50 protein-coding genes and 2 pseudogenes are annotated in these 55,102 nt (G+C 68.5%); 17 read left to right on the top strand and 35 right to left on the bottom strand.

Annotated elements, in window-relative coordinates; genetic code table 11:
• Positions 1-225: 225 nt before the first annotated feature.
• Together MRB47_RS00260 and MRB47_RS00255 are read left to right on the top strand one after the other, a co-directional pair.
• Positions 226-1,350 (top strand): alkene reductase, encoded by a 1,125-nt coding sequence (locus MRB47_RS00260; RefSeq protein ID WP_252101563.1) that lies wholly within the window; start codon positions 226-228, stop codon positions 1,348-1,350.
• 157 nt (positions 1,351-1,507) lie between these two features.
• Entirely contained in the window at positions 1,508-2,257 is a 750-nt protein-coding gene (locus tag MRB47_RS00255) for a sulfite exporter TauE/SafE family protein (protein WP_252101562.1), read from the top strand.
• A 185-nt stretch (positions 2,258-2,442) separates the two neighbouring features.
• Here the strand turns inward: MRB47_RS00255 and MRB47_RS00250 are convergent, their stop codons facing one another.
• Complete coding sequence (locus MRB47_RS00250) at positions 2,443-4,095, bottom strand: methyl-accepting chemotaxis protein (RefSeq protein ID WP_252101561.1); 1,653 nt, start codon at positions 4,093-4,095, stop codon at positions 2,443-2,445.
• Between the two features lie 183 nt (positions 4,096-4,278).
• Positions 4,279-6,627, bottom strand: a complete 2,349-nt coding sequence (locus MRB47_RS00245; protein ID WP_252101560.1) for a heavy metal translocating P-type ATPase — start codon at positions 6,625-6,627, stop codon at positions 4,279-4,281.
• 178 nt (positions 6,628-6,805) lie between these two features.
• Between MRB47_RS00245 and MRB47_RS00240 the strand changes: the two genes are divergently transcribed.
• From MRB47_RS00240 to MRB47_RS00220, 5 genes are all read left to right on the top strand, one after another.
• Positions 6,806-7,003 carry a heavy-metal-associated domain-containing protein gene (locus tag MRB47_RS00240; RefSeq protein WP_011803490.1) on the top strand — a complete coding sequence of 66 codons (198 nt, stop codon included), beginning with the start codon at positions 6,806-6,808 and terminating at the stop codon, positions 7,001-7,003.
• The gene (gene cueR, locus MRB47_RS00235; RefSeq protein WP_011803489.1) at positions 7,000-7,503 is read left to right on the top strand and encodes a Cu(I)-responsive transcriptional regulator; all 504 of its coding nucleotides are present in this window, start codon (positions 7,000-7,002) and stop codon (positions 7,501-7,503) included. Before MRB47_RS00240 ends, cueR begins: the two co-directional genes overlap by 4 nt.
• A gap of 111 nt (positions 7,504-7,614) precedes the next feature.
• Positions 7,615-7,830, top strand: a complete 216-nt coding sequence (locus MRB47_RS00230; RefSeq protein WP_011803488.1) for a DUF2945 domain-containing protein — start codon at positions 7,615-7,617, stop codon at positions 7,828-7,830.
• A gap of 12 nt (positions 7,831-7,842) precedes the next feature.
• Complete coding sequence (locus tag MRB47_RS00225; RefSeq protein ID WP_252101559.1) at positions 7,843-8,394, top strand: DUF488 family protein; 552 nt, start codon at positions 7,843-7,845, stop codon at positions 8,392-8,394.
• Positions 8,391-9,578 (top strand): acetyl-CoA C-acyltransferase family protein, encoded by a 1,188-nt coding sequence (locus MRB47_RS00220; RefSeq protein ID WP_252101558.1) that lies wholly within the window; start codon positions 8,391-8,393, stop codon positions 9,576-9,578. Before MRB47_RS00225 ends, MRB47_RS00220 begins: the two co-directional genes overlap by 4 nt.
• Before the next feature lie 296 nt (positions 9,579-9,874).
• On the opposite strand, the gene MRB47_RS00215 is transcribed toward MRB47_RS00220, so the two are convergent.
• Both MRB47_RS00215 and MRB47_RS00210 read right to left on the bottom strand, forming a co-directional pair.
• A complete protein-coding gene (locus MRB47_RS00215) occupies positions 9,875-10,177 on the bottom strand; it encodes a DUF3297 family protein (RefSeq protein ID WP_012655148.1) in 303 nt (100 codons plus the stop codon).
• Positions 10,178-10,654: 477 nt separating this feature from the next.
• Positions 10,655-11,908 carry a nucleoside recognition domain-containing protein gene (locus MRB47_RS00210; RefSeq protein WP_252101557.1) on the bottom strand — a complete coding sequence of 418 codons (1,254 nt, stop codon included), beginning with the start codon at positions 11,906-11,908 and terminating at the stop codon, positions 10,655-10,657.
• A gap of 54 nt (positions 11,909-11,962) precedes the next feature.
• Between MRB47_RS00210 and MRB47_RS00205 the strand changes: the two genes are divergently transcribed.
• Positions 11,963-12,607: a LuxR C-terminal-related transcriptional regulator gene (locus MRB47_RS00205; RefSeq protein ID WP_252101556.1), complete on the top strand. Its 645-nt coding sequence runs from the start codon at positions 11,963-11,965 to the stop codon at positions 12,605-12,607.
• A gap of 70 nt (positions 12,608-12,677) precedes the next feature.
• Here the strand turns inward: MRB47_RS00205 and MRB47_RS00200 are convergent, their stop codons facing one another.
• Positions 12,678-15,332 carry a PAS-domain containing protein gene (locus tag MRB47_RS00200; protein WP_252101555.1) on the bottom strand — a complete coding sequence of 885 codons (2,655 nt, stop codon included), beginning with the start codon at positions 15,330-15,332 and terminating at the stop codon, positions 12,678-12,680.
• 169 nt (positions 15,333-15,501) lie between these two features.
• Between MRB47_RS00200 and MRB47_RS00195 the strand changes: the two genes are divergently transcribed.
• Complete coding sequence (locus MRB47_RS00195; protein WP_252101554.1) at positions 15,502-16,854, top strand: dicarboxylate/amino acid:cation symporter; 1,353 nt, start codon at positions 15,502-15,504, stop codon at positions 16,852-16,854.
• Positions 16,855-16,926: 72 nt separating this feature from the next.
• On the opposite strand, the gene MRB47_RS00190 is transcribed toward MRB47_RS00195, so the two are convergent.
• Positions 16,927-17,904 carry a recombination-associated protein RdgC gene (locus tag MRB47_RS00190; RefSeq protein WP_047350746.1) on the bottom strand — a complete coding sequence of 326 codons (978 nt, stop codon included), beginning with the start codon at positions 17,902-17,904 and terminating at the stop codon, positions 16,927-16,929.
• Positions 17,905-18,216: 312 nt separating this feature from the next.
• Between MRB47_RS00190 and MRB47_RS00185 the strand changes: the two genes are divergently transcribed.
• Positions 18,217-18,849: a Spy/CpxP family protein refolding chaperone gene (locus tag MRB47_RS00185; protein WP_220638230.1), complete on the top strand. Its 633-nt coding sequence runs from the start codon at positions 18,217-18,219 to the stop codon at positions 18,847-18,849.
• A gap of 126 nt (positions 18,850-18,975) precedes the next feature.
• Positions 18,976-19,581 carry an acyloxyacyl hydrolase gene (locus MRB47_RS00180; protein ID WP_252101553.1) on the top strand — a complete coding sequence of 202 codons (606 nt, stop codon included), beginning with the start codon at positions 18,976-18,978 and terminating at the stop codon, positions 19,579-19,581.
• Between the two features lie 338 nt (positions 19,582-19,919).
• Here the strand turns inward: MRB47_RS00180 and MRB47_RS00175 are convergent, their stop codons facing one another.
• On the bottom strand, positions 19,920-20,891 hold the full coding sequence (locus MRB47_RS00175) for a tripartite tricarboxylate transporter substrate-binding protein (protein WP_088887998.1): 972 nt from the start codon (positions 20,889-20,891) through the stop codon (positions 19,920-19,922).
• A gap of 242 nt (positions 20,892-21,133) precedes the next feature.
• On the opposite strand from MRB47_RS00175, the gene MRB47_RS00170 reads away from it, so the two are divergent.
• A complete protein-coding gene (locus MRB47_RS00170) occupies positions 21,134-21,937 on the top strand; it encodes an IclR family transcriptional regulator (RefSeq protein ID WP_252101552.1) in 804 nt (267 codons plus the stop codon).
• Between the two features lie 57 nt (positions 21,938-21,994).
• Here the strand turns inward: MRB47_RS00170 and MRB47_RS00165 are convergent, their stop codons facing one another.
• The 3 genes from MRB47_RS00165 to MRB47_RS00155 form a co-directional block, all read right to left on the bottom strand.
• Entirely contained in the window at positions 21,995-25,681 is a 3,687-nt protein-coding gene (locus MRB47_RS00165) for an EAL domain-containing protein (RefSeq protein ID WP_411275718.1), read from the bottom strand.
• Positions 25,682-25,922: 241 nt separating this feature from the next.
• Entirely contained in the window at positions 25,923-27,023 is a 1,101-nt protein-coding gene (locus MRB47_RS00160) for a 3-deoxy-7-phosphoheptulonate synthase (protein ID WP_172204945.1), read from the bottom strand.
• 127 nt (positions 27,024-27,150) lie between these two features.
• Positions 27,151-27,633: a C40 family peptidase gene (locus MRB47_RS00155; RefSeq protein WP_012655137.1), complete on the bottom strand. Its 483-nt coding sequence runs from the start codon at positions 27,631-27,633 to the stop codon at positions 27,151-27,153.
• A 217-nt stretch (positions 27,634-27,850) separates the two neighbouring features.
• Here MRB47_RS00155 and MRB47_RS00150 point away from each other — a divergent pair, with 217 nt between their 5' ends.
• Entirely contained in the window at positions 27,851-29,179 is a 1,329-nt protein-coding gene (locus MRB47_RS00150) for an aminotransferase class I/II-fold pyridoxal phosphate-dependent enzyme (protein ID WP_252101551.1), read from the top strand.
• 174 nt (positions 29,180-29,353) lie between these two features.
• Here the strand turns inward: MRB47_RS00150 and MRB47_RS00145 are convergent.
• From MRB47_RS00145 to dinG, 5 genes are all read right to left on the bottom strand, one after another.
• Positions 29,354-30,218 (bottom strand): IS5 family transposase gene (locus tag MRB47_RS00145; protein WP_252100767.1). Its coding sequence is split into 2 segments (ribosomal slippage): positions 29,354-29,801 and positions 29,800-30,218, totalling 867 coding nucleotides; the frame shifts between segments, so codons are not numbered across the junction.
• A gap of 190 nt (positions 30,219-30,408) precedes the next feature.
• Complete coding sequence (locus MRB47_RS00140; RefSeq protein WP_011807235.1) at positions 30,409-30,915, bottom strand: pyridoxamine 5'-phosphate oxidase family protein; 507 nt, start codon at positions 30,913-30,915, stop codon at positions 30,409-30,411.
• Positions 30,916-31,122: 207 nt separating this feature from the next.
• Entirely contained in the window at positions 31,123-31,779 is a 657-nt protein-coding gene (locus MRB47_RS00135; protein WP_252101550.1) for a PolC-type DNA polymerase III, read from the bottom strand.
• Positions 31,780-31,924: 145 nt separating this feature from the next.
• Positions 31,925-32,122: a hypothetical protein gene (locus MRB47_RS00130; RefSeq protein WP_011807233.1), complete on the bottom strand. Its 198-nt coding sequence runs from the start codon at positions 32,120-32,122 to the stop codon at positions 31,925-31,927.
• A gap of 184 nt (positions 32,123-32,306) precedes the next feature.
• A complete protein-coding gene (gene dinG / locus MRB47_RS00125) occupies positions 32,307-34,496 on the bottom strand; it encodes an ATP-dependent DNA helicase DinG (protein WP_252101549.1) in 2,190 nt (729 codons plus the stop codon).
• Positions 34,497-34,745: 249 nt separating this feature from the next.
• Between dinG and MRB47_RS00120 the strand changes: the two genes are divergently transcribed.
• Complete coding sequence (locus tag MRB47_RS00120) at positions 34,746-35,054, top strand: hypothetical protein (RefSeq protein WP_252101548.1); 309 nt, start codon at positions 34,746-34,748, stop codon at positions 35,052-35,054.
• 52 nt (positions 35,055-35,106) lie between these two features.
• Here the strand turns inward: MRB47_RS00120 and MRB47_RS00115 are convergent, their stop codons facing one another.
• The 3 genes from MRB47_RS00115 to MRB47_RS00105 form a co-directional block, all read right to left on the bottom strand.
• Positions 35,107-36,525 (bottom strand): homoserine dehydrogenase, encoded by a 1,419-nt coding sequence (locus MRB47_RS00115; protein ID WP_252101547.1) that lies wholly within the window; start codon positions 36,523-36,525, stop codon positions 35,107-35,109.
• A 352-nt stretch (positions 36,526-36,877) separates the two neighbouring features.
• Positions 36,878-38,473 carry a gamma-glutamyltransferase family protein gene (locus tag MRB47_RS00110; RefSeq protein WP_252101546.1) on the bottom strand — a complete coding sequence of 532 codons (1,596 nt, stop codon included), beginning with the start codon at positions 38,471-38,473 and terminating at the stop codon, positions 36,878-36,880.
• A gap of 61 nt (positions 38,474-38,534) precedes the next feature.
• Positions 38,535-38,768 (bottom strand): ATP-binding protein, encoded by a 234-nt coding sequence (locus MRB47_RS00105; RefSeq protein ID WP_252101545.1) that lies wholly within the window; start codon positions 38,766-38,768, stop codon positions 38,535-38,537.
• Positions 38,769-38,808: 40 nt separating this feature from the next.
• On the opposite strand from MRB47_RS00105, the gene MRB47_RS00100 reads away from it, so the two are divergent.
• Positions 38,809-39,102 carry an acylphosphatase gene (locus MRB47_RS00100; RefSeq protein ID WP_011807227.1) on the top strand — a complete coding sequence of 98 codons (294 nt, stop codon included), beginning with the start codon at positions 38,809-38,811 and terminating at the stop codon, positions 39,100-39,102.
• An 86-nt stretch (positions 39,103-39,188) separates the two neighbouring features.
• Here the strand turns inward: MRB47_RS00100 and MRB47_RS00095 are convergent, their stop codons facing one another.
• The 4 genes from MRB47_RS00095 to MRB47_RS00080 all read right to left on the bottom strand — a co-directional run bounded on the left by MRB47_RS00095 (position 39,189) and on the right by MRB47_RS00080 (position 41,440).
• Positions 39,189-39,953 carry a DUF72 domain-containing protein gene (locus MRB47_RS00095; RefSeq protein WP_252101544.1) on the bottom strand — a complete coding sequence of 255 codons (765 nt, stop codon included), beginning with the start codon at positions 39,951-39,953 and terminating at the stop codon, positions 39,189-39,191.
• An 11-nt stretch (positions 39,954-39,964) separates the two neighbouring features.
• Entirely contained in the window at positions 39,965-40,402 is a 438-nt protein-coding gene (locus tag MRB47_RS00090) for an OsmC family protein (protein ID WP_011807225.1), read from the bottom strand.
• Positions 40,403-40,508: 106 nt separating this feature from the next.
• Complete coding sequence (locus MRB47_RS00085) at positions 40,509-40,922, bottom strand: YkgJ family cysteine cluster protein (RefSeq protein ID WP_252101543.1); 414 nt, start codon at positions 40,920-40,922, stop codon at positions 40,509-40,511.
• Entirely contained in the window at positions 40,919-41,440 is a 522-nt protein-coding gene (locus MRB47_RS00080; protein ID WP_088888006.1) for a GNAT family N-acetyltransferase, read from the bottom strand. The genes MRB47_RS00085 and MRB47_RS00080 overlap by 4 nt, the downstream gene beginning before the upstream one ends.
• Positions 41,441-41,609: 169 nt before the next feature.
• Between MRB47_RS00080 and MRB47_RS00075 the strand changes: the two genes are divergently transcribed.
• Positions 41,610-41,843, top strand: a complete 234-nt coding sequence (locus MRB47_RS00075) for a hypothetical protein (protein ID WP_252102656.1) — start codon at positions 41,610-41,612, stop codon at positions 41,841-41,843.
• A gap of 28 nt (positions 41,844-41,871) precedes the next feature.
• Here the strand turns inward: MRB47_RS00075 and MRB47_RS00070 are convergent.
• Positions 41,872-42,045: pseudogene (locus tag MRB47_RS00070) on the bottom strand (glutathione S-transferase family protein); the annotation flags it as partial.
• A gap of 14 nt (positions 42,046-42,059) precedes the next feature.
• Here MRB47_RS00070 and MRB47_RS00065 point away from each other — a divergent pair.
• Complete coding sequence (locus tag MRB47_RS00065; protein ID WP_252101542.1) at positions 42,060-42,221, top strand: hypothetical protein; 162 nt, start codon at positions 42,060-42,062, stop codon at positions 42,219-42,221.
• Positions 42,222-42,232: 11 nt separating this feature from the next.
• Here MRB47_RS00065 and MRB47_RS00060 read toward each other — a convergent pair.
• The 12 genes and pseudogenes from MRB47_RS00060 to dnaA form a co-directional block, all read right to left on the bottom strand.
• Positions 42,233-42,463 (bottom strand): annotated as a pseudogene (locus tag MRB47_RS00060) (hypothetical protein); the annotation flags it as partial.
• A 306-nt stretch (positions 42,464-42,769) separates the two neighbouring features.
• Positions 42,770-43,480 carry a 2OG-Fe(II) oxygenase gene (locus MRB47_RS00055; protein WP_252101541.1) on the bottom strand — a complete coding sequence of 237 codons (711 nt, stop codon included), beginning with the start codon at positions 43,478-43,480 and terminating at the stop codon, positions 42,770-42,772.
• A 73-nt stretch (positions 43,481-43,553) separates the two neighbouring features.
• Positions 43,554-43,973, bottom strand: coding sequence for a VOC family protein (locus tag MRB47_RS00050; protein ID WP_252101540.1), 420 nt, complete (start codon positions 43,971-43,973; stop codon positions 43,554-43,556).
• A gap of 16 nt (positions 43,974-43,989) precedes the next feature.
• Positions 43,990-44,793: a hydroxyacylglutathione hydrolase gene (gene gloB, locus MRB47_RS00045; protein ID WP_252101539.1), complete on the bottom strand. Its 804-nt coding sequence runs from the start codon at positions 44,791-44,793 to the stop codon at positions 43,990-43,992.
• Positions 44,784-46,088, bottom strand: coding sequence for a glutamate--cysteine ligase (gene gshA / locus MRB47_RS00040; protein ID WP_252101538.1), 1,305 nt, complete (start codon positions 46,086-46,088; stop codon positions 44,784-44,786). The genes gloB and gshA overlap by 10 nt, the downstream gene beginning before the upstream one ends.
• 86 nt (positions 46,089-46,174) lie before the next feature.
• Complete coding sequence (locus MRB47_RS00035) at positions 46,175-46,570, bottom strand: VOC family protein (protein ID WP_252101537.1); 396 nt, start codon at positions 46,568-46,570, stop codon at positions 46,175-46,177.
• A 30-nt stretch (positions 46,571-46,600) separates the two neighbouring features.
• Positions 46,601-46,948: a ribbon-helix-helix domain-containing protein gene (locus MRB47_RS00030; RefSeq protein WP_082759123.1), complete on the bottom strand. Its 348-nt coding sequence runs from the start codon at positions 46,946-46,948 to the stop codon at positions 46,601-46,603.
• A 35-nt stretch (positions 46,949-46,983) separates the two neighbouring features.
• Positions 46,984-48,552 carry a GMC family oxidoreductase gene (locus MRB47_RS00025; RefSeq protein WP_252101536.1) on the bottom strand — a complete coding sequence of 523 codons (1,569 nt, stop codon included), beginning with the start codon at positions 48,550-48,552 and terminating at the stop codon, positions 46,984-46,986.
• Between the two features lie 81 nt (positions 48,553-48,633).
• The gene (locus tag MRB47_RS00020; protein WP_252101535.1) at positions 48,634-49,242 is read right to left on the bottom strand and encodes a twin-arginine translocation signal domain-containing protein; all 609 of its coding nucleotides are present in this window, start codon (positions 49,240-49,242) and stop codon (positions 48,634-48,636) included.
• A 363-nt stretch (positions 49,243-49,605) separates the two neighbouring features.
• Entirely contained in the window at positions 49,606-52,212 is a 2,607-nt protein-coding gene (gene gyrB / locus MRB47_RS00015) for a DNA topoisomerase (ATP-hydrolyzing) subunit B (protein ID WP_088888639.1), read from the bottom strand.
• Between the two features lie 117 nt (positions 52,213-52,329).
• Entirely contained in the window at positions 52,330-53,436 is a 1,107-nt protein-coding gene (gene dnaN, locus MRB47_RS00010) for a DNA polymerase III subunit beta (protein ID WP_012655124.1), read from the bottom strand.
• Positions 53,437-53,580: 144 nt separating this feature from the next.
• On the bottom strand, positions 53,581-55,002 hold the full coding sequence (gene dnaA / locus MRB47_RS00005) for a chromosomal replication initiator protein DnaA (RefSeq protein ID WP_012655123.1): 1,422 nt from the start codon (positions 55,000-55,002) through the stop codon (positions 53,581-53,583).
• Between the last annotated feature and the right edge of the window lie 100 nt (positions 55,003-55,102).

Here is a 55,102-nt window from a genome sequence, read left to right as displayed (position 1 = left end):
GTGCGTGCCGGCGCCTCACCGCAAAAATCCCCCCGCGCGCCGCACGCCCGGCGCCATCCAGGGCCGCCAGCCGGCCCCACCGCCGTACCCCCTCCCTGTTTGACGTAGCACAGAACCCGTGGTTCTGCAGCGCCTGGGTGTACTGCACGCCTTGAGCGATACCGGTAACCTTTGATGCGTTCCGCACCTCCCGCGGTTCGCTTTGCAAGAAGGTACTGAAGTCGCATGCCCACTCTGTTCGATCCCATCCAGGCCGGTGACCTGCACCTGGCCAACCGTATCGCCATGGCGCCGCTGACGCGCAACCGCTCGCCCCGGGCCGTGCCGCGCGACATCACCGCCACCTACTACGCCCAGCGCGCCAGCGCCGGCCTGCTGATCACCGAGGGCACGGCCATCACCCACCAGGGCCAGGGCTATTCCGACGTGCCGGGCCTGTACAGCACCGAGCAGCTGGACGGCTGGAAGCGCGTTACCCAGGCCGTGCATGCACGCGGCGGCAAGATCGTCACCCAGCTGTGGCACGTGGGGCGCGTGTCGCACACTGCCCTGCAGCCGGAGGGCGGCGCGCCCGTGGCGCCGTCGGCCGTGCGCGCGCAATCGCAGACCTACCTGGTGGACGCGGCCAGCGGCCAGGGCCAGTTCGTGCCCACGTCCGAGCCCCGCGCGCTGGCGGCCGAGGAACTGCCGGACATCGTGCATGCCTTCGCCGCCGCCGCGCGCAACGCGGTGCAGACGGCGGGCTTTGACGGCGTGGAGATCCATGGCGCCAACGGCTACCTGCTGGACCAGTTCCTCAAGGACGGCGCCAACCAGCGCAAGGACGACTACGGTGGCGGCATCGCCAACCGCGTGCGCCTCATGGTGGAGGTGACGCGCGCCGTGGTGGACGCCATCGGCGGCGGCCGCGTGGGCATTCGTCTCTCGCCCGTCACGCCCGCCAACGACATCCGCGACAGCGACCCGCAGCCGCTGTTTGAACACCTGGCACGCGAGCTGGCGCCGCTGGGCCTGGCCTTCATCCACGTGATCGAGGGCGCCACCGGCGGCCCGCGCGAGGTGGAGGGCCGCCCCTTCGACTACGCCGCGTTCAAGAACGCCTACCGCAGCGCGGGCGGGCGCGGCGCCTGGATGGTGAACAACGGCTACGACCGCGACATGGCCCAGGAGGCGCTGGCCAGCGGCCGCGCCGACATCGTGGCCTTTGGCCGCGCGTTCATCTCCAACCCCGACCTGGTGGAGCGCCTGCGGCGGGGCACCCCGCTCAACGCCTGGGACAAGACCACGTTCTACGGCGGCGGCGAGCACGGCTACATCGACTACCCCGCGCTGGAGCAGGCACCGGCCTGACGCGGACGCCCCCGCCAAGCATCACGCCCGGCGCCGGGCGTGATGCTTCATGGATGGATATAGAAAATGGCCCCAGCGCTGATGGGGAAAGCGCTGGCAGCTATCAAAACAAAAGCGGGTACGCCCATGGGGACCCGCGGGCAGCAGGCAGACATGCATGGAGACACCGGCCGTCCTCGTCCTGGGCGCCGTCGTGGCGGGCTTCGTGCAAGGCCTGTCGGGCTTTGCGTTCAGCATGGTGGCCATGTCGTTCTGGGTCTGGGTGCTGGAGCCGCACCTGGCGGCGGCGCTGGCGGTGTTCGGCTCGCTCACCGGCCAGGTGCTGGCTGCGGTGACCATGCGCCGCGGCTTCAATGCCCCCCTGCTGTGGCCGTTCATTCTGGGCGGCCTGGTGGGCGTGCCCGTGGGCGCCAGCCTGCTGCCCCACCTGAACGCCCACTGGTTCAAAGCCCTGCTGGGCACGCTGCTGGTGTGCTGGTGCCCCGCCATGCTGATGGCGCGCAGCCTGCCGCGGGTGCGTTGGGGCGGGCGCACGGCCGACGCCGTGGTGGGCCTATGCGGCGGCGTGATGGGCGGCATTGGCGGCTTCACGGGCGTGCTGCCCACGCTGTGGTGCACGCTGCGCGGCCTGCCCAAGGACACCCAGCGCGCCGTGGTGCAGAACTTCAACCTGGCGATGCTGGCCGTGGCCATGGCCACCTATCTGGCCAAGGGTCTGGTCACGCGCGACATGCTGCCTGCCTTCGGCATCGTGGCCACGGCCGTGCTGGTGCCGGTGCTGCTGGGTACGCGGCTGTATATCGGCATCAGCGAGGTCCGCTTTCGCCAGATCGTGCTGGGCCTGCTCACGCTGTCGGGCGGTGCGCTGCTGGTGGCATCCGTGCCGCGCCTGCTGGCATCGGCATAAAAATCGGCTCTAACTCCCGCCCAGTAAGCGCTAGCAGCTACTTATTAAATAGCAATCTGCTAACTTCCTTGCGCGCCATCACAGGCCGCACAACCAAGGGGCAAAAAAACGCACCCGAAGGTGCGCAAGGAGGGTTTGTTGAAAACTTGCGGCGGCGCCCGGCCGCCGCGTGCGTCATGCAGCGCTCAAGCGGCGCTCAGGCGCGGCGTGTCGCCGCCCCGCAGCGCGGGGGCCGGCGCGCCGGTGCGCGTGAAGGCCGCGGGCGCGTGGCCGTCGTCGGCCAACTGGAACTGGCTCACCACCTGGGACAGGCGGGCGGCCTGCTCGCGCAGCGACTCGGCCGCCGCGGCGGACTCTTCCACCAGCGCGGCGTTCTGCTGCGTCATGCGGTCGATCTCGCCCACGGAGGCGTTGACCTCGCCGATGCCGCCCGCCTGCTCGGAAGCGGCGGAGTTGATCTCGCCAATGATGTCGGTCACGCGCTGCACGCTGGACACGATCTCCTGCATGGCCTTGCCGGCATCTTCCACATGGCGCACGCCGCCTTCCACGGCCGTCACGCTGGAGCTGATCAGGCCCTTGATCTCGCTGGCTGCGGCCGCGCTGCGCTGCGCCAGGCTGCGCACCTCGCCCGCCACCACGGCAAAGCCGCGGCCCTGCTCGCCCGCGCGCGCGGCCTCCACCGCGGCGTTCAGCGCCAGGATGTTGGTCTGGAAGGCGATGGAGTCGATCAGGCCGATGATGTCGCCGATCTTGCGGCTGGAGGAGGAGATCTCGTGCATGCTGTTCACCGCCTGCTGCACCACCTTGCCACCGCGCGTGGCGATGCCCGAAGCCGAGGTGACGAGCTGGTTGGCCACCTGCGAGGACGACGCCGTCTGCTGCACCGTGGCGGTGAGCTGCGAGAGCGCTGCCACGGCTTCCTGTGCGTTGCTGGCGGTCTGCTCGGTGCGGCCGGACAGGTCCTGGTTGCCGGTGGCGATCTCCTGGCTGGCCGTGGCGATGTTGCTGCTCGCGTCGCGCACCTGCGCCACCATTGCGCCCAGGCCGTTTTGCATGTCCAGCAGCGCGCGCTGCAGGTCGGCCGCCTCGTCACGGCCTTCCACGTGGATGCGCTGAGACAGGTCGCCCCCGGCGATCGCCTGTGCCATCGCGCGGGCCACTTCCAGCGGGCGGCAGATGGACACCATGTTCAGCAGCGTGAGCGGCACCACCACCACCACAGTGATCAGCACCGCCAGGGCGAACAGCCACTTGGTCTGGTCGGTGACGCGGTCCTGGTGCGCAATGGCGCTGTCCACCTCGGCGGCCAGGCGCTTGTCCAGCGCGGCCACCTTCTCGGTGGCGATGTTGAACTGCTCCACCGCCTTGCCGCTCATGCGGTTGGCGATCGTGGCGGTGTCGTAGCCGCCGGCCTCCAGCTGGCGCGCCACGTGTGCGAACTGCTCTCGGTAGGCCACCAGGTGCTTGGCGACGTCCTTCGCCTCGGCCAGGTCCTCGCCCTGCCAGATCTGGCCCAGCGTGGCCGTGACCTTGCCCGCACGGTCCAGCGACGCCAGCCACCGGTCGTGCGCGGCGCGCACCGACTCGGGGCGCTCGTAGTGGATGATCATGTCCTTCTCGTGCTGGCGGATCTCACCCATCTCGCTGCGCAGCTGGCCCATCAGCTTCACCGCGGCATGCGGCTGGCTGACGAAGTCCTGGGCCAGCCCGTGGATGCGGAACATGCCCAGCATGCCGGCACCGCCCAGCAGGCCCAACAGGCCCAGTACCACGCCAATGGCGCCGATCATTCGCAGGCGGATCGTGAAGAGCCGCATGAGCGCGTAAATATTCATCACCGTTTCCTTGTCGTGTGCAGCCCCCGGCGGGCCGCCCTCCCATGATGTGCGTCGCGCAACCCGTCACCCTGTCAGGCAATGGCTTGCGCGTGACTTACGAAGAAGCCGCGCGCCAATATGCAACAAAACGTTGCATATTGCCAGAGAAATAAGAATCTTTCTGTCGCGTTTATCCACCGATCACCGGTGCCAGCGCTTGAGTAAAAGCGCGTTGGTCATCACGCTGACCGAACTCAGCGCCATCGCGGCCCCCGCCACCACCGGACTCAGGTAGCCCAGCGCCGCCAGCGGGATGCCCGCCACGTTGTACGCAAAGGCCCAGAACAGGTTCTGGCGGATCTTGGCCACCGTGCGCCGCGAGATGTCCAGCGCCGCCGCCACCAGTTGCGGGTCGCCGCGCATCAGCGTGATGCCCGCCGCGTGCATGGCCACGTCGGTACCGTTGCCCATGGCCATGCCCACATCGGCCGCGGCCAGCGCGGGCGCATCGTTCACGCCGTCGCCCACCATGGCCACGACATGGCCCTGCGCCTTCAGCGCATTCACCGCCGCCGCCTTGTCGCCGGGCAGCACCTCGGCCATCACCTCGCCGGCCTCCGGCTGCAGGCCCAGGCGGCGGGCCATGGCCTCGGCCGCACCGCGGTTGTCGCCAGAGATCATCACGCAGCGCACGCCCTGGTCGCGCAGTTGCGCCAGTGCCTCGCGTGCGCCGGGCTTGGGCTCATCGCCAAAGGCCAGCAGCGCGCGCAAGACATAGTGCGCCCCCGCGCTCGGCACTATCGTGTCCTCGCTGCCCCCCAAGGGAGTGCTCGCGGCTTCGGGCGGCCGTGCGCCGCTGGGGTCCTGCGCGACCCGCTCGGCCACCGCGGACACGGTGGCGCCTTCGGCCTGCAGCGTGGCCGCACGATCGGCCAGCGGGCCCAGGTCCACGCCCAGCTCCTGCATCCAGCGCAGGCTGCCGACCAGATAGCTGCGCGCTGCCACCTCGCCCTCGGTGCCACGGCCGGGCACGGCGCGCACTCCGTCGGGCGCAGGAACAGGCAGGCCACGCTCTTGGGCGGCGCTCACCACGGCGCGTGCGAGCGGGTGCTCACTGCCGCTCTGCACCGCGGCCACAGCCGACAGCAGTGCCGCCTCATCCACCCCTGGTTCCACGTGAAACGCCGTCAGGCGCGGGCGGCCCACGGTCAGCGTACCGGTCTTGTCAAAGGCCACGGTCTGCACGCGGTGGGCGGTTTCCAGCGCCTCGGCATCCTTGATGAGGATGCCGTGCCTGGCCGCCACGCCGGTGCCCGCCATGATGGCCGCCGGCGTGGCCAGTCCCAGCGCACAGGGGCAAGCGATGACCAGCACCGCCACGGCATGGATCAGTGCAGCCTCCACGCCCGCGCCCGTCCACAGCCAGCCCAGCAGCGTGACGATGGCAATCGCCAGCACCACCGGCACGAAGACCGCCGACACCTTGTCCACCAGCCGCTGGATGGGCGCCTTGGCCGCCTGCGCATCCTCCACCAGGCGGATGATGCGCGCGAGCACCGTCTCGCTCCCCACCGCCGTCACCTGCATCACGATGCGCCCATCGCCATTGATCGAGCCGCCGGTGAGCGCCCCGCCCTCCGGGCCATCGGCGCTGCGTGCCACGGGCAGCGGCTCGCCGGTCAGCATGGATTCGTCCACCTGCGTGTGCCCTTCCACCACCGTGCCGTCCACGGGGATGCGCTCGCCCGGGCGCACCACCAGCCGGTCACCGGCCATCACCTCGGCAATCGGCACGTCCACCTCGCCGTCCCGGCCCAGCAGGTGGGCCACCTCGGGGCGCAGCGCGTGCAGCGCGCGGATGGCGGCCGTGGTCTGGCGCTTGGCGCGCGCTTCCAGCCACTTGCCCAGCAGCACCAGCGTGATCACCACGGCCGATGCCTCGAAGTACAGGTGCAGCGTGTGCCCTGCGCCATGGGTGGATTCGGCCGTGGCCCACAGCCACAGCGACAGGCCGTAGCCCGCGCTGGTGCCGATGGCCACCAGCAGGTCCATGTTGCCCGTGAGCGCCTTGACGGCATGCCAGCCCGCCTTGTAAAAGCGCGCGCCCAGAATGAACTGCACCGGTGTGGCCAGGATGAACTGCACCCACGCCGGCAGCATCCAGTGCAAGCCGAACAGATCGCCCAGCATGGGCAGCACCAGCGGCGCCGACAGCAGCAACCCCACGGCCACCGGCGTGAAGCCTGCCCAGGGCGACTGCGCGCTCTCCTCACCCGCTTCCTGCTCCTCCACGCTGCGCGGCTCGTAGCCGGCATTGCGCACGGCGCGGCGTGCCAGCGCCTCCATGCCTCCGCCGCTGGCGGCGTCGAACACGATGTGCGCGCGCTCGGTCGCCAGGTTCACCGTGGCGTCCTGCACGCCCGGCACCTTGCGCAGCGCACGTTCCACTCGGCCCACGCAGCTCGCGCAGGTCATGCCGGCAATGCCCAGGTCCAGCGTGCCCGCGGGGGCGTCGCCCGATGCGGCAGGGGAAAGGGAAGCAGAAGTCATGAAAGCCACCTTGGAATCGATACAGGGCGCACCTTAAACCTTGACATGCTGGCAAGGTCAAGCGGCAGGCCGCGCGGGTCCCCGCTTGACTTTGACACCATGTCAGGCTTCATGATGCAGCTGTCGGGCACCCGCTGGCCCGCAACCCATCCACCGCCCTTTGATCGAGAGGACCATCATGCAATACACATTTCAAGTCCAGGGAATGACCTGCGGCCACTGCGAACGCGCCGTGGTGCACGCCGTGCGCCAGGTCGACACCGACGCCCTCGTGAAGGTAGACCTGCCCACCGGCCAGGTCATCGTGGAGAGCGACAAGTCGCGCGAAGCGCTGGCCAACGCCATCCAGGAAGAAGGCTACAAGGTCGCCGCATGAGCACCGCGCCGCGGCGCCCCGCCCACCGCGTGCCCAGCGACGGCGCCGGGCCCGCGGCCGCGCTGGACTGGCCCGTGGCCATCGGCACCGCCGCCGAGCGCGCAGGCGTCTCGGCGCGCATGCTGCGCCACTACGAATCACTGGGCCTGCTGACCGGCGTGGCGCGCACCGACAGCGGCTACCGCCAGTACACCGAGGCCGATGTGCACACCCTGCGCTTCATCCGCCGCGCGCGCGACCTGGGCTTCTCGATGGAGGAGATCGCCACCCTGCTCGGCCTGTGGCAGGACAAGCAGCGCGCCAGCAGCCAGGTCAAACGCATCGCCCAGGCGCACATCGACAACCTGAGCGAGCGCATCGCCGCCATGCAGGCCATGCAGCGCAGCCTGCAGGCGCTGGTGCACTGCTGCCACGGCGACGACCGGCCGGACTGCCCGATCCTGGACGATCTGGCCATGGCCGGCATCCCGAATAGCGGCGCCGCCGACGTCGCTATTTAATTCATAGCTGCCAGCGCTTGTGGAAAGGGCGCTGGATGCCTAAAACACCCCAAACCAACCCGCCGGCCGGGCCACAATGGCCGCCTTGACACACCCTGCAGGAGGCATGCCATGGCACACCCTTTCAAGGTGGGCGACCACGTCAGCTGGAACTCCGAGGCCGGCCGCGTCAGCGGGCGCATCACCGCCGTCCACACCCGCGCGCTGCAGTGGAAGGGCTACACCCACCACGCCAGCGCCGAAGAGCCGCAGTACGAGATCCAGAGCGACAAGACCGACCATGTCGCCCTGCACAAAGGCAGCGCGCTGCACCGCCTGGCCCGCTGAGCGGCACACGCAATGGCCGCGCCGCCGCTCTACACCATCGGGCACTCCACGCTGGCGGTGCAGGACTTCATCGCGCTGCTGCAGCGCGAAGGCGTGACACGGGTGATCGACGTGCGCGCCATCCCGCGCTCGCTGCGCCAGCCGCAATTCCACGAGGACCGGCTGCCCGGCGCGCTGGCCGCGCAGGGCATCGCCTACACCCACATGCCGGCGCTGGGCGGGCGCCGCTCCTTGCAGCGCGGCGTGCCGCCCACCACCAACGGCTACTGGGACAACCGCAGCTTCCACAACTACGCCGACTACGCGCTGCAGCCCGCCTTTCGCGCCGCGCTGGCCGCGCTGCGCACGGCCGCGGCACGCGAGCCCTGCGCCATCATGTGCGCCGAGGCCGTGTGGTGGCGCTGCCACCGCCGCATCATCACCGACCACGTGCTGGCCGCCGGCGGCGCGGTGCGCCACATCCTGGGCGCGCGCACCGAGAGTGCGACACTCACCCCGGCCGCGCAGGTCCACCCGGACGGTACGGTCACCTATCCACCTCCAACCACCGTATCTGCCCCATGACCCACCGCGAAGTCTTCGTCGTCAGCACCGCCCGCACCGCCATCGGCACCTTCGGCGGCAGCTTGAAGGACGTGCCCAACACCCAGCTTGCCACCACCGCCGTCAAGGCCGCCATCGCGCGCGCCGGCATCGCGCCCGACGCTGTGGGCCATGTGGTCATGGGCAACGTGATCCCCACCGACACCAAAGACGCCTACCTCTCCCGCGTGGCGGCGATTGACGCCGGCTGCCCCATCGAGACGCCCGCGTTCAACGTCAACCGCCTGTGCGGCTCGGGCCTGCAGGCCATCATCAGCGCAGCCCAGGCCATTGGCTATGGCGACTGCGATGTGGCCGTGGGCGGCGGCTCCGAGAGCATGAGCCGCGGCCCCTACTTCGACCAGGGCGCGCGCTGGGGCCAGCGCATGGGCGACAGCAAGAGCATCGACTACATGCTCGGCATCCTGCACGACCCCTGGCAGAAGATGCACATGGGCATCACCGCCGAGAACGTGGCCGAGCGCTACCAAATTTCGCGCGAGATGCAGGACCAACTCGCCCTGGCCAGCCAGCAGCGCGCCGCCGCCGCCATCGCTGCAGGCTACTTCAAAGAGCAGATCGTTCCGGTGGAAATCGCCACGCGCAAGGGCACCGTGCTGTTCCAGGAAGACGAGCATGTGCGCGCCGCCACCACGCTGGACGTGCTGGCCGGCATGAGGCCCGCGTTCAAGAAGGAAGGCGGCACGGTCACGGCCGGTAACGCCTCGGGCATCAACGACGGTGCCTCCGCCGTGGTGCTGGTGGCGGGCGACCGCCTGCAAGCGCTGAACGTGAAGCCCCTGGCGCGCCTGGTGGGCTATGCGCAGGCCGGCGTGGACCCGGCCTACATGGGCATCGGCCCCGTGCCCGCCACGCAAAAGGTGCTGCAGCGCACCGGCCTGAAGGTGCAGGACATGGACGTCATCGAGGCCAACGAGGCCTTCGCCGCCCAGGCCTGCGCCGTGGTGCAGGAGCTGGGCCTTCAGCCTTCCAAGGTCAACCCCAACGGCTCGGGCATTTCGCTGGGCCACCCCGTGGGTGCCACGGGCGCCATCATCACCACCAAGGCGATTGCCGAGCTGCACCGCACGGGCGGGCGCTATGCGCTGGTGACCATGTGCATCGGCGGCGGCCAGGGTATCGCGGCGATCTTTGAGCGGGTTTGAGTCGTTCTGGCCTTCAGCGCTTGTCCATCAAGCGTTGCTAGCTCCTGATTGAGTAGCAACCAAACGATCCCGCGCCTTCCTCACGGCCGATCAGAACGCCTGCATGCAGCTCTTGAGTGGATCCGACCCTAGGGCTGCATACCCGATTCCCGCGCTTTTCTGAACCGACGCGCGCAGGCTGCGCATCCACGGCAGTACGTCGGACATCATGAGGGGAAGGGTAGCGCGGCCACTACCGGGCCGATGAACCAGCGGGCACCCACCCACCAGCCACCCGGCGGGACCGGGTGCTCTTTTTATGCCGCGGCTTCCGGCTTGTAGAACACCTCCACGCTGCCCTTGAGGGTGATGAGCAGCGGGCGGCCCTTGCGGTCCAGTGTCTTGCCGGCGGGCACCTTGATCCAGCCCTCGCTCACGCAGTACTCCTCCACGTCGACACGCTCCTTGCCGTTGAAGCGGATGCCGATGTCCGCCGCCTGCTGGAACACGGCCGCCACATGGTGCGGGCTGCGCGGGTCGATGGCCAGGCGGTCGGGCAAGGGGAGCAGGGCGGAGTCGGTCACAGGGAAAGGTCTCGGAAAGCAGTAAAGGGCCTGCATTGTCCCGCAATCCCGGGGCGGCTGTGGCCTGCATCGCGGTACCACGTCTCCATCGCTCCTGAAAAAGGAGCTGCTAACGCTGTGTCAGCCTCCGCTTTCGCCGTTTTTGTTCGGCAGTCTTTCCGGGAAGGCCGCCTTGTGGATAAGTCTGCGGAGCGTTCTGGCACAACTGGCCAGTTATGCACAGGTGCGGGGCGCATCTGGGGCTTGTCCCCATTTGCGGTACAGCAGGCGCCTGCGGCCGTCCCCATGCTTTGGCGCAGCGCAAGTGCTTGATCTGTCAAACAAAAATCGGCTTGCCCACAGGCCGGGCCGCCCTCTACTACTACGACTATTCTTTATAAGAACTACAAAGAACAACCCGTGGCAAACCGCAGCGCCGCACAAAACCCCTTTCTCGGCCCGGGATTGAGGAGGCTTTGGCGCAAAAAAAAGCGCCTTGTCAGGCGCTTTTTTGGGAAAGAGGGAAGGTTGCGATCAGCGCAGCAGCGCGTAGCCCACACCGATCGCGGCCAGCAGCCCCACGGCATCGGCCACCAGCGCGCAGGCCAGTGCGTGGCGTGTGTGCTTCACGCCCACGCTGCCGAAGTACACGGCCAGCACGTAGAAGGTGGTCTCGGTGGAGCCCTGCACGATGGCAGCCAGGCGCCCCACGAAGGAATCCACACCGTGCGTCTGCAGTACGTCGATCATCAAACCCCGTGCGCCGGCGCCCGAGAGCACCTTCATCAGCCCCACGGGCAGGGCCGGCAGGAAGTCGGTGTTCCACCCCAGCGCCGCCACCCCTGCGCCGATGGCCGCCAGCAGCGCATCCATGCAGCCCGCGGCGCGGAACACGCCGATGGCCGCCAGGATGGCCACCAGGTACGGAATGATCTGCACCGCCACGCCAAAGCCCTCCTTGGCGCCGTCGATGAAGGCGTCGTACACGTTCACGCGGCGCCAGGCCCCGGCCAGCAGGAACAGCGCCACCACCCCCAGGATCACGCCCGCGCCCGTGGCTCCCGCAATCTGGGCGGCTTGCTCTGCGGGCAGTTGCGCCAGGCCCGCCACCGCCGCCGCCAGCACGCCGCCCACGGCCAGCAAAGGCAGCAGCAGGCGCGCGCGCCAGATCGGCAGGCGCTGAAAGAGCGCCACCGCCAGCACGCCCGCCAGCAGCGAGGCGAAGGTGACCAGCAGCGTGGGCAGGAAGATGTCGGCCGCGTTGAATCCCGCGCCCAGGCCCTGCTTCAGCGCCACGCTCTGGCGGATGGCGATGACGGACGTGGGGATCAGCGTCAGCCCCGCCGTGTTCATCACCACGAACATGATCTGCGCGTTGCTGGCCGTGCCCGCCGGTTCGCGGTTGAGCGTCTGCAACTCCTGCATGGCCTTGAGGCCCAGCGGCGTGGCCGCGTTGTCCAGCCCCAGCAGGTTGGCGCTGATGTTCATGGTCATCGCGCCCTGGGCGGGGTGGCCGGCGGGCACGGCGGGAAACAGCCGCGTGAGCAGCGGCCCGGCCAGGCGCGCCAGCAGCTCGACCATGCCCGCGCGCTCGCCCACGCGCATCAGGCCCAGCCACAGGGCCATGATGCCGGCCAGGCCCAGCGAGATCTCGAAGCCCGCGCGTGCGCCGTCGAACAGCGCCGTCAGCAGGGCCTGGAAGATGCCCGCCTCGCCCAGCAGCCAGCGCACCACGGCGGTGGCGAACGCCACGATGAAAAACCCCGTCCAGACCCAGTTGAGTGCCATGGAACTCGATGGTAGCGGCTGGCCCCGTCCGTGCGCCGTGGCAGACTGCACCCCATGCCGCCCCCCACCCTGCTCGTTGCCGACGACCACCCGCTGTTCCGCGCGGCGCTGATCCAGGTGCTGCACGAGCGCTTTGCGCCGCTGCAGACGCTGGAGGCCGCCAGCGCCGCCACGCTGGGCCAGGCGCTGCAGGACCACCCCGAGGTGGAGCTGGTGCTGCTGGACCTGGCCATGCCCGGCGCGCGGGGCTTCTCGGCCCTGCTGCATGTGCGCGGGGAGTACCCGCAGGTGCCGGTGGTGGTGATCTCGTCCAACGACCACCCGCGCGTGATCCGCCGTGCGCAGCAGTTCGGCGCGGCGGGGTTCATCCCCAAGTCGGCCCCGGCCGAGGACATGGGCGCGGCCATCCGGGCCGTGCTGGCCGGCGGCAGCTGGTTTCCGCCCATGGCGGCCGAGCGCTCCGAGGCCGACGCTGCGCTGGCCGCCAAGCTCGCGCAGCTCACGCCGCAGCAGTTCCGCGTGCTGCTGTGCCTGGCCGATGGCCTGCTCAACAAGCAGATCGCGCACGAGCTGGGCCTGGCCGAGAACACCGTCAAGGTGCATGTGACGGCCATCCTGAAAAAGCTGGAGTGCTACAGCCGCACCCAGGCCGCGGTGCTGGTGAAAAGCCTGGAGACGGAGCCGGAAGCCGCGCCCTGAGCGCAGTACCCTGCCTACACAAGTTTTAAGCCAAATCGGCCCCTAGCGCTTGTCTGACAAGCGCTAGCAGCTACTGTTTGCGTAGCATCATCTGGCTGATGAGCGCGCGCAGTGCGGACGGGCGCACGGGCTTGAGCAGGTAGCCCCAGCCGCGCTCGGCCGCCTGGCGGCGCAGGGTGCTGCTGCGCTCGGCCGTCACCAGCACCACCGAGGGTGCCTGGCCCCACACGGTGCACAGCCGGTCGTACAGGTCGGGGCCGTGGAAGGGCCCCATGCGCACGTCCAGCAGCACCAGCTGTGGCGCGTTGCCGGGCGCGGCCAAGTCCAGGGCCGCCTGCGGGCCGCCCGCCAAAGGCACCTCGCAGCCCCAGCGGCGCAGCAATGCGCCGGTGGCCTCGCAACTGGGCGCGTCGTCGTCGATGTACCAGGCCGTGGTGCCCTGCAGGGGCTGGTCGCCCTCGGGCGGGGCGGCTGCGCCCGCGGCGGCGGGGCGGGGTGCGGCAGCGGCATCGGCCAGCGGCACGCACACCCAGAACACGCTGCCGCGCCCCAGTTCCGAGCGCAGGCCGATCTCGTGCCCCAGCAGCTTGCCCAGGCGCTCGACGATGGCCAGCCCCAGGCCCGCACCCCGGTCGCCGTCCTGGCTGTGGCCCTCGCCCAGGCGGCGGAACTCCTCGAAGATCTCGCGCTGCAGGCTCTCGGGAATGCCGGGGCCCTGGTCGTGCACCTCGATGCGCAGGTACCTGCCGCGGCGCCGGCAGCCGATCAGCACGCGCCCGCGGGGCGTGTAGCGGATGGCGTTGGACACCAGGTTCTGCAGGATGCGCCGCAGCAGCGCCTCGTCGCTGCGCACCGCGTAGCGCGTGCCTACGGTGTGCAGGCGCAGGCCCCGGCTGGCGGCGATGATGCCGAAGTTGTGCTGCATCACCTGCAGCAGCGGGCCGAGCGCGAAGTCGCGCACATGCACCTCCAACTGGCCCGATTCCATGCGCGAGATGTCCAGCAGGCTGTTGAGGATGCCGTCCTGCGCGGCCAGCGCGCCGTCGATGCTGTCGGCTACCTGGCGTCCGGCGGCGTCGTGCAGGTGGCCGCGCAGCAGCGAGGCGAACATGCGCGCGGCATTCAGCGGCTGCAGCAGGTCGTGCACCGCGGCGGCCACAAAGCGGGTCTTGTAGCGGTTGGCGGCCTCGGCCTCGCGCCGGGCGGCGTCCAGATCGCGCGTGCGTTCGGCAATGCGCAGCTCCAGCGCGTCGGCCAGCGAACGCAGCTCGCGTGCGGCGTTCTTGTAGCTGGTGATGTCGGCGTAGCTGGTCACGAAGCCGCCGTCGGGCAGCGGGTTGCCGCGGATCTCCAGCACCGTGCCGTCGCTCTTGGCGCTCTCATGCAGGTGGGGCTTGCCGCTGCGCAGGTGCTGCAGGCGCCGCTGGATGGCGTCCTCGGTGGGCGTGGCGCCCAGCAGGCCGCGCCGCGCGTTGTGGCGGATCAGCGCCTCCACCGGCGTGCCCACGCGCATCAGCTCGGGCGGAAAGCGAAACAGTTCCACGTAGCGCGAGTTCCACGCCACCAGGTTCAGGTCGCGGTCGATGACCACCACGCCCTGCGGCAGGTGCTGCAGGCTGCGCGACAAGCCGGTGTCGGCTTCGCGCGCGGCCTGCACGATGCCGTCCTGCGCGGTGCGCAGCTCCTGGGCATGCTGGCGCAGCACGGTCTCCAGCTCCTGGCGGCTGCGCTGGCGCAGCAGGGCCAGGCGCTGGCGCTGGCGCACGAACAGCACCAGCAGTGCCAGGGCCAGCCACAGGCCCGCGGCCGCACCGGCCGCCCAGCGGCGGGCCTCGATGGCGCTGTCCGCGTGGTGCAGCAGGTGCAGTTGCCAGCCGGTGCCTGCCAGCTCCTGCGTGTGCCACAGCAGCGGGCCGGGCAAGGGGGGCTCCTGCGCGCGTGCCAGCACCGTGCCTTCGTCCACCCGCCGCTCGACCTGCAGGCCCAGCGGCGTGAGGGGCTGACCGGTGTACTGGCGCGTGGCCTCCAGCTCCTGGCGCGCCTGGGGCGTGAGGGGTGCCAGCAGCCGGTAGCGCCAGGCGTCGCGGCTGGCGAGGAAGACCACGCCGTGCGCGTCCGAGGCCAGCACCACGTCGGGGCTCTGGCGCCATTCGCGCTCCAGCTCGGTCAGCAGGATCTTGATGGCCACCAGGCCCAGCGTCTGCCCGTCATCACCGCGGATCGCCGTGGACAGGAAGTAGCCCGCCTCCCCCGTGGTCAGGCCGATGCCGTAGAACCGCCCGTGGCCCTGCGCCAGCGCCTGCTGCACGTAGGGGCGGAAGTGGTAGTCCTCTCCCACGTTGTTGGGGGTGTCGCGCCAGTTGCTGGCGGCGATGGCGCGGCCTTGCAGGTTGATGAGCGTGAGCGTGGACGAATGGCTGGCGCCGTTGGCCTGCTCCAGCTTGCGGTTGAGCACGTCCACCTCGGCGGGCGTGAGCGGGTGGGTCAGCGCGTCCCTCAGTTGCGCGTCCAGCGCCAGCACCTCGGGCAGGGTGCGAAAGCGGTCGATGCGCTGCTCCAGCGCCTGGCCGTACAACGTGAGCTGGCGCCGCACCCCCTGGCTTTCGTCGTGCAGCGCACGGCGCTGCGCGTACTGGCTGGCCAGCAGCATGCACACGGCCATGCCCGCCAGCACGAACAGTGCGACAAGCGCGGTGAGCAGCGGGCGGCGGCGGCGTAGCGGCATGGGCGGAGTGTCTCTGGGTTTGGTGTCCGTGGGCGGGGCGGGCGGGGCGACTAATACCAATAGGTTATCGGCGCGGCGGCGATGCAGGGGTACAACCGCGGACTTCCAAAGATGCGCGGCATTGCACGGCCCTGGCGCGTCTTTTTTTCGACCTCCGGAGACACGCCGCATGCATGCCATTCCCTCTGCCGCCCCCGCCCCGTCGGTGCGGCTTCCGTTCTATCGCCAACTGTATTTCCAGGTGGTGTTCGCCATCATCATCGGCGTACTGCTGGGCCACTTCCAGCCAGAGTACGGCGCGGCGATGAAGCCGTTCGGCGATGCCTTCATCAAGCTCATCAAGATGATCATCGCGCCGGTGATCTTCCTGACCATCGTCACCGGCATCGCCAGCATGAGCCACCTGAGCGCCGTGGGCCGCGTGTTCGGCAAGGCCATGGCGTACTTCCTCACGTTCTCCACGCTGGCGCTGGTGGTGGGCCTGGTGGTGGCCAACGTGATGCAGCCCGGCACGGGCATGCACATCAACGTGGCCGAGCTGGACCAGACCGCCGTCAAGGGCTACGTGAGCAAGTCGCACGAGATGACGCTCACCGGCTTCGCGTTGGACATCATCCCCAAGACGCTGATCAGCCCCTTCGTGGGCGACAACATCCTGCAGGTGCTGCTGGTGGCCGTGCTGTTCGGCGTGTCGCTGGCCATGGTGGGCGACGCCGGCAAGCCCATCCTGGACTTCCTGGACGGCCTGACCAAGCCCGTGTTCAAGCTGGTGAACATCGTCATGAAGGCCGCGCCCATCGGCGCCTTCGGCGCCATGGCGTTCACCATCGGCAAGTTCGGCCTGGGCTCGCTGGTGAACCTGGCCGAGCTGGTGCTCACCTTCTACATCACCTCGGCCGTGTTCGTGCTGGTGGTGCTGGGCGCGGTGGCACGGGCCTGCGGCTTCTCGGTGCTCAAGCTGATCCGCTACCTGAAGGCCGAGCTGCTGCTGGTGCTGGGCACCTCCTCGTCCGAGTCCGCCCTGCCCTCGCTGATGGAAAAGATGGAGAAGGCCGGCTGCAGCAAGTCCGTGGTGGGCCTGGTGGTGCCCACGGGCTACTCGTTCAACCTGGACGGCACCAACATCTACATGACGCTGGCCGCGCTCTTCATCGCGCAGGCCACCGACACGCACCTCACGCTGGGCCACCAGATCGCGCTGCTGCTGGTGGCGATGCTGTCGTCCAAGGGCGCGGCCGGCGTGACCGGCGCGGGTTTCATCACCCTGGCCGCCACCCTGGCCGTGGTGCCCGAGGTGCCGGTGGCCGGCATGGCGCTGATCCTGGGCGTGGACCGCTTCATGAGCGAGTGCCGCTCGCTCACCAACTTCATCGGCAACGCCGTGGCCACGGTGGTGGTGTCGCGCTGGGAAAACGCGCTGGATGCCGACCGCCTGCACCGCGTGCTGGACGGTGAGGCCGAGTTCCTGCCCGAGCCCGAACGGGCGGTGGAACCCCTCGTGCTGGCCCGCCACCGGGCCTGATCCGGCAGCGGCCTTCAGGCCAGGCCCCAAAGCCCATGCACCGGCAACGGCGCGTGGGCTTTTTTCATGCCCTTAGAACGGCGCGTCGTCGTCGGGGCCGCTGGCCGCAGCATGCAAGGCCCCGGCGGCTGGTGCGGGGGCGGCAGCAGCGCCCCCCAGGCTCGTGCGCCCCTCGCCGCCCAGCGCCGCGATCAGGTCGGGAATCAGCTGCGACAGCTCGCCCGTGGCGATCGCCACGTCGGCATCGAAGCCGCCATCGTCCTGCGTTTGGCCCTCGAACACCGTGTCCAGGAATGCCACCTTCTTGAGCTGCAGCCCCTCGGTCAGCACGAAGCTCACGCGGTCGTCCCAGCTCATGGCGAGTTTGGTGGGCAGCTTGCCCGCCTCGATGTGGCCCTGCACTTCCTCGATGTCCAGCGGGTGGCGGGCGTAGCGCACCACGGCCTTGGTCTCGTCGGGCGCCTTCAGCTCGCACTCGCGGTCGATGGAAAAGCCCGCCGGCGGCTCCTGCTCCTTGAGCCACAGCGCCATCGCCGCCTGAGGGCTGGTCTGCGTGTCCAGCAGCGCCAGCGACAGGCCGGGCAGGTGCTCCACCAGCAGGCTCACCACCTCGTCGGCACGGCCCTGGGCGCCCGTGTCCAGCACCAGCAGATGCGCCTGCGGGTCGATCCACACCCAGGTGCCGCCCTGCTTGGTGAAGGCCATGGGCAGCAGGTCCAGCTTGGCCTCTTCCTTGAGTTCCTTGGTTTCCTTCTTGCCGGGCTTGCGGCCGGTCTGCTGCTCGATCTGCGCGGCCTTTTCCTTCACCTTGCGCGCCAGCACGGTGGCCGGGAGCATCTTGGCTTCCCATTGGAAGCGCAGCATCCAGTGGCCGCCCACGCTCTCGGCCAGCAGCCCGTGGGCCTCGCCGCGCGGGGGCACCCAGCCGCTGGACTTTTCCTGCGTGGCGCCGCACTCCTGGAAAGGCGCCTTGGCCAGCGCTTCCTCCAGCTGGGTCAGCTCCACCTGCCACTCGGGGGCAATGCGGTACACGATCATGTTCTTGAACACGGGGAGATTCCTTTTGAAATGCCGGCCCCGCGCCAGGGCTGCACGACGGGCGGGGCGGTGAATGGTCCTGATTTGATAGCTGTCAGCGCTTATTGGATAAGCGCTGGAGGCACTATTGGCATAAAACGACTGTAGCCGGCATGGTGGCGCATGCCGGGTGAATAGCAGAACTTTACACAGGCGCAGAATTCGCTCACGGGCGCGTTACACACGCGGCGCACACTGCTTTGCAAGCGCAGGGTGCAGTGTCCCCCATTCGGGTGGACCACCAGGCGCCCATCACTTCCTGTGTGAAGCAAGAAAGGAAACACCATGGCCCGTTTCAAGATCACCCAGCGCCTGGCCGCCACCGCCGTGGCGGCCGCTGTGCTCGCCGGCATGGCTGTGCCCACCCTGGCGCAACCCGGCCCCGGCCCAGCCGCCACCGAGCAAGGCGCATCCCAGGCGCAGCAGCGTCCGCGCCAGCGCGCCCTGACGCCCGAGCAGCGCGAGCAGTACATGGCCCAGCGCGCCGAGGCATTCAAGCGCAAGCTGCAGCTCACGCCCGAGCAGGAGCCCGCATGGAACAGCTTCCTGCAGTCCATGAAGCCCGACGCCGACGCACGCAAGGCGCGGCTGGATTGGCAAGGCATGGACCAGCTCACCACGCCCGAGCGCATTGACCGCATGCGTGCGCTGCGCTCCCAGCGTGCGGCCGAGATGGACCGCCGCGGCGACGCCGTCAAGGCCTTCTATGGCACGCTGACGCCGGCGCAGCAAAAGACCTTCGACGCCGAAGGCAAGCGCATGTACCGCCACTGGGGCGGCGACCACCACCCCATGGGCAAGCGCTGGGGCAAGGACGGTGCGCGGGGCGACTTCCGCGGTGACGGTCGCGGCATGCGCCACCAAGGCCCTGGCCCGGGCGCAGGCGCTGCTCCCGGCGCGCCGCTGACGCCGCAGTAAGCCGGCCCAGGGCCGGGTGCGCATCCGCTGCGCCCGGCCGCGGGCTGCGGCTCCGGCCTACAGGGTGGCTGGGCAGTGGGGGGATACAGTGGTTACATATTCAGGTAACAACAACACCTCGCAACCATGCCTACCATCGCCCGCCGCAACGCCTTTTTCCGGCGCACCTTCCTTCTCTCCCCGGCGCCTTTTCTCGCGGCCGCCGCCGCGTGCCTCACGGCCCCACCGGCCCTGGCGCAGCCGTCAGAGGACCGGGCCTACGCCCCTTCGGTCTACGTGCAGGGCGAATGGGCGCGGCGCCAGACGGATACCATCACCATCGGTGCCACCCTGCCCTGGGGCACCTGGCGCCGCCCGCTGTGGGGCGGCGAGCTGCGCGGCCATTGGGATGTTTCACTGAGCCGCTGGTCCTTTGACGGCATCGGCGGGCACAACAGCGCCGTGGTGGTGGGCGTGGCGCCCACGCTGCGCCTGCGCCCCGACGAGGGCCGTTCCCCCTGGTTCTGGGAGGCCGGCATCGGTGCCACCGTGGCCAGCCACCGCTACCGCGTGCAGGACCATGAGTTCAGCACCCGCTTCAACTTTGCCTCGCACCTGGGCCTGGGGCGCAATTTCGGTGCACAGCGCCAGCATGAGCTGATGTTGAGCGTGCAGCACGTGTCCAACGCCGGCATCAAGAGCCCGAATCCCGGGGAGAACTTCCTGCAACTGCGCTACGCGTTGCACTTCTGAGCGGCCTGTGGACAAGCCTGGGGATGCGGCGCTGGTCATCTGCGCCTTGTCCACAGCACCCGTCCCACCGGCGCAGTTGTACCCATTTCAGGCCGGACTTGACCCGGTGCCGGGACACAGACTTTGCAGTAGCGCAAGTACGCGCCGCCATTCAGAAAAAGCGGCTTGTCCACAAAATGGCGCGGGCTCTACTACTACCACTATGAAGTAATAGACACATTCATGAATAACCGGGGCGATGGCCGCGTGGGTCAGGCCGTCGGCCGGTGTGCTTCATTATTGATAGCTGCAAGCGCTTGCGCATCAAGCGCCAGCAGCCATTTTTCCTACAAGCCGGGTTATTTGGCCAAGCCAAGCTTCTCGATGATGACCTTCTCGGTCTTCATGGTGTCCAGCGCGTACTGCTTGTAGGTGGCGCTGTCCATGTAGTAGGTGTCCATGTCGAACTTCGCCAGGGACTCCTTGTAGTTGGGCATCTCCATGGCCTTCTTGAAGGCGTCGTGCAGCACCTGGGCGATCTTCGGGTCTGTGCCCTTGGGCACCACCAGGCCGAACGGCGAGGTCTGCACCAGGTTGATGCCCACTTCCTTGAGCGTGGGCACGTTGGGGAAGCGGGCCGAGCGCTTGTCCCCCCAGACCGACAGCACGCGCAGCTTGCCCTGCTCCACGTACGGCGCCCAGCCGGGCGTGTCGGCAATCGACATCACATGCCCGCCCAGCACGGCCTGCAGCGACTCGGAGTTGCCCTTGTAGGGGATGTGGTTCAGCGTCACGCCGGCCTGCAGGGCGATGTTCTCCATCGTCAGGTGCAACGTGGTCAGCGCACCGGGCGTGCCGTAGTTCAGCTTGCCGGGGTTGTTCTTGGCGTAGGCGATGTAGTCCTGCATGGACTTGATGGGCGAGTCCGCGGGCACCACCAGGCCGAAGGCGTAGCCCGCCAGGCCGATCACGTACTGCAGGTCGGTGGCCGGGTTCCAGTTGATCTTCTGCGTGTAGGGCAGGCGGAACACCGGCAGCGGCACCTGTGCGAGCGTATAGCCGTCGGCCGGGGTGCTCTGCATCATCTGCGCAGGCAGCACGCCGCCGGCGCCGGGCTTGTTCTCAATGATCACGGGCTGGCCCAGGATCTTGGAGGCGTTCTCCGCCAGCACGCGGAATGGCACATCGGTCGAGCCGCCGGCGGTGAAGCCGATCAGCACCTTGATCGGGCGGCTGGGAAAGCGCTCGGGTTGCGCCAGCGCGGGGCCGGCCACGCAGCCGGCGGCCAGCAGCAGGGACAGGGTGCGGCGGTTGAGCAAAGCATGGGTCATGGAGGGAGTCCTTGGGTCTATGACCTCCGGCGCTGCGATCAACCCGCTGTGCAGGCCGTGTGCTGTGGAGGCCTTCAGGTAGCGTGGTTTCTCTGTGCGAAATTCATGGAGGCACGGGAGAAGTGGCGTGATTTCAGTATCGCCCTGATGAAAAACCCTTCTCGCTAGGGAAATCCATGAGCCGGTGCAGAAAAGTTGCGATGAAATAATTCCGCTAAGAGAAATTTACCTGGAGAGTGGGAATGGCGCGCACACGGAACATCGACTTCGACGAAGGCGCGGACAGCCGGCGCTTCGTGACCGCGCTGGCCCGGGGGCTGGACGTGCTGGCGTGCTTCCAGGTGGACGAAAAATGGCTCACCAATGCCGAGATCGCCGCGCGCACCGGCCTGCCCAAGCCAACGGTGGTGCGCCTGGCCTACACGCTGTGCGTGCTGGGCTACCTGCGCCATTCGCACGACAGCGGCAAGTACGCGCTGGGCGACAGCCTGGCGGCACTGGGCATCACCATGGTGTCCAACCTGCGGCTGCGGCGCATTGCACGGCCCTACATGCAGGACTTCGCGGACCGCTACGACATCTCGGTGTCGCTGGGCATCCGCAACGGGCTGTCGGTGCTGTACGTGGAGAACTGCCGCTCGGGCACGCCGCTGTCGCTGGGGCTGGACCTGGGCGCGCGCCTTCCGGTGGCGGAGACGGCCATGGGCCACGCCTTGCTGGCCGTGATGGAGCCGCGCGAGCGCGAGCGGCTGCTGGCCGAGATCCGCCAGGCCGAGGGCGAGCGCTGGCCGCAGTTGCGCCAGGCCATCGAGACCGGGTGTGCCCACTGGCGGGCGCGGGGCTTCACGGTGGTGGTGCGCGACTGGCAGACGGATATCGCGGGCGTGGGCGCCGCCATCCGCCAGCCCGACGGCCGCGTGATCAGCTTCAACGCAGGCGGCTCGGCCAGCAAGTTCCCGCGCGCGCTGCTGGAGCAGGAGATCGGCCCGCAGTTCGCACGCATGGTCAAGGGGCTGGAGCCGTTCGTGCGCAGCGAGGAAGCGTAAGCTATCGATTAAATAGCTGTCAGCGCTTGCTGGACAAGCGCTAGAGGCCAATTGGGCTTAAAGAGGCGGCGTGCGGGCTGCGGCGATGCGGTCGTGCAGCAGTTGCTCCAGCAGATCCAGCGGCAGCGGTCGGCTGAAAAAGTAACCCTGGTACACCGCGCAGCCGGCGTGCGCCAGCCAGTCGCGCTGCGCGCTGGTCTCCACGCCTTCGGCGATCACCTCCAGGCCCAGGCTGGCGGCCAGGCCGATGATGGTGCGCACGATGGCCGCGTCGTTGGGGTCCGTGAGCAGGTCGCGCACGAAGCTCTGGTCGATCTTGAGCTGCCCGAGCGGCATGCGCTTGAGGTAGGCCAGTGACGAGTAGCCAGTGCCGAAGTCGTCCAGCGAAAAGCCCACGCCCAGCGCGCGCAGCGCCGCCATGGTGGCAATCGTGGCGGCCAAGTCTTCCACCAGCAGGCTCTCGGTCAGCTCCAGCTTGAGCTGGGAGGCCGGCGCGCCGGTGGCGGCCAGCACGCCCGCCACGTCGTCCACGAAACCCGCATCGCGGAACTGGCGCGAGCTCACGTTCACTGCCATGGTCAGCGGCGCCAGCGCCGGCACCCGCTGCCAATCGGCCAGCACCGAGCACGCCGTGTGCAGCACCCAGTGCCCCAGCGGCAGCACCAGGCCGGTCTCCTCGGCCAGCGGAATGAACTGCCCGGGCGACACCATGCCGCGCCGCGGGTGCGCCCAGCGCAGCAACGCCTCCACGCCCACGATCGCGCCCCGCGCATTGATCTGCGGCTGGTAGTGCAGCAGAAACTCTTTCTGCGCCAGCGCGTTGCGCAGGTCCGCCTCGAGCGAGGCACGCTCGGCCACGGCATGCTGCATGCTCGGGTTGAAAAAGCGCAGCGTGTTGCGTCCCGCGGTCTTGGCCTGGTACATCGCCAGGTCGGCCTGCTTGAGCAGTTCACCCACCGTGGTGGGCGCGTGGTTGAACAGCGCGATGCCGATGCTGGGCGTGCTGCGGTACGGGTACCCGGTGAGCGCATAGGGGGCGCTGAGCACGGCGAGGATCTTCTCGCCCACGGCCCCCGCCTGCTCCGCCAGCGTGTCGCTGTGCGCGCTGAGCTGCTCCACCAGCACCACGAATTCGTCGCCGCCCAGGCGCGCCACCGTGTCTGCGCTGCGCACGCAGGTGTTCAGCCGCTGCGCCACGATCTGCAGCAGCTCGTCCCCCTGGTCATGGCCCAGCGTGTCGTTGAGGGTCTTGAAGTTGTCCAGGTCGATGAACAGCAGCGCCCCGCCCTGCTCCAGGCGCTGCGCCTCGGACAGGGCCTGGTCCACGCGGTCCAGCAGCTGCACGCGGTTGGGCAGGTGGGTGAGCGGGTCGAAGAAGGCCAGGCGCTGGATCTCGCGCTCCTGGTGCTTGCGCGTGCCGATGTCGGCGTTGATCGCGAGGACCGACTCGGGCTCGCCACGGTCGTTGCGCACCAGCGTCCAGCGGCCCTCGGCTTCGAGGGTGCGGCCCGCGCGGTCGCACTGCAGGATCTCGCCGCTCCACACGCCGTGCTGCATCACCTGCTGGGTGGCGCGCAGGAAGTCCTCCGGGTTCTGGTACAGCAGCGTGGCGATGGAGCGGCCGAGGACCTCCTCGCGCGACCAGCCGTACATGCGCTCTGCGCCTTCGTTCCAGAACGTGATGCGGTGCTCCAGGTCGCGCACGATGATGGCGTCGCGCGCCTTGTCCAGCAGCGATGCCTGCTGGCGGATGCGCTGGTCGTCCGTCTGGCGCTGCAGTTCCGCGGCCGCGCGCGCGGCGAAGATCTGCAGCGTGTTGCTGACGAAGCGGCTGCGCTCCAGCGCCTGGCGGAACACCACGAAGATCATGCCGATGGGCGTGCCGTCGCTGGCTGTGAGCTGCTGGCCCACGTAGCTGCGCGCGCCGGTGCGCGCGAGCACTGGCGCCCGCGGGAATCGCTCGCGCGCACGGTCGCGGATGACCAGCGAGCGCTGGGTCAGCAGCCGCTCGCTCGGCGTGCCTTCCAGTACGTATTCGGCATTGGGCTGGGCCACGCCATCGACCACGTGCGACAGCGCCACCGCCCGCCGCGCCTGCCCGGGGGCGGCCGGCAGGAAGCGGCCCACGCAGGCCACCTGGGCGCCCAGCGCCTCGGCCATGTGCTGCGCCAGATGGTCGAAGAACGCCGCGCCCACGCTGGCCGAGACGGCGGTGGCCACCTTGACCAACGTGGCCTGCAGGCGCTGCTGCTCCGCGCGGGCACGCAGGTTCTCGATGCCGAACGCCAGGTCGGCGGCCATGGCCTCCAGCAACTGCGTCTCCTGCACCCCCAGGTGCAGCACCTCGGGCGCATACAGGTACAGCAGGCCGAAGGTGCGCTCGGCGTTGCGCAGCGGCAGGCACACCACGGCGTGAAAGCCCAGCTGGGCCATGCGGTCCGCCAGGTGGCTGAAAGCCGGGCTGTGGTGCACGTCGTGCACGATCACCGTGCGGCCGGTGCGCACGCACACGCCTGCCGGGCCGTTGCCGCCCGGCTCCTGCGCCGACCAGCTCAGGTGCAGGTGTTCGGTGTAGTCATGGGCTTGGGCGACGCCCGCGTGCGCCACGGGCTCGATGCGCCTGTGCGCATCGTCGCGCGCCATGCCCACCCAGCCCATGCGGTAGCCGCCGATCTCCACGGCCACGCTGCACACGGCGTGCAACAGATCGGACTCGCTGGTGGCACGCACCAGTGTCTCGCTGCAAGCGCCGCGCATGCGCTTGGCCCGGTTGACGCGCGCCAGCTCGTCCTCGATACGGCAGCGCTCGGTCACGTCGCTGGCCAGCATCTGCCACGCCGGGCGCCCGCCGAAGTCCGTGTCGCCCACGACGACTTCCACGTCCAGGGCGGCGCCGTCCTTGCGCGCGTGGCGCCACAGCCGTGGTGCGGACGCGGGAGACCCGGGTGCATGGGCTTCGCGGCGCAGCATGTCGAGTGCGCAGGTGGCCGCGTCCTGGTTCTCCGCGGACCAGAGCGCGCGCAACTCCATGCCCAGCAGCTCCTGCTCCGCATGGCCGTAGTGGCGCACCATGGCGTGGTTCACCGCCAGCAGACGCAGGCTGTCGCGGTCGCAGACCCACATGGGCTGCGGATGTTCGGCAAAGAGCGTGCGGTACTGCTGCTCGGACGCACGCAGCTGCGCGTCCACGCGCCGCAACTGCAGCATGGCGCCCAGCGATTCGGCCAGGATGCGCAGGTGCAGCAGATGCTGCGCCTCCAGCGCTGCGCCCCGGGGCACCCTCACCTGGAGCAGGCCCGCGAGCAGCGCGCCGCTGCCCAGCGGCATGCTGACCCGCCGGTGGGGGGGCTGCGCACTTCCCACATCCTGCGCGGGGGCGTCCGTGGCTGCCTGTAGGCCCGCGCGTGCGGCTTGCTCCATGCCCTGCCAGGATGCGCAGGCGTCCAGCGGCACGCGGGTGCCGATCGCCGGCAGGGGCGGCGCACCCACGCTGGCGCGCACGGCCAGCGCATCGTTTTCGCGCAACGCGATCATTGCCCCGACCGCGCCCGTGATCGCGCAGGCGGCTTGGGCGGCCTGCGCCAGGACGTGCTCCAGGGGCAGCTGCAGGTCTGTGATCAGTTGCTGGAGCTGCAGCAGGAGTGCATGCGCCGCCGCCTCGTCGTGCGCCTGCACCGCTGCGGCCGGGCCTCCTGCCTCGGCCGGGTGGGCTGACGGAGTTCCGGTGGAATCGCTGATAGGCATGGCGCGCTGCGTGTCATGCCCACGCGCGGCCGGGATGGCGCTGCGGGAAGGAGCGAGAGACGGCCCGGGCCATGGCGCGCATCAGGATCTGCCCAGGCTGGCGCCGGCCAAGGGGCTCGGCGGTGGCGCGGCGGGGTGTCGGAAGAACATGGCGGGCGCTTCTTGCCCGAAAGGCGGGCGGATGTGACTGATGGTACATGGGCGCCCTCCTTCTTTTCTGCCGCGACGGCGCCGGAGCGTGTCAGCCGCGCGTGCGGCGTTCGCGCACGGCCGCAGCCAGCTGCTGCAGTACCGGCACGGTCTGCGCGAAGCTGATGCAGGCGTCGGTGACCGACACGCCGGGTGTGAGCGGCTGGCCGTCCACGATGTCCTGGCGGCCCTCCTGCAGGTGGCTCTCGATCATCACGCCGGTGATGCGTGCATCGCCCGCGGCGATCTGCTGGGCCACGTCCTGCGCCACGTCGATCTGGCGGCGGTGCTGCTTGCTGCTGTTGGCATGCGACAGGTCGATCATCACCTGCGGGCGCTGGCCGGCCTTCTCCAGCAGCGCGCAGGCGGCCTGCACGTCGGCCGCGCCGTAGTTCGGGGCCTTGCCGCCGCGCAGGATCACATGGCAGTCGTGGTTGCCGCGCGTCTCGAAGATCGCCGCCTGCCCCATCTTGGTCATACCCATGAAGGCATGCGGTGCCTGCGCGGCCTGGATGGCGTCGGCCGCCACCTTCACGCCGCCATCCGTGCCGTTCTTGAAGCCCACGGGGCAGGACAGGCCGCTGGCCAGTTGCCGGTGGCTCTGGCTTTCGGTGGTGCGCGCGCCGATGGCGCCCCAGCTCACCAGGTCGCTGATGAACTGCGGCGACAGCAGGTCCAGAAATTCCGTGCCCACGGGCAGGCCCAGCGCCAGCACGTCCAGCAGCAATGCGCGGGCGCGCTCCAGGCCTTCGTTGATGGCGAAGCTGCCGTCCAGGTGCGGGTCGTTGATGTAGCCCTTCCAGCCCACGGTGGTGCGGGGCTTCTCGAAGTACACGCGCATCACGATGAGCAGGTCCTGCGCCAGCGCATCCGCCTGCTCCTTCAACAGGCGCGCGTACTCCATGGCCTGGTCATGGTCGTGGATGGAGCACGGTCCCACCACGACGATGAGGCGGTCGTCCTGCCCGTGCAGCACGCGCGAGATGGCCACGCGGCTGCTTTCCACCAGCGTCTGCGCCGCATCGGGCGCGGGCTGCCATTCCTGCAGCAGCGCGGGCGTGATGAGCGGGCGCACGGCTTTGATGCGCAGGTCGTCGATGCGCGTGGTGTCGTGGGTGGTGAGCGGGGATGCGAGGCGTTCGGTCAGGGTCATGGTGCCCCGATTGTCGCGCTACCCGCGTGAGAGCCTGTCCTGGGAGTCCGCCGCCCTGCCCCGGCGGCAGGTGGCGGTGAAGGAAGGTAACACCGCCTGTGGCCGCCGCAAGCGGCGCCGTGGAACTTCAGGGGCGCCGGAAGCTCGCGAACTGTTGCGACCAGTAGCGCGACTTCAGGTGGTCCAGGCGCACCGTGCCGCCGCTGGACGGCGCATGTACGAAGCGCCCCTCCCCCACGTAAATGCCGGCATGCGTGGGCCGGCCGCGGCCGAACACCACCAGGTCGCCCGTGCGCAGCTCGTCCGCGTCGATGGACTGGCCGAAGCCGCTCAACTGGGCCACCGTGCGCGGCGGGGCCACGCCCGCGCGGCTGGTGTACACGTAGCCGATGAGGCCGCTGCAGTCAAAGCCGCTGTCGGGCGTATTGCCGCCGTAGCGGTAGGGCGTGCCCACCAGTCCCAGGGCATGGATGGCGATGTCGCTCGACTGCTCGGGCGACAGGCGGGAATAGGCGGCGTTGCGCGAGGCAGAGGTGGGCGGCGTGGTGCCGCAGCCCACCACCAGCAGGCTGGCCGCGAGCGTCAGGACGGGAAGGGCAAAGGCGCGCATGGGGGTCAAGCGTAGCAGCCGCGGCGCGATGGCGCAGCCAACACCCCGCGCCCAAACGCGCTTTCTCCTACTTTTGCAACGTTTTTTGGGGTCATTTTTTGCACTTTTCTTGCGGCGCCTCGCCGTGGGTGCATGCGCGAAGGGTGTGGGGCGCGATTGCAGCGATTGAGTAGCGCAGTACAAAAATTTGTACTAGTACAAACAATACAATGTGTGCATGCCATCGTTGTCTGTAGAAGGAAGCAATGCCAAAGACATTGCGGCAAGCCTTGAATATGCCATGCGCCGCGGCGCTCTGCCAAGCGGCGCTGCCCTGCCCTCGGTGCGCCATCTGGCCGCAGAACTGGGGGTGAATCCCAACACCGTCGCCGCCGCCTATGCGCGGTTGCGCAGCGCGGGCCGCGTGGTCACTGCGGGGCGCCGCGGCACCCGCGTAGCGGGCGAGCCGCCCCACCCTGCCCCGTCGTTCGCTCCGCCCGAGGGCCTGCGCGACCTGGCCAGCGGCCAGCCCGATCCTGCGCTGCTGCCGCGTCCCCGCGGCGCGGCCTGGGCCGCTGCGCTGGGGCAGCCGGCAGCGGTGCCGCATGCGCCGCAAGCGGTTGCGGAGGCGCTGCTGTCGCAGGCGCGCCCCTGGCTGGAGAGCCAGGGCCTGCCTGGCGATGCCGTGGGGGTCTTCTCGGGTGCGCTGGATGCGATCGAGCGCGCCCTGCGCCAGCATGCGCGCCCCGGCGACCGCGTGGCGGTGGAAGACCCGGGCTGGCCACCGCTGCTGACGCTGCTGCACAGCCTGCGCCTGCAGCCCGTACCCCTGGCCGTGGACGCGCAGGGGCTGTGCGTGCCGGCAGCGGGCGTGTTGGCGCAGTGCTGCGCCGTGGTGGTTACGCCGCGCGCGCACAACCCCACGGGCGTGGCCCTGGGTGCGGCGCGCTGGAAGGCGCTGCGCCGCCAACTGCGGGCCCATCCGCACACGCTGCTGATCCTGGATGACCACTGGGGCCTGCTGAGCCATGCGCCCCTGGCGATGGCCGGGGCCCTGCCGCCGCTGTGGCTGCATGTGCTGAGTGTGAGCAAGGCGTTGGGCGCAGACTGCCGCGTGGCCCTGGCCGCGGGCACGCCGGCGCTGGTGCAGGGCATGTGCGCACACCAGGCGCTGGGGCCGCGCTGGGTCAGCCACTGGTTGCAAGGGCTGGTGGCGCAGTTGTGGCGGCAGGCGGCGCAGGGGCGTGCGCGGGGCTCATGGCGCCATGCCGCTGCCCAATACGCGGCCCGCCGTGCGGCGCTGGCGGACGCGCTGCGCGGCCACGGGGTGGCGGCGCCCTGGCTGGAAGGCGAAGGCCTGCACGCCTGGGTGCCGGTGTCCGACGAAGCCGCGGCGGTGCAGGCCCTGGCGGCCGCGGGCTGGGCGGTGCAGGCGGGCGCGCCGCTGCGGCTGCACAGCGGGCAGGGTGTGCGCATCAGCCTGGGCGCCGTGGGCGTGCGCGATATGGGCCGGCTGGCGCGCGACCTGGCAGGGGCGCTGCGGCCTGCGGTGCGGGCGGTGTTTTAACGAACGCGAGCGCGCCGCGAATACGCCAGCGCTTCCGTGCTGCACGCCGCCCATGGCGGGTTTTGTCAAAGTCCCGCTTCTTGAAATCTCGCCTCTTGCGCGGAGGGAGGCGGTCCTTGGAAATGCCGCCACGTGGTCTGTGGTTGGCCTCTCTGCGGGCGACGAGCTAAGGATTTATCCGTAAATAATATTGACAGGTAGACTGATCTTTCGCAAGGTGATGATGGCAGCGGCCAGATGGTTAAGCGCGAGAAACGTGTGCTCCAGCTTTTCGTAGCGCACGAGCAGCTTGCGGAATCTGTTGAACCACCCATGGCATGCCTCCACTACCCAGCGGCGCGCCTTCTTCTGCGGATTGCGTTTCTTGCGCTCTGCCTCGCTCTTGCGGCCCACTACATGCGGGATATAGCCGTGGGCCAGGATGATCTTCATGGCGTTCTTTCCCCGGTAGCCGGCATCAGCGCATAGGTGCTTGCTGCGTCGCTGCTTGGGTGTGGGGCGCTTGATCATGCAGGACGCCAGCACGGCCTCAAGTTGCGTCACGTCGTGCGCGTTGGCCCCGGTCACGACGAGTGACAACGGGACGCCACGCCCGTCCACCAGCAGGTGACGCTTGCTGCCTTTTTTTCCCCCGATCCGTCGGGTTGCGCCCCACAGCCTCTTGCGCCAGTGGCGCCTTGAACATGGCCCCATCAATGCTTTGCCAGCGCCAGGCAACGCCTTCGAAATCATCGTACTCAGCAAGACCTGCACGCCACAGGTTCTCAAAGAACCCGGCCTTGGACCACAGCATGAACTTCTGATGGATCGCGCTGGCGCTGCCGAAGCGCTCAGCAGGCAATGCCTTCCATTGGCAGCCAGTGCGCAGCACATACATGATGGCCTCGAACACCAGCCGTGGCGGTTTGCTCGGGCGGCCCGCTCCGGCTGCGCGCTTGTACTGCTTGTCAGGATCGCGCGCAGGCTGCGGCACCAGCGGCTCCACCCGGCTCCAGAACTCGTCCGTCACTTCCCACGAATTGGCATGCACCTTGGCCATCTACATCTCCTGCGCCGCATCACGGGCGACTCAGGAACATAGTTTAATTTGCGGATAGATCCTAAGGGTTAAGGGCTACCTGTGGCGGGGCACGCCGCGGCTTGCGGCGCCCGCTCTCCGCTCCAGCAACATGCGCTGGCAAGACAGACGCTCCTCGCGCAAAGTGCCCCCGCGCGGGTTGGGCGCGCCGTCAATCCAGCGACAGCTCGCGGTGCTCGCCCAGCGGCTTGGGCTGCTCGCCGGTCAACGCGGCGGTGGCCAGTTGGTAGAGCTGGGAGAGCTTGCTGTCCTTCACGTCCCAGTATTCCGCATGCTCGATGCGGACGGCCAGCAGCACCAGATTGGGGTCTGTGGGACCGTCGGGGAACCAGGCCTTGGCCAGCGGCGTCCACAGTGCTTCCTTGCGCGCGGGGTCCTCGATGAAACCGGCCGTGCCCGACAGCGACACGTAGCAGTCTTCGCCCGGGTCGGCGTAGCTCAAATGCACCTGGCTGTCGGCCTGCAGGCGGCTGTGCAACTCGCTGCCGCGCGGGATGAAGAAGAACAGTTGACTCTGCGCATCGATGTCCTTGTTCAGCGTGGTCAGCGGGTGGGCATGCAGCCGGCCGTCGGCCGCGCGGTGGGCGAGCATGGCAAAGCGGATGTCCTTGATGCGGTTCCACAGCGTGGCGTGGGGGGAATCGTCGGGCATGGACATGGGAGAACCTCCGTGGGATGTAGGTGGACGCCACGGCGCGGTGCGTCACGCACGCGCCGGGACGGGCATGCAACGCACTGTAGGGTGCGCTCGGGGTGCGCGGCGTCGGCCCCGGTCACGCCTGGATGTGCGCGCAATCCGACGCGTGTTATGAATGGGAGAGGCATGAAAAATGCCCTGCAGCGCCCGCGGCAATGGCACGGGCAGCTACCCCATTTGCAATGCCGTTGGCGGCTGTTCGGCTGGCGCGGCCTGGCGGTGGCGCTGCAGCAGCTTGCCGATGGCAGGGCGTGCGCAGCGCTGCAGCTGCATCAGCAGCGCGTGGTCTGGCCAGGCCAGGCCGAAGCGTTGGCACAGGTCACGCTGCATACAGGCCAGCAGCGCGGCGGCCATTTCCGCATCGGCCAGCGCGCGGTGGGCGCGCCCGGCGCGCGGCAGGCCGAGGTGGTCCGTGAGGCGGCCCAGGCTGTGGCTGGGCGCATCGGGGTACACGCGGCGCGACAGCAGCACGGTGCAGGCGAACGGATGGGGCGCGGCGAGCCCGGCGTACTGCAATTCGGCCTGCCAGAACTTGCGGTCGAATGCGGCGTTGTGGGCCACCATGGGCGCGTCGCCCACGAAGCGCGCGGCCCCGCGCATCACTGCGGCGGCATCGGGGGCGGCCTCCACCATGGCATTCGTGATGCCGGTGAGCTGCGTGATGAAGGGAGGGATCCGCACGCCCGTGCGCATCAGGCTCTGGTAGCGGTCCACTACGCGGTCGCCTTCCATCAGCACGATGGCCACCTCGGTGGCGCGTGCACCCTGGGCAGGCATCATGCCGGTGGTTTCGAAATCGATGACGGCGATGGGGGCGGACGGCATGCGGGACGGCAGGAAACCGGCCCCGCGCACCCCGTGCGATAGGCACGGGCCACCGGCACCGGTGCGTAATCGTAGCCGCCACGCACAAAGCGCCGCCGCCCCCAAAAGTGTGGGTGTCGGGCTATGCAGGCCCTGCAGGCCGGGCTCAGCCCGCGCCGCCTTGGTTCTTGCTGCCGCGGCGCGACTGCGCCTGGTTGCCGCTGCCCACCTGGTCCGTGCGGTCGCTGCGGCTATCGGGCGTGCGACGCGCCTGGTTCAGGGCCGTGGGGGGCTGGTGCCCCTGCTGGTTATGGTCGTTGGCCACCTTGTCGGTGGCGCCCGAGTTGTCGTTGGTGCGCTTCATGGCGGGCCTTTCAGAGATCGGTCCAATCCACTCTAGGCAGCACGGCAGAGCGCGGGCGTCGGCGATGGGCCTGCCCGCCTGTGGGACGCGGCCCGACAGGCGATGCGGGAAGGGGCTAATGGTCCAATCGGGCTCCAGCGCTTATCCAGCAAGCGCCAACAGCTATACCAATAGGAGCAATCGGTCACCCTGCGGCCCGGCGCGCCAGCGTGAACGGCGGCAAGCCCTGCAGCAGCCGCTGGCCGTAGCCGGTGCGCACCAGGCGCTTGTCGTAGCAATACACGTGGGCGCGGTCTTCCTCGGTGCGGATGGCGCGGCCCACCCACTGCGCCAGGCGGATGGCGGTGGCGGGCACCACCAGTTCGCTGAACGGGTCGCGCCCGGCGCCGCGCAGCCATTCGGCGCGGGCCTCGCCCACGGGGTCGTCGGGCGGGGCGAAGGGCAGCTTGGTGATGAAGAGCGATTCGCACAGCCTGCCGGGCAGGTCCAGCCCCTCGCCGAAGGATTGCATGCCGAAGATGATGGAGGGCTGGCCTTCGGCCACGCGCTCGCGGTGGCGGGCCAGCAGCTGTGGGCGGGGCAGGGTGTTTTGCACCAGCACGGCGCTGCGCATGGCGGTGGGCAGCATGTCCACGGCCTGGCGCATCTGCTCGCGCGAGGTGAACAGCACCAGCGCGCCAGCCTCGACCAGGGCCAGGTCGGACAGCAGCGCGTCCACCATCTCGGCGGTGAAGGCCTGCGCATCGCGCGGCTCGGCGCGGGTCTCGGTGGCCACCAGCGTGCCCTGCAGCGCGTAGTCGAACGGGCTGGGCACGGCCAGCGTGGTCACGGCTTCGTCGCCGAACAGGCCCGACTCGCGCAGGAAGAAGTCGAACTGCCCGCAACTGGTGAGCGTGGCCGAGGTCAGCACCGCGCCGCGCACGGCGGACCACAGGTGGTTGCGCAACGTATTACCCGGCAGCACGGGGCTGGCATGCGCGCGCACGACGATGAAGTCGCCCTCGACCTCCAGCGTGAACCACTTGGCGGCCGGCACCGCGCCCTCGGGCGCGTCCTGCAGCAGCAACTGGGCGGCCGCGTGCACGGCCTCCAGCCGCGGCGCCAGCACGCCGATCTGCGCATACAGCTGCGACAGGCGCCGCGCCTCGTCGGGCTTGTCGCGCATTTCGCTGCGCAGGGCCTTGGAAATGGCGCGCAGGGCGTTCAGGAAGCCCTCGGCGTGGTGCGCGGCCTGGCTGAAGGGCTCCACCAACGCTTCGGGCAGCACACCGCCGGCCACGCGGGCGCGCGTGGGCAGGCTGGATGCGAACTGGCGGCGCCCCGGCACGGGCGCACGCAGTTGCTCGCCATACACGTCCATCACCAGGCGCGCGGCATCCTGCAGCGCGGCGCGCAGGCGCGCGGCGTGGTTGGGGATGTCGGCAATTTCCTCGACCTCCACCAGCTGGCCGATGCGCAGCGCGCGGCTGGCCAGGCGGTCGATCCAGGTCAGGCGCGAGAGGTCGGCCTCGCAGGCGAACTGGTCGAGCGCGGTGGCGGGCAGGTGGTGGGCCTCGTCGATCACCAGCAGGCAGTTGTCCAGCTCGGGCAGCAGACGCGCGCCCAGGGACGACAGCAGCAGGTCGTGGTTGGCCACGATGACCTGCGCGGCCACGAGTTGCTTGCGCCGCTCGTAGTAGGTGCACTGGTTGAACACCGGGCAGTGCTTGCCGGTGCAGGAACTGGCCTCGGCCGCCACGGGACTCCAGGCCTCGGGTTCGGGCGGCGTAGCGAGCGTGTCGCGGTCGCCGTCCCATTCGCTGGTCGCCAGCGCGTCGGCCATGCTGGCGTAGAACTTCATGCGCGCCTCGGACTCGTGGCGCGGGCGCTTGCCGCGCTGCTCGGCTTCCTCGTCGGCGAACAGGTCGTCGTCGGGCAGGTCGCCGTCACCGCCCGGGCCGGCCGCGCCGCCGCTGGCCAGGCGCTCCAGCTTGAGCTTGCACACATAGCGCCCGCGCCCCTTGGCCAGCGCGAACTGGAAGGGTTGCTCCATGCGCGCGGCCAGGGCGGGCAAGTCCTTGTGCACCAGCTGCTCCTGCAGCGCCACGGTGGCGGTGGAGATCAGCACCCGCGTGCCGCGCGCCAGCGCCATCGCAATCGCGGGCACGCTGTAGGCCAGCGACTTGCCCACGCCCGTGCCGGCCTGCACCACGGCAATCGCGCGCTGGGGCAGGGCATCGTCGTCCTCCAGCTTGCCCAGCTGCGCCTGGCTGAAGGTCTGGGCCACCTGCTCGGCCATGCGCCGCTGGCCCTCGCGCACGCGAAAGCCGGCCGTGGACTGGACCACCGCCTCGAACGATTGCAGGGCCTGGGCGGCCCACTCTGTGGAGGACATGGAAGGGGAGATCAGGCGCGGGACCGGCTTTGCAGTGCGTGCCACTGTAAATGCATCCAGGCATGTTAGCCGAAGCGGGCTGGGCACTGCTCAGGGCCGGCTATACACCCCTGGCCGTGCCCCCCAGGTGATGCGTGGTCGCCCGTGCGCCCAACGCTGATGCCGTCGTCCGCCCCCGGCCTACGCGGAACCGGGCGGGGCCTGCCTAGCATGGGGCGATCTGCCTTGCAGGCAAACGAGAGGTTCCCCATGCCATCCCATCGCGATACCCCGTCCCCTTCCAATGCCCCGGGCGCCGCGCCGCCGTCGCCGGGCGAGCACACCGATGTCCACGAACAGGGCGTGGACCTGCAGACCCCGCCCCAGCAGGAACGCGCCGCCGGCACCCCCGCCGCGCCCAAGCTGCCGCACGAGCGGGACCAGTCCGTCACCATGACCGGCGGCGAGCGCCATCCCGAGGTCGAGCAGGCCCACCGCGACGTGGAACGCGGCCTGCAAGACACCGACCGTGGGCCGCCCGCCGACCGCACCTATCGCAAGCTCAAGGACTCGAAATAGCTATTAAAAACGTAGCTGTTAGCGCTTGATGGTAAAGCGCTAGCACCTGTTTTTATTGTTCATCCGTGAGGGCGCTGCACAGCTCCACGCGCAGCCGCCGCACCTGCGCACCCGTGTACGCCTGCAACCGCGCGGTGGCCTGTGCGGCCAGCGCATCGGGCGCCGGCGCGGTGAGCAGCAGCAACTCGGGCGCTCCGCTCGGGGTGACGGGTGCCGCCCACGTGCGGCGCCGCACCGTGACGCCCTCGCGGGCCAGCGCCCGTAGCACTGCCGTTTCGCACAGGGCCGCACCGGGCAGCAGGCGCAGCAGGTGCGGCGTCTTCACTGAGGCCATCGGCAGTACGGCAGGGGCGTCGCCCGCGCGGCGGTGGGTGCCCAGTGTGGGCACGCCAGGGCCCGTGGGTGCCGGGGAAGAAACAGCCGGCAGGCGCGCCAGGTCGATCAGGTCCGCCAGCACGGCGCTCGCCGTGGGCTCGCTGCCGGCGCCCGCGCCGCTGAAGAAGGCGCTGCCGGCCGCGTCGCTATGCACCAGCAGCCCGTTGGTCGCGCCGTCCAGCAGCGCCAGCGGGTGCCGCGCGGGCACCAGGGCCGGGTGCACGCGCAGCTGGATGGCCACGCTGCCCTCGCACTCCTGCTGCTCGGCCACGGCCAGCAGCTTGACGGCGTAGCCCAGTTGCGCGGCCGCGGCCACGTCGCCCCGCTGCAGGTCGCGGATGCCCTCGACATGCACGGCGTCCAGCCGCACCGGCATGCCGAACGCGTTGGCGGCCAGCAGCGCCAGCTTGTGCGCGGCGTCGGTGCCGTCCACGTCGAAGGCCGGATCGGCCTCGGCATAGCCCAGTGCCTGGGCTTCGGTGAGCGCGGCGGCAAAGCCGAGGCCCGCCGCCTGCATGCGCGTGAGGATGTAGTTGCTGGTGCCGTTGAGCACGCCTGCCAGCGCGGTGATGCGGTTGGCCGCCAGCCCTTCGCGCAGCGCCTTGATCACGGGCACGCTGCCGGCCACGGCCGCCTCGTAGGCCAGCACCCGGCCGTGGCGCGCGGCGGCCTGCGCCAGCGCCTCGCCGTGCGTGGCCAGCAGGGCCTTGTTGGCGGTCACCACATGCTTGCCATGCGCCAGCGCGGCCTGCACCCAGTCGCGTGCGGCGCCCGTGCCGCCGGCCAGTTCCAGCACCACGTCCACGCCGGGGTCGGTGGCCAGTTGCAGCGGGTCGGCCAGCAGGCGCACGCCGGGCGCGCCGTCCAGCGCCGCAGCGGCACGCGCGGTGTTGCGCGCGGCGACCGCGACGATCTCGATGGCGCGCCCCGCGCGTGCGTTGATGAGGTCCCGGTTGCGCCGCAGCACCCGCCACACGCCGCTGCCCACGGTGCCGGTGCCGATCATGCCCACGCGCAGGGCAGGGGGCGGGGCCGGGGCGCGGCGCGCACTGGCGTGCACCTCGGGCGAGGGGCTGAGCTGGGGTTCTACGAACATGTCTTTCTCCAAACACGGGCTGCAAAAGCCCACAAAAAAACCCAGCGGCCGGGGCTGGGTTTCGTTCGGAGGGGAAGAAGACACCAGGGGGCCGCCGGTGCGGCCACCCTGCGCGTGCGCTAGGCTGCCGCGGTGGTCATGGTGGTAATCATTCGTGCGTTCACACCCGATGCGCAGGCCCGCGCCGCGCCGGTGGCGGGGGTGCGTGGGTCAGAGCAAAGCAGTGTGAACAGCATGCGTGCAGTGTAGCGCAGGTGACGGTGCAGCGTGCTTTACTCTTGATTTGATAGCTGCTAGCGCTTGATGGACAAGCGCTAGAGGCGGTTTTGGTTTGAATGCCTAGGGATAAGAATCAGCAGCCGACGGCCTGGCCGTCGCGCCGGTGGTCGGAGCCCGCGGCGTAGGCGAAGCGGGTGCCGGGCGTGGCCTCCAGCCGGCGGATGATCTGCGCGCTGCCGAATTCCAGGCTGCCGGGCGCGGCCACCTGCGGGTCGTGCCCCAGCGCGCGCAGGCCCTCGACCACGGCGGCGGGCACGGTGTGCTCCAGCGTCAGCGCGCCCGCGTCGTTGATGCGCCAGCGCGGCGCGTCGGAGCAGGCCTGGGGGTTCAGGCCCTCCACGGCCTCGCGCAGCACCATCTGCACATGGCCCTGGGCCTGCATGTTGCCGCCCATCACGCCAAAGGCCATGTGGGGCTGGCCGCCGCGCGTGACGAAGGCGGGAATGATGCTGTGCATGGGCCGCTTGCCGCCCGCCACCTGGTTGGGGTGGCCCGGCGTGGTGACGAAGCCCATGCCGCGGTTGTGCAGCGCGATGCCCGTGCCCGGCACCACCACGCCCGAGCCGAAGCCCTTGAAGTTGGACTGGATGAACGACACCATGCGCCCCTCGCTGTCGGCCGTGCACAGATACACCGTGCCGCCGCTGCCGGGCTGGCCGGCGGGGTACTGGCCGGCGCGCTGCGGGTCGATGAGCGCTGCGCGCTGGCGCAGGTAGGCCGGGTCCAGCAGCTGCGCGGGGGTGAGGCGCATGTGGGCCGGGTCGGCCACGTGGGCGTACAGGTCGGCAAAGGCCACGCGCATGGCCTCGATCTCCAGGTGCATGCGCGCGGCCGAGCCCGCTGCGGTGCTGCGGTAGGGCAGATGCTCCAGCAGGCCCAGCGCCATCAGCGCGGCGATGCCCTGGCCGTTGGGCGGAATCTCATGCACCGTGCGGTCGCCAAAGGGCACGCTGATGGGCTGCACCCATTCCACGGCGTGCGCGGCCAGGTCCTCCAGCGCCAGGCCTGCGCCGTGCTGGCGCGCGTAGTCGGCCATGGCCTGCGCCAGCCGGCCGCGGTAGAACGACGCGCCGCGCGTGCGGGCGATGTCCGCCAGCGTGTCCGCCTGGTCGGCAAAGCGCCAGATCTCGCCCGCCTGCGGCGCGCGCCCGCCGGGTGTGAAGGCCTCGAAGCCCGGCTGGCCCTTGAGGTCGATGGCCGCTTGCGCCCACTGGCGCGCGATCACCGGGCTGACGGGAAAGCCGTCGCGCGCGTGGCGGATGGCGTCGGTGAACAGGTCTTCGAAGGGCAGGGCGCCAAAGCGCTCGGACAGTGCCACCCAGCCCGCCACGCCGCCGGGCGTGGTCACCGTGTCCCAGCCGATGCGCGGCATTTGCGGCAGGTGGGCAAAGCGTTCGGCCGACCAGGCGCGCGGCGCGCGGCCCGAGGCGTTCAGGCCGTGCAGCGCGGCGCCGTCCCACACCAGCGCGAAGGCGTCGCCGCCAATCCCGTTCATCACCGGCTCCACCACCGTGAGCGTGATGGCCGCGGCCAGGGCCGCGTCGATCGCATTGCCGCCGCGCGCAAACGCCGCCGCGCCGGCCTGCGCGGCCAGCGGCTGGGAGGTGGAGACCACGTTGCGCGCCAGCACGGGCTGACGGCCGGAGGGGTAGGGGAGTTGCCAAGTCATGGAAGCCGATCTGGAAGGGGAAGGAATGCCTGTTCGATTGTGCCGCCGCGAAGGCGCCGCCCTACTGCGGGGAGTTACGCACCATGCGGATCGCGTCGAACGGGCAGCGCAGCGCGCACAGTGCGCAGCCGGTACAGCCCGGCGCGTCATGCAGCACCGAGCGTTTGGGGCCGAAGCGCTCCGGTCCCTGCACCTGCAGCGACAGCACATGCGGCGGGCACACGCCCACGCACCAGCCACAGCCGGTGCAGCGCTGCAGGTCGATCGCGGGCAGGGCCTTGCGCGGGGCGGTCATCGGCGCAGCATGCCACGGCGGGCGCTACAGTGCGGGGCTTATGGCTGAATCCGCTGCTTCCATCACCCGCCACCTGCGCATCCACGGCCTGGTGCAGGGCGTGTATTACCGCAAATCCATGACCGAAGCCGCGCGCCGCCTGGGCGTGCAGGGCTGGGTGCGCAACCGCCAGGACGGCACCGTGGAAGCGCTGGCCAGCGGCGCCGCGCCGGCCGTGCAGGCGTTGATCGACTGGGCCCACGAGGGTCCGCCCGCCGCGCGGGTGGAGCGTGTGGAGGTGGCAGAGGCGCCCGCCTGCGACGCCCAAGGGTTTGAGCAGCGCGAGACGGTTTAAGTAAAATCGGCCTCTAGCGCTTATCCAGCAAGCGCTGGCAGCTATGGAAACAGGAGCTTGCCGGCGGCGGCCGTTCCGGCTGGGCGTCAGGCGAGCTGCCGCAGCAATTCCAGCGCGCCGGCGGGTGCCCGCTCCTTGGCGCCGTTGATGAAGTACACGAATACGTCGCGCGGCTGCTCGCCGCCGGTCCAGGCGCGCACGCCGGCGGCCCATTGCGCGATGGCCTCGGGCGTGTAGCCGGTGGGGATGTCGGCCTGGCTGCGCATCAGCCGCAGGTAGGCAAAGTCGGCCTCGGCGTCGGCCATCGCGGGGAATTTCTCGGAGTCCGTGCACACCGGCACGCAGCCGTAGCGGCGTGCCAGGGCGATGAAGGCCGGCGTGGCAAAGCTCTCGTGCCGCACGTCCAGCGCATGGCGCGGGCGGCGCCCATCCACTTCGCGCGGCAGCAGCGCCAGGAAGGCCTCGAAGTCCGCTTCCTCGAACCGCTTGCTGGGCATGAACTGCCAGACGATGGGGCCGAGCTTGCCCTGCAACTGCGCAATGCCGCTGCCCACGAAGCGCGCGATCGCATCACCCGCCGTGGCCAGCACCCGGCGGTGCGTCACCAGCCGGTGGGCCTTGAGCGAGAACATGAAGCCGTCGGGCGTTTCGTCGTGCCACTTGGCGAAGGTGGCGGGCTGGAAGGTGCTGTAGAACGTGCCGTTGACCTCGATGGCCGTGAGCTGGCGGCTGGCGTAATGCAGTTCCTTGGCCTGCGCCAGGCCCGGCGGGTAGAAACTGCCGCGCCAGGGCGCGAAGGTCCAGCCGCCGATGCCGACGCGGATGTGCGGGCGGCCGGTGGCGGTGTCCACGGCAGCGCCGCTCACTGCACCAGGGTGGCGCTGAGCGTGATCTCCGGCACCGCGGCCAGCGCCTTGGACAAGGGGCAGTTGGCCTTGGCGTCGGCGGCCAGCTTCTGGAAGGTGGCCTCGTCCATACCCGGCACCTTGGCCTTCAGCGTGAGCGCGATGCGGTCGATGAGAAAACCCTCGCCCTGCTGGGTCAGCCGCACGCTGGCCGTGGTGTCGACGCGCTCGGTGGCGAAGCCGGCCTTGTCCGCCGCGAACGAGAAGGCCATCGTGAAGCAGGCGGCATGCGCCGCGCCCAGGATTTCCTCGGGATTGGTGCCCTTGCGGTCGTCGCCAAAGCGGCTGGCAAAGCCATAGGGGTACTTCTGCAGCGCTTCGGTCTCGGTGCTGATCTGGCCCTGGCCGGCCTTGCCGCCGCCTTCCCAGTGAACGCTGGCCTTCTTCTCGGACATGGGAACCTCCACAGTGTGCAAAGACGCCCATGACACCATGCCGCGCGCGCGGCGCAGGTGGGCGGCCGCTGGCTTGCGGCGTGGGCCGCGTCCTACAGCGTGGTGGTCAGCCGCGGCGCTGCCGCTCGCGCGCGCCGTAGGCGCAGTAGCCGGGCTTGGGGCTTTTCTTCTGCGGATGCAGGCGGCAGGTCTCGGGCCGCTGCTCGTACACCGTGCACAGGCGCGTGGCGGCGTCCAGCAACTGGCAGTCGCCATTGGCGCGCCGCGCCAGGGTGAAGAGGGTGTTCTTGTGGTTGAAGTGGTCGATCAGCCGCGCCTTCTGCAGCCGTTTGGCGATGTGGCGGGGCTCTTCATGCTCGGCCTCGAAGGCGTCCACCAGGCCCAGGCGCACCAGGTCGGACAGGTGCACTTCCAGCGGCATGGTGCAGCAGTTGGCCGCGCAGCTCTCGCACAGGCCCGCGCGGTAGCGGGTCCAGGTGTCGACGCGGTCGACGTCGACGATGGCGATGGGGGATCTCATGGCGCGGGCGTGCAGGGCTGCGGGTCCAGCGGCCGGGCCTGCGCCGCCAGCGCGTGCAGCTCGTCGCCCGTGAGACGGTAGCGGATCCATTCGCTCTGCGGGCGTGCGCCCAGGCTGTCGTACAGCGCGATGGACGGTGTGTTCCAGTCCAGCACGCTCCACTCGAAGCGCCCGCAGTCGTGGTCCACGGCGATGCGGGCCAGTTGCCGCAGCAGCGCCATGCCTGCGCCCTTGCCGCGGTGCTCTGGCGAGACGTACAGGTCTTCCAGGTACAGGCCGTGGCGGCCCTGCCAGGTGGAGTAGTTGAAGAAGTACACCGCGAAGCCCACGGCGGTGCCGCCGGCCTCGCAGATCAGGCCGTGCACCTTGGGGTTGGCGCAGAACAGCGTGCGGTGCACGTGCGCGGGCGTGGCCAGCGCCTCATGCTCCGCTTTTTCATAGATCGCCAACTCCCGCACGAAGTGCAGGATCAGATCGGTGTCGTCAATGGTGGCGGGGCGGATGGTCAAGACGGTCATAACTGCCAACGGCTTTGGTGCAGCAGAAGTTCATTAAAAACGCAATGGTGTGGAGGGCTGCAACCGATGCATTGCTGCCGGTTGCTTTTTGCTAGCCATGACCTGCCATGCAGCGGTGGTGTTCTTCACGGTAGACAATAACAACTCAAACGCTGAAATTCCTCAAAAAATGATCGACTGGGTCCCTGTAATCTTCATCACGTTCAAGGTGCTCGTCTTCGGCACGTGCATGTTCTTTGCCATCAAATGGCATTACGACCAGGGGAACAAAGGAACGGACAGGCGCGCGCTGCTGCGCACGAGCGGCAAGGTCGTTGCCGTTTTCATGCTGGCGCTGCTGGCGGTGTTGCTCTTCACCTTCGGCCTTTCCAGGATGCTCGGTATGGATTTGCGCCTTCCGTGAGGGCTGCGACGGGCCTGGTCGTCTGAACTCAATCGCGATCTGGCGCGCCCAGAGGAAATAAGTGCCGGTAGGGCCTTGCCTCGCGCACTGCGCGGGCGAACGAGGGGCGATCGAGCAGACGAGCTCGATAGGCGCGGACATGAGGCAGTGACAGTGCCGCTGCTTGCGCATATGGCTGCATGGGGGCGGCACACGCATCCGAGCAGGGAGTTATCCGTGCGCGCAGAAATCCTGGAAAAAGGCGGGCCTGCGCTGTGGGACGCGTTCATGGCCGAACTGCGTCACCTCCATCTTGGCGCGGCACCTCCGGCGCGCTCCGTGTTCGACGAACTTCAGGCCGCGTACCTGAAAGCGATCCAATCGCGTAAGAAGGCCTGAGGTCTCGAAAATCAGACGTCGATGTTGCCCGCGCGCAGCGCGTTGGTCTCGATGAAGTCGCGGCGCGGCTCAACCTCGTCGCCCATCAGCATGGTGAACACGCGATCGGCCTCGATGGCGTCGTCGATCTGCACGCGCAAGAGGCGGCGCACCTCGGGGTCCATGGTGGTTTCCCACAGCTGCTCGGGGTTCATCTCGCCCAGGCCCTTGTAGCGCTGGCGGCTGGTGGTGCGCTCGGCCTCGAACGGATCCACCAAGCCCAGCCGCACCAGGTCTGCCATCTGTACCTCCAGCGGCATCGTGCAGCAGTTGGCCGCGCAGGTATCACACAGGCCCGCGCGGTAGCGGGTCCAGGTGTCGGGGCGGTCGACGTCGACGATGGCGATGGGGGAGCGCATAGGGGGTACTGGTAACGAAAACGCCCAACCGGCGGTTGGGCGTTCCTGTGGTGACGGGAGGTGTGCTCGCCCTCTATTTCTGTTGCGTGGCTTGCCTCCACCCCCAGGGGCGATGCAAGTGTATGCCAATCAACGCGCGTGGTGGTGGGCTCAGTCCCCGTACAGGACGTTGATGCGCGCCACGTACTTGGGTACAGCCCCGCTGACCCGCGCGCCGATGTGCGGCACGGAATCGGGCGAGAAGCCATGGCGGAAGAAGAGCGCTGCGCCCTTGCGGGGCGTGACCTCGACCCAGCGCCCATCGCGGCCGAGCAACTGGGTGTTGCCGCCCACGACGCCGTCCGAGGGATCGTTCAGGTACAGCAACATCGTCAGGCACGAACGCAGGCCGGACCATTCCTGCATCCACCGGCGGCTCGGGTCCAGGCCGTAGCCAGGCCAGTCGCCATCGATATGCCGGTTGAAGACGTCGTTGTCGTCGTAGCGGTACATATTGATGCGATGACTGAGCCGGCCGTGCAGGGCCGCGCCCCCGATGGCAGGCGGCAGCAGCGGCTGGATGCGCTGCATTATGGGCCCGAGCAGGGCCTCGTCCGCCACCCAGTGCACTGACTTGTTCATGCGCATGCCTGGCGGCGTGGAGATGCCGGGCGCCTCCTCGCGGTAGCCGAAGTGCTCGCTGGCTGCCACGATGCAGTCGGCCTCTGCGGCGGTGACCACGTCGTCGATGAAGAAGGCCAGGTAGCCGCCCAGGTCAATGTCGTGCCGGCGCGGCTGCAGGCTGGGCTGAGGCCCCAGGGCCAGGCAGGATGGCGTGCTTTCGAAGGCATGGACGGGGGTCTCGTGGACGACTCCACCCATGGGGAGCGAGCCCGGCATGCTGGCCACCACGCGTTGCGCTGGCCATGGGGTATCGGGGATCTGCCGCATTGCTTCACCAAGTCCCGGTGTTGGGCATGTCTTGCCAGGGCGCAGCCGGCGGCAGCGGCATGCCCTGCTGCAGTAGTTCGATGGAGATGCCGTCGGGCGATCGCACGAAGGCCATGTAGCCGTCGCGCGGGGGCCGCAGGATGGCCACCCCCTGTGCCCGAAGGCGTGCGCAGCTGGCGTAGATGTCCTCGACGGCGTAGGCCAGGTGCCCGAAGTTGCGGCCTCCGCCATAGTGCTCGGGGTCCCAGTTGTAGGTGAGCTCGACCTGGGCCTGCTCGTCCCCGGGTGCGGCCAGGAACACCAGTGTGAAGCGGCCTTGCGGCATGTCCTGGCGGCGCAGCACGCGCAGGCCCAGGGCATCGCAGTAGAAGCGAAGGGATGCATCCAGGTCTGTCACGCGGACCATGGTGTGGAGGTATTTCATAGGGTAGCTGCCGGCCTCAAGCCGGTCGGAAGTTGTTCTTGAGTTCGCGCAGCGTGGCAAACACGGCCACGTCGCCATCCGGGACTGTGGCGAGCGCGGCCAGGCCAGCGCGCAGGCCCGGATCGCGCGAGCGCAGGAAGGGATTGACCAAGCGCTCGGTGGCCAGTTGGCTGGGCAGCGTGGGTGCGCCGCGCGCGCGCAGTGCATCGCAATGTGAGATGTAGGCTTGCAGCGCGGCGTTGCCCGGCTCCACCGCCTGCGCGAACCGCAGGTTGGACAGGGTGTATTCGTGAGCGCAACAGACGCGCGTGGATGCCGGCAGGCCGTTCAGCCGGTCCAGCGAGGCCAGCATTTGCGCAGGCGTGCCCTCAAACAGCCGGCCGCAGCCGCCCGAGAACAGCGTGTCCCCGCAAAACAGCAGCGGCCCGCCCGGTACGTGATTGCCAAAGTAGGCCACGTGGCCGGCGGTATGGCCGGGGACGGCGATGACCTCGAAGTCCTGCCCCAGCACCTGCAGCCGGTCGCCCTCGCCCACGCGGGTGACGGGTTCGGGAAGCACCTCGCCCACGGGGCCGAAGACGGCGGCGCCGCTGTCCGCCACCAGCTCGGCCACGCCGCCGGTGTGGTCGTGGTGGTGGTGCGTCAGCAGGATGCCCGCCAGGATCAGGCCCTGCGCCTGCAACGCTGCGCGCACGGGGCCGGCATCGCCAGGGTCCACGACCCAGGCGTGCTGGCCGTCATGCAGCAGCCAGATGTAGTTGTCGCTGAATGCGGGGATGCACTGCAGTTGGGGCAAAGGGGCGGTGGTGTTCAGGCGCATGCGAGCTCCTCGGCCGCCAGCACCGGCCCCTGCTCCAGTTCGCAACTGGCGGCCAGGGCCGCGAGCCGGGCGACCACGCCATAGAGGTAGAAAGGGTTGGGCCCGCTCGTCCCCGGTGGCTGGCCGTGCTGCACCGACAGCGCTGCGGGGTCACAGGCCATGGGCTGGAACCGGGCGCCTGGCGCATTCAGGTTCTCGTCGGCACCGCGCTCGGCATGCAGGCGGTAGAACCCACCCACCACGGCCCGGTCGATCATGTACGCCACGGGCTCGGCCGTGGCACCGCCCACGCATTCGCGCGTCCGCACGCCTTCTTGCAGGATGACCTCGGACACCTGCAGGCCGTCCTTCACCACGGCCATCTTGTTGCGCGTGCGGCGGTTGAGCGCGCCTAGCTCGCTGGCGTCGCGCACCACCATGATGCCCATGCCGTAGGTGCCGTTGTCGGCCTTGACCACGATGAAGGGGCGCTCGGTGATGCCGTATTCCTTGTACTTGCGGCGGATGCGGTTCAGCAGCGCATTGGCTTGCTCTTGCAGGCGCTCCAGGCTGTGGCCTTCGGCGAAGTCGAGGTTGTCGCAATGGTCGAAAAGGGCTTGCAAAAGCCAGGGGTCCAGGCCCACCAGCTTGCCGAAGCGCTTGCAGACCTCGTCGTAGGCCTGGAAATGCCGGCTCTTGCGGCGCACATGCCAGCCAGCATGCAGCGGCGGCAGCAGCAATTGCCCTTGCAGGTCTTCGAGGATGCCAGGGACGCCGGCGCTGAGGTCATTGTTGACCAGGATGGCGCAGGGATCGAAGTCCCGCAGCCCGATCCGGTTGCCGCGCCGGAGCAGCGGCTCCAGAGTGAGTGTGCCCCCATCAGGCAGCGCCAGCGCCGTGGCCTCGGCGATGTCAGGGTTAAGGGAGCCTACCCGTACCTCCAGACCAGCGTCGCTCAGGATGCGCTGCAGTTGCGCCACGTTCTGCAGGTAGAAGCCATTGCGGGTGTGGTTTTCCGGCACCAGCAGCAGCCTGCGGGCCTGCGGCGCGCGCCGCTGCAGCGCCAGGCGTGCGGCCTGCGCCGCCGGCGGCAGCATCTCGGCCGAGAGGTTGTTCCAGCCGCCGGGATACAGGTTGGTGTCCACGGGCGCGAGCTTGAAGCCCGCGTTGCGGATGTCCACCGAGCTGTAGAAGACAGGGGTGTGCTGCGTCCACTCCAGGCGGAACCAACGCTCGATCGCCGGCGACGCGTCCAGAATGTGCTGACCAAGTTCAGAGGGGGCGCCGTCCAGCGCCGTGAGGAAATGGGGAACCATGATGACAACCTTTGCGGTTCAAGAAGCAGGGGCTGTCCACGCACACGGCGTTCCCCCGCACAGGCCGAGGCAACGCGGCGTTGCGCTCAGCGGTAGTGGCCGTGCTTTTCCAGCACTTCGATCTTGTAGCCGTCCGGGTCCAGGATGAAGAAGAAGCGCGCCAACAGTTCGTCGCCGCTCTTGAATTCCTTGACCGGCAACGGCTCGTAACCTGCGGCGATCAGCTCGGCGTGCCGCGCCGGCACGTCGTCCACCACCACGGCCACGTGGCCGTAGCCATCGCCATGCGTATAGGGCGTTTCGCGTCCCTTGTTCCAGGTCAGCTCAATCTCGGCGTCGTTCTCTTCGTTGCGCAGGTAGACCAGCGCGAAGTCAGGGAAATCCAGCCGGTGGGAGGGCGTGAGGTTGAAGACCTCGCGGTAGAACTTCAGGGATGCGTCCAGGTCGTGCACCCGGATCATGGTGTGAATCAGTTTGGCCATATGTTGCGTTATTGGTTGAGAGGGGTTGCCTCAGTGTGGGAGATGCTGGGGGTTGCGGACATGCGGCACGTGGCCACCTACGGCGTCTTCTACGGTTTCAGCCGCTTCGAGCTGGTCGCACTTTCGTCGAAGGTAGCGCAGGCACGTGACCCGCAGGAAAGAGGTGAAATTCAGCACATCGCCCCGGTGGCGCAGGATCTCGTCGTGGAACTGCACGATCAGGGTGTTGGTGGTAACCCCCTCTTCGGCCGCCAGGCGCGCCAGCGTGTCCCAGATGAAGTTTTCCATCCGGATGCTGGTCGACACCCCCCGGATGCGCACGGTGCGGGTACGCGATTCGTAAAGAATCGGATCGGCGGCAACGAAGAATTCACACATGGGGAGTCTCCTGCGTAGAGCGTTTGGGGCGTTGCTTACAGGGCGCGTTGCGCCATCTGCGAAGCGATGTAATCGGCCTGGCGAATCGCCAGCGACACGATCGTGAGCGTGGGGTTTTCCGCGCCGCCGGTGGTGAACTGGCTGCCGTCGCTGATGAACAGGTTCGGAATGTCGTGCGTCTGGCCCCACTGGTTGCAGACTCCGTCCTGGGCGCGTGCGCTCATGCGGGCGGTACCCATGTTGTGCGTCGACGGATAGGGCGGCGTGCGGAAGGTCTTGATCGCACCCGCCGCGCCGTAGATGCGCTCGGCCTGGGTGAAGGCGTGGTTGCGCATGGCAATGTCGTTGTCGTGGTCGTCGAAGTGCACGTTGGGCACGTAGTTGCCGTACTGGTCTTTGACGCTGGTGTTGAGTGTAACGCGGTTGGTCTCGCGCGGCATGTCCTCGCCCACCAGCCACATGCCGGCCAGGTTGGCGTAGTGATCCATCCACCAGGCGAAGTCAGCGCCCCAGCCGCCCGGGTTGAGAAAGGCCGCCATGAACGGAATGCCCAGCGACAGGGTCTCCAGCTCATAACCACCGGCAAAGCCGCGGCGGGTGTCGTGGCGGGCTTCGTCGCGGACGATGCCGGCCATGGTGGTGCCGCGGTACATGTGGACCGGGTTCTTGAAGGCTGCGTACACCGATCCGGTCATGTGGCGCATGTAGTTGCGGCCCACCTGGCCGGACGAGTTGGCCAAGCCATCCTTGAACATGTTGGATGCGGACAGCAGCAACAGGCGCGGCGTTTCGATGGAGTTGCCGGCCACGCAGACGATGCGTGCTTTCTGGCGCTGCTCCTTGCCGTCCTTGTCCATATAGACCACGCCGTTGACGCGTCCCGCGGCGTTGTGCTCGATGCGGGTGACGTGGGCTTCGGTGCGCAATTCAAAATTGCCCGTGGCGTCGGCCGCCGGCAGCTCGGTGTACAGCGTGGACCACTTGGCGCCGCTCTTGCAGCCTTGAAAGCAGAAGCCCAACTGCAGGCACCTGCCGCGCCCGTCGCGCGGTTGGCTGTTGACGGCCATGTTGCCGGTGTGCACCTCTTTGTAGCCCAGCTTGGTGGCGCCGTTGTACATCACCTTGAAGTTGTTGTTGCCCGGAAGACCCGGGATGCCGTTGGTGCGGGTCACACCCATCTTGTTTTCGGCCTTGGCGTAGTAGGGCTCAAGGTCCTTGTACGTGATGGGCCAATCCAGCAGGTTGGCACCCTTGATGTCGCCATAGACGGTCTTGGTGCGGAACTCATGCTCCTGGAAGCGCAGCGATGCGCCGGCCCAGTGCGTGGTGGTGCCGCCCACGGTCTTGCAGATCCAGGCCGGCAAACCAGCAAAGTCCTTGGCGAGGCGCCAGCTGCCCGAGGTGGTGCGCTTGTCCAGCCACGCCAGTTGGCTGAAGGCCTTCCATTCGTCGTTGATGAAGCTGGCGTTGGACTGCTTGCCGCCCGCCTCCAGCACGACGACCTTGATGCCCTTTTGGCACAGCTCGTTTGCCAGGGTACCGCCGCCCGCGCCGGAGCCGATGATGACGACCACCGAGTCGTCGCTGTAATCAAATTTGGCCATGAGTGTCTCCTGGTGCGCCCAATCGCTGAGGGGCACGCTTTATTAATAAGTGAGTGCGAAATGCCGGAAGATGGGCGGCGTTCAGCCCAGATAGGGCGCTGGGCTGGCCTCGGCGGAGGGCGCGGGCAGCCACTTCAGGTCCTGGAAGCCGCGCAGGAGATAACCACCTTTTTCCCAGGCCGAGCCTTCGTAGCCGAAGACCGCGAAAGCCATCTCGTTGTCGTAAAGGGAGGTGACGCATTGGCCGCGCACCGTATTGAAAAAGTCCTGCCCCTCCATGGCCTTCACCGCTTCAAGGCGGCGCTGCTTGCTGGCCTTGAGGAAGCTGCCACCTGCCAGGTGGTCCAGGTTCTGAATGCCGGCCTGGAGCATCTTCGCCTTTTCCGGATCGGCCGCGGCACGGCCGTCGAGGTCCTTGGCCAGCAGCGCGTACACCGCGTCGGGAAGCTTGGCGTGCGGGAACAGCACCCGGCCCATCTGCAGCAGGGTGTTGCCCTCGACCTGGCTCAGTTGCTTGAGCTCCAGCGCCCAGGCGGTGGAGGGTGCCAGCAGCGCGAGCGTGCTGCCAGCGGCCAGCGTCCCCATCAGCACGCCCGAGCCTTTGAGCAGGCTGCGGCGGGTCAGGGGCAGCTGCGTGGCCGGCGTGGAAGATTCGTGCGCCTGCTTTTGAGAAATTGGGATGAATTGCATGGTGTCGTCTCCGGTATGACTGGCTTGGTGGCACTTTCTCTACACGGGTGAAATTCTAAAAATCAGCCCCAAGGGGTAGGTCATAACGGAATACCTACAGGGATTCCCCTAGGGCAAATGCTTTCAACAGACGATTTACGCAACGGTCGTGATATTTAACGCGTTTTCTGGCCGATTTGCAGGCGGAGGAGTTAAAGGACTGCGCAGCAATCCTGTGCAGTCCTAAGCGATGGGTGGCTGTGATCGCAGCCGGCGCATACCCGACCTGCCGGGCCGGGACAAAAAAAAGGAACGCGGTTGCGTTCCCTTTTTTTTCCTGTCACTGGCTAATTCATGCCAATACCCAGACTGGAGAGTTTCGACTCAGACGTCGATATTGCCCGCCCGCAGCGCATTCGTCTCAATGAAGTCCCGGCGCGGCTCCACCTCATCCCCCATCAGCATCGTGAACACGCGGTCCGCCTCGATCGCATCGTCGATTTGCACGCGCAGCAGGCGGCGCACCTCGGGGTCCATGGTGGTCTCCCACAGCTGCTCGGGGTTCATCTCGCCCAGGCCCTTGTAGCGCTGGCGGCTGGTGGTGCGCTCGGCTTCGCTGATCAGCCAGGCCATGGCCTGGCGGAAGTCGCCCACCTTTTCCTCCTTGGCCTTCTCGCCCTCGCCACGCGTGACCTTGGCGCCTTCCTGGATCAGCCCGCGGAAGCTCTCGGCGGCCTGGGCCAGGGCGGCGTAGTCGTCGCCGGCCACGAAGTCCTGCGTGATCAGGCTGCTCTTGATGTTGCCATGGTGGTGGCGGCTGATGCGCAGGATGGGCTTGTCGGTGCGCGGGTCGATCTCGCCCGCCACATCGGCGGGCACACCGTTGGTGTTGAGCTCGCGCAGCTTGGCCTGCAGCTGCACGGCGCTGGCCTCGGCGTCCTGCAGGGTGTCCAGGTTGAAGACCACGCCGTCGGCCACGGCGCGCAGCGCCTCGGCATCCATGAAGGCGGATAGGCGCGCGATCACCTGCTCGGCATGCTGGTGCGTGCGCGCCAGCTGGGCCAGTTCGTCGCCGGCCAGCGTGCGGGGCTGGTTGCCGCCGGTGGTGATGCTGGCGTGGTTCAGCGCCACGCGCAGCAGGAAGGTGTCCAGCGCCGCGGCGTCTTTCAGGTACAGCTCTTCCTTGCCGTTCTTCACCTTGTACAGCGGCGGCTGGGCGATGTAGATGTGGCCGCGCTCCACCAGCTCGGGCATCTGGCGGTAGAAGAAGGTCAACAGCAGCGTGCGGATGTGGGCGCCGTCCACGTCCGCGTCGGTCATGATGATGATGCGGTGGTAACGCAGCTTGGCCACGTCGAAGTCGTCAGCGCCGCTCTTGCCCGATTCCACGGCGGCCTTGCCGATGCCGGTGCCCAGGGCGGTGATGAGGGTGACGATTTCGTTGCTGGACAGCAGTTTCTCGTAGCGCGCCTTCTCCACGTTCAGGATCTTGCCGCGCAGCGGCAGGATGGCCTGGAACTTGCGGTCGCGCCCTTGCTTGGCGGAGCCGCCGGCGGAGTCGCCCTCCACGATGTAGATCTCGCACAGCGCGGGGTCTTTTTCCTGGCAGTCGGCCAGCTTGCCGGGCAGGCCCATGCCGTCCAGCACGCCCTTGCGGCGTGTCATCTCGCGTGCCTTGCGCGCGGCCTCGCGGGCGCGCGCGGCCTCGACGATCTTGCCGCAGAGGATCTTCGCGTCGTTCGGTTTTTCTTCCAGATAGTCGGTGAGCGCCTTGGCGACGATGTCCTCGACCGGCGCGCGCACTTCGGAGCTGACCAGCTTGTCCTTGGTCTGGCTGCTGAACTTGGGTTCGGGCACCTTCACGCTCAGGACGCAGCACAGGCCTTCGCGCATGTCGTCGCCGCTGACCTCGACCTTGGCCTTCTTGGCCAGCTCGTTCTGCTCGATGTACTTGCCGATCACGCGCGTCATCGCCGCGCGCAGGCCGGTCAGGTGCGTGCCGCCATCACGCTGCGGGATGTTGTTGGTGAAACAGAGGACCTGCTCGTTGTAGCCGTCGTTCCACTGCATGGCCACTTCGACGCCAATCTCGGTGCCGGGGATGCCGCCGTAGGTCTCGGCCGGGCGCGCGCCCGTGGCGTGGAAGGCCGTGGGGTGCAGCACCTTCTTGGTGCCGTTGATGAATTCCACAAAGCCCTTGACGCCACCGGCACCCGAGAAGTCATCTTCCTTGCCGGTGCGCTCGTCGATCAGGCGGATGCGCACGCCGTTGTTCAGGAAGGACAGTTCGCGCAGGCGCTTGGCCAGGATCTCGTAATGGAAGTCGCTGTTCTCCTTGAAGATCTCGGTGTCGGGCAGAAAGCGCACCTCAGTGCCGCGCTTTTCCGAGGGGCCGATGACCTTCATGGGCGAGACCTCGAAGCCATCCACGATCTCGATGAGACGGTTCTGCACCACGCCCTTGGAGAACTCCAGCTGGTGCGTCTGCCCGTCGCGGCGCACGGTCAGGCGCAGCTTCTTGGACAGCGCGTTCACGCAGGACACGCCCACGCCGTGCAGGCCGCCCGAGACCTTGTAGCTGTTCTGGTTGAACTTGCCGCCGGCGTGCAGCTCGGTCAGGGCGATCTCGGCGGCCGAGCGCTTGGGCTCGTGCTTGTCGTCCATCTTCACGCCGGTGGGAATGCCGCGGCCGTTGTCCACCACGCTGATGGAGTTGTCGGTGTGGATGGTGACGACGATGTCGTCGCAGTGGCCGGCCAGGGCCTCGTCGATGGAGTTGTCCACCACCTCGAAGACCAGGTGGTGCAGGCCGGTGCCGTCGGACGTATCGCCGATGTACATGCCCGGACGCTTGCGCACGGCCTCCAGGCCCTCCAGGATCTGGATGGCGCCCTCGCCGTAGCCGTCGCTGCCGGCGACCGATGCGACGGGCTGCTCGGCCGGGGCGGAAATGGGCTGTTCGGGGGCGGGCTGCGATTGCTCTGCGGTCATGAAAGGGCTGCCTTCGGTCCAGGCGCACCGGCACGGCGTGCCGGCGGCCTTATAGGAATCAAATGTGCCGCTAGCGCCCGTCCATCAAGCGCTAACAGCTATCAAAATAATAGTATGTCAGATGCGCATGGGCATCACGACGTACTTGAAGTGCTCGTTGTCGGGGATGGTCATCAACGCGGAGCTGTTGCCATCGGCCAGGTCGACCTTCACCATGTCCTGGCCCATGTTGGCCAGGGCGTCGATGAGGTAGCTGACGTTGAAGCCGATCTCGATGGCGTCACCGCCGTAGTCGATGTCCAGCTCGTCCACCGCCTCTTCCTGCTCGGCGTTGTTCGACGCCACACGCAGCAGGCCGGGTTCGATGTTCAGGCGCACGCCCTTGAACTTGTCGCTGGTCATGATGGCCGTGCGCTGCAGGCTGGCCAGCAGCGGGGCGCGGCCCAGGGTCACGCTGTTGTGGTGGTTCTTGGGAATCACGCGGTTGTAGTCGGGGAACTTGCCCTCCACCAGCTTGGTGACGAACTCCATGCCGCCGAAGCTGAACTTGGCCTGGTTGTTGGCGAACTGCATCTCGATGGCGCCGTCGGCGTCCGACAGCAGACGCTGCAACTCCAGCACGGTCTTGCGCGGCAAGATGACCTCCTGCTTGGGCACTTCCACGTCCAGCTGCGCGCTGGCGAACGCCAGCCGGTGGCCGTCGGTGGCGACCAGCGAGAGCGTAGTGCCCTCGGCCACGAACAGGATGCCGTTCAGGTAGTAGCGGATGTCCTGCACTGCCATGGCGAACGACACCTGCCCCAGCAGGCTCTTCAGGACCTTCTGCGGCACGCTGAAGGCGGGGCCGAAGCTGGCGGCCTCCTGCACCAGCGGGAAGTCCTCGGCCGGCAGCGTCTGCAGTGTGAAGCGGCTCTTGCCGCCCTTCAGGATCAGCTTGGACTGGTTGGACTCCAGGCTCACCGTCTGGTCGGCGGGCATGGTCTTCAGGATGTCGATGAGCTTGCGTGCACCCACCGTGGTGGTGAAGTCGCCCGTGTCGCCGCCCAGCTCGGCCGTGGTGCGGATCTGGATCTCCAGGTCGCTGGTGGTGAGCTGGATGGCATTGCCCGTCTTGCGCAGCAGCACATTGGCCAGGATGGGCAGCGTGTGGCGGCGCTCGACGATGCCGGCAACCGATTGCAGAACGGCGAGAACCTTGTCTTGTGTGGCCTTCAGGACAATCATGTCGTCAACCTTTGGTGGTTTTTGGGGATAGGTGCGCAGACGGCGGCATGGGCAGTGCCCCCTCCCGGGCCGTCCAACGCGCCATTTTGCCCGCGAACGGGCGTGCTTTTGCGGGGGGCGGTCCTTTTCGCTCCATGGGGTGCGTCAACCCTTCAGCGTCTGCTCGAGCACGTGCAGCTGCTGGTTGAGTTCGGTGAGCTGCTGGCGTTCGGCGCCAATCTTGCGCACCGCGTGGAGCACCGTGGTGTGGTCGCGCCCGCCGAACAGCTCGCCGATCTCGGGCAGGCTCTTTTGCGTGAGCTCCTTGGCCAGGTACATGGCGATCTGCCGCGGGCGGGCGATGCTGGCTGGACGCTTCTTGCTGTACATGTCCGCGACCTTGATCTTGTAATAGTCGGCCACGGTCTTCTGGATGTTTTCCACCGAGATCTGCCGGTTCTGTATCGACAGCAGGTCGCGCAGCGCTTCGCGCGCGAGTTGGATGGAAACTTCCTTCTGGTTGAAGCGGCTGTAGGCCAGGATCTTGCGCAGCGCGCCTTCGAGTTCGCGCACGTTGGAGCGCACATTCTTGGCCACGAAGAAGGCCACCTCTTCGGGCATCTCCGACCCTTCAGCGCGCGCCTTGTTGATCAGGATGGCCACGCGCATTTCCAGCTCGGGCGGCTCGATCGCCACCGTCAGCCCAGAGTCGAAGCGCGAGACCAGCCGCTCGTGGATGTTGGCCAGACCCTTGGGATAGGTGTCTGAAGTCATCACGATGTGGCTCTTCTTGGCCAGCAGCGCCTCGAAGGCGTTGAAAAATTCTTCCTGCGTGCGGTCCTTGTTGGCAAAGAATTGCACGTCGTCGATCAACAGCAGGTCGAGCGAGTGGTAACGCTCCTTGAAGTCGTCGAAGGTACGGCGCTGGTATGACTTGACCACATCCGAGACGAACTGCTCCGCATGGATGTAGAGAACCTTGGCGTCGGGACGGTCCTGCAGCAGCTTGTTGCCCACGGCATGCACCAGGTGGGTCTTGCCCAAGCCCACGCCGCCATAGATGAACAGCGGGTTGTACAGGTGGCCGGGCGAGCCGGCCACGTGCATCGCCGCCGAGCGCGCCATGCGGTTGGCCGTGCCCTCCACCAACGTCTCGAAGGTCAACGCCGGGTTCAGGCGCGTGCGGAAGGCGCCGGCAGGCGCCTCGTCGGCCGTGGGGTGGGCGGACGGTGCATCGCCGGTGGCGGGGGTCTCTGGCGCCGTGGGACGGACGTAAGTCCTGACAACGGATTCCCGCTGAGCAAGCGCTAACTCCAGTGTGACCGGTTGGCCGTACAGACCTTCCAGCAGGGCCGAGATGCGGCCGGCATACTGTGCGCGGATCCAGTCGAGCTTGAAGCGGTTGGCCACCAGCAGGGTGACCTTGGAAAAATCGGGGGCGACCTGGGCCACCAGGGGCTTGATCCAGGTGTTGAACTGCTGTTCCGGGAGGTCCTGCGCCAGCTGTTCGGCGCAGGCCTGCCACAGACCCTGGCCGGCGCTGGCGCCGTCGCTGTCGTGGCTGGAGGAGTGAAGTCCCTCGTTCATTTCAGGTGATTCTTGTTGTGGATAGGAGGAACGGTACAAGGCCCGCGATTCTAGCTTGTCAAGGAGTTATCCACAATCTGAGCGAGGCGGTAAGGGGGCA

Source organism: Diaphorobacter sp. LI3, from assembly GCF_022807955.1.
In the GTDB taxonomy this organism is placed as follows: Bacteria; Pseudomonadota; Gammaproteobacteria; order Burkholderiales; family Burkholderiaceae_C; genus Diaphorobacter; species Diaphorobacter nitroreducens.
Note: the sequence above shows the minus strand (reverse complement) of the source record. Positions and strands in the feature narration are given on the sequence as shown.

Excerpts from the sequence above, each read along its gene's own strand:
- MRB47_RS00260 (WP_252101563.1), top strand. The coding sequence starts at position 226 with ATGCCCACTCTGTTCGATCCCATCCAGGCCGGTGACCTGCACCTGGCC.
- MRB47_RS00255 (WP_252101562.1), top strand. The coding sequence starts at position 1,508 with ATGGAGACACCGGCCGTCCTCGTCCTGGGCGCCGTCGTGGCGGGCTTC.
- MRB47_RS00250 (WP_252101561.1), bottom strand. The coding sequence starts at position 4,095 with ATGAATATTTACGCGCTCATGCGGCTCTTCACGATCCGCCTGCGAATG.
- MRB47_RS00245 (WP_252101560.1), bottom strand. The coding sequence starts at position 6,627 with ATGACTTCTGCTTCCCTTTCCCCTGCCGCATCGGGCGACGCCCCCGCG.
- MRB47_RS00240 (WP_011803490.1), top strand. The coding sequence starts at position 6,806 with ATGCAATACACATTTCAAGTCCAGGGAATGACCTGCGGCCACTGCGAA.
- cueR (WP_011803489.1), top strand. The coding sequence starts at position 7,000 with ATGAGCACCGCGCCGCGGCGCCCCGCCCACCGCGTGCCCAGCGACGGC.
- MRB47_RS00230 (WP_011803488.1), top strand. The coding sequence starts at position 7,615 with ATGGCACACCCTTTCAAGGTGGGCGACCACGTCAGCTGGAACTCCGAG.
- MRB47_RS00225 (WP_252101559.1), top strand. The coding sequence starts at position 7,843 with ATGGCCGCGCCGCCGCTCTACACCATCGGGCACTCCACGCTGGCGGTG.
- MRB47_RS00220 (WP_252101558.1), top strand. The coding sequence starts at position 8,391 with ATGACCCACCGCGAAGTCTTCGTCGTCAGCACCGCCCGCACCGCCATC.
- MRB47_RS00215 (WP_012655148.1), bottom strand. The coding sequence starts at position 10,177 with ATGCAGGCCCTTTACTGCTTTCCGAGACCTTTCCCTGTGACCGACTCC.
- MRB47_RS00210 (WP_252101557.1), bottom strand. The coding sequence starts at position 11,908 with ATGGCACTCAACTGGGTCTGGACGGGGTTTTTCATCGTGGCGTTCGCC.
- MRB47_RS00205 (WP_252101556.1), top strand. The coding sequence starts at position 11,963 with ATGCCGCCCCCCACCCTGCTCGTTGCCGACGACCACCCGCTGTTCCGC.
- MRB47_RS00200 (WP_252101555.1), bottom strand. The coding sequence starts at position 15,332 with ATGCCGCTACGCCGCCGCCGCCCGCTGCTCACCGCGCTTGTCGCACTG.
- MRB47_RS00195 (WP_252101554.1), top strand. The coding sequence starts at position 15,502 with ATGCATGCCATTCCCTCTGCCGCCCCCGCCCCGTCGGTGCGGCTTCCG.
- MRB47_RS00185 (WP_220638230.1), top strand. The coding sequence starts at position 18,217 with ATGGCCCGTTTCAAGATCACCCAGCGCCTGGCCGCCACCGCCGTGGCG.
- MRB47_RS00180 (WP_252101553.1), top strand. The coding sequence starts at position 18,976 with ATGCCTACCATCGCCCGCCGCAACGCCTTTTTCCGGCGCACCTTCCTT.
- MRB47_RS00175 (WP_088887998.1), bottom strand. The coding sequence starts at position 20,891 with ATGACCCATGCTTTGCTCAACCGCCGCACCCTGTCCCTGCTGCTGGCC.
- MRB47_RS00170 (WP_252101552.1), top strand. The coding sequence starts at position 21,134 with ATGGCGCGCACACGGAACATCGACTTCGACGAAGGCGCGGACAGCCGG.
- MRB47_RS00165 (WP_411275718.1), bottom strand. The coding sequence starts at position 25,681 with ATGCCTATCAGCGATTCCACCGGAACTCCGTCAGCCCACCCGGCCGAG.
- MRB47_RS00160 (WP_172204945.1), bottom strand. The coding sequence starts at position 27,023 with ATGACCCTGACCGAACGCCTCGCATCCCCGCTCACCACCCACGACACC.
- MRB47_RS00155 (WP_012655137.1), bottom strand. The coding sequence starts at position 27,633 with ATGCGCGCCTTTGCCCTTCCCGTCCTGACGCTCGCGGCCAGCCTGCTG.
- MRB47_RS00150 (WP_252101551.1), top strand. The coding sequence starts at position 27,851 with ATGCCATCGTTGTCTGTAGAAGGAAGCAATGCCAAAGACATTGCGGCA.
- MRB47_RS00140 (WP_011807235.1), bottom strand. The coding sequence starts at position 30,915 with ATGTCCATGCCCGACGATTCCCCCCACGCCACGCTGTGGAACCGCATC.
- MRB47_RS00135 (WP_252101550.1), bottom strand. The coding sequence starts at position 31,779 with ATGCCGTCCGCCCCCATCGCCGTCATCGATTTCGAAACCACCGGCATG.
- MRB47_RS00130 (WP_011807233.1), bottom strand. The coding sequence starts at position 32,122 with ATGAAGCGCACCAACGACAACTCGGGCGCCACCGACAAGGTGGCCAAC.
- dinG (WP_252101549.1), bottom strand. The coding sequence starts at position 34,496 with ATGTCCTCCACAGAGTGGGCCGCCCAGGCCCTGCAATCGTTCGAGGCG.
- MRB47_RS00120 (WP_252101548.1), top strand. The coding sequence starts at position 34,746 with ATGCCATCCCATCGCGATACCCCGTCCCCTTCCAATGCCCCGGGCGCC.
- MRB47_RS00115 (WP_252101547.1), bottom strand. The coding sequence starts at position 36,525 with ATGTTCGTAGAACCCCAGCTCAGCCCCTCGCCCGAGGTGCACGCCAGT.
- MRB47_RS00110 (WP_252101546.1), bottom strand. The coding sequence starts at position 38,473 with ATGACTTGGCAACTCCCCTACCCCTCCGGCCGTCAGCCCGTGCTGGCG.
- MRB47_RS00105 (WP_252101545.1), bottom strand. The coding sequence starts at position 38,768 with ATGACCGCCCCGCGCAAGGCCCTGCCCGCGATCGACCTGCAGCGCTGC.
- MRB47_RS00100 (WP_011807227.1), top strand. The coding sequence starts at position 38,809 with ATGGCTGAATCCGCTGCTTCCATCACCCGCCACCTGCGCATCCACGGC.
- MRB47_RS00090 (WP_011807225.1), bottom strand. The coding sequence starts at position 40,402 with ATGTCCGAGAAGAAGGCCAGCGTTCACTGGGAAGGCGGCGGCAAGGCC.
- MRB47_RS00085 (WP_252101543.1), bottom strand. The coding sequence starts at position 40,922 with ATGAGATCCCCCATCGCCATCGTCGACGTCGACCGCGTCGACACCTGG.
- MRB47_RS00080 (WP_088888006.1), bottom strand. The coding sequence starts at position 41,440 with ATGACCGTCTTGACCATCCGCCCCGCCACCATTGACGACACCGATCTG.
- MRB47_RS00075 (WP_252102656.1), top strand. The coding sequence starts at position 41,610 with ATGATCGACTGGGTCCCTGTAATCTTCATCACGTTCAAGGTGCTCGTC.
- MRB47_RS00055 (WP_252101541.1), bottom strand. The coding sequence starts at position 43,480 with ATGGGTGGAGTCGTCCACGAGACCCCCGTCCATGCCTTCGAAAGCACG.
- MRB47_RS00050 (WP_252101540.1), bottom strand. The coding sequence starts at position 43,973 with ATGAAATACCTCCACACCATGGTCCGCGTGACAGACCTGGATGCATCC.
- gloB (WP_252101539.1), bottom strand. The coding sequence starts at position 44,793 with ATGCGCCTGAACACCACCGCCCCTTTGCCCCAACTGCAGTGCATCCCC.
- gshA (WP_252101538.1), bottom strand. The coding sequence starts at position 46,088 with ATGGTTCCCCATTTCCTCACGGCGCTGGACGGCGCCCCCTCTGAACTT.
- MRB47_RS00035 (WP_252101537.1), bottom strand. The coding sequence starts at position 46,570 with ATGGCCAAACTGATTCACACCATGATCCGGGTGCACGACCTGGACGCA.
- MRB47_RS00030 (WP_082759123.1), bottom strand. The coding sequence starts at position 46,948 with ATGTGTGAATTCTTCGTTGCCGCCGATCCGATTCTTTACGAATCGCGT.
- MRB47_RS00025 (WP_252101536.1), bottom strand. The coding sequence starts at position 48,552 with ATGGCCAAATTTGATTACAGCGACGACTCGGTGGTCGTCATCATCGGC.
- MRB47_RS00020 (WP_252101535.1), bottom strand. The coding sequence starts at position 49,242 with ATGCAATTCATCCCAATTTCTCAAAAGCAGGCGCACGAATCTTCCACG.
- gyrB (WP_088888639.1), bottom strand. The coding sequence starts at position 52,212 with ATGACCGCAGAGCAATCGCAGCCCGCCCCCGAACAGCCCATTTCCGCC.
- dnaN (WP_012655124.1), bottom strand. The coding sequence starts at position 53,436 with ATGATTGTCCTGAAGGCCACACAAGACAAGGTTCTCGCCGTTCTGCAA.
- dnaA (WP_012655123.1), bottom strand. The coding sequence starts at position 55,002 with ATGAACGAGGGACTTCACTCCTCCAGCCACGACAGCGACGGCGCCAGC.